Here is a 55,811-nt window from a genome sequence, read left to right on the forward strand (position 1 = left end):
ATCACCCGCTGCCTCAAGCGCTACATCGCCCGACAGCTCTACCGCACCATCACCAACCACCACCGAACCACTTGACAACCCCCACTCACAGATCGCGGGAGCGGGAGCGGGAGCGGGAGCGGGGGCGGGGGCGGAGGGCGGCTAGGAGCAGCGCGGTCAGGAGCAGCGCCGCCAGGACGGCGGGGCCCAGCGTGTTGACAGCGCTCACCAAGGACTGCTGGATAGCGGCTGCGGTGCGGATGACCGGGTCGGTGAAGGCGTCGTAGCGGCCCCGGGCGAGGCGTACCTCGTACCAGCCGTACCAGGCGACGTAGCCGCCCGCGACCACCAGCACCAGGCCGCTCAGCCGCGGCACCCACGCGCCCGCGCCGCGCAGCCGCGCCACCACCCGACCGCGCAGCAGCGCCACGGCGAGCGCGGCCACGCCGACCACGAGCGCCATGCCCAGCGCGTACGCCCCGAACAGCGCCAGCCCGCGCCACGGCGACCCGGCCCGCAGGCTGGTCACCACGATCGCCAGGAACGGCGCGATCGCGCAGGTCAGCGACGTGAGCGCGTACGCCGCGCCGAACAGCGCCATGGACGGCCAGGTGCGGGTGAGCCGGGGCGCGACGCGCAGCGGGCGCGGCGCGGGCAGCCGACGGCCGGCGAGCAGCCAGCACCCGGCCAGTGCCAGCAGCACGCCGAGCGTCACTGTGAGCCACGGCAGCCGGGGCCGCAGCCAGTCCGCCGCCGGTGCCAGGGCCAGCCCGAACGCGCCGAACACCAGCACGTACCCGAGGGTGAGCCCGGCCGTCGCGGTGAGCGCGCGGCCGACCGCGCCGCGCCCGCCGTCGGGGCCGGCGACGAGCAGCGAGAGGTACGCGGGCAGCATCGCGAAGCCGCACGGGTTGACCGCGCCGAGCATGCCGGCGGTCAGCGCGAGCAGCAGCGCGCCGGTCATCCCCGGGCCAGCGTCTCGACCTGCCGGGTCAGCGCCTCGCCGTCCAGGAATCCCTTGTGTACGACCCGGCCGGTGCGGTCCAGGACGACGAACGTGCTCTGCTCGGCCACCTTGAACCGGCGCCACAGCGCGCCCGCCCGGTCGTCGATCTGTGTCGTGCCGCCCAGGTCGAACTCGGTGACGAACGACTTCATGGCCTTCTGCTCGCCGAGCCCGGCGACGCCGACGATCGGGACCGTGTCGCGGTAGGTGGGGGCGATCTCGGCCACCGTCCACGCCTGGCTCGCGCAGGTGGCGCACCAGGGCGCCCAGAACCAGAGCACGACCGGCCGCCCGGCCAGGGCGGCGGCGTCGAACGCCGTACCGTCGAGGGTCTTGCCGGTGAACGACAGCGCGGCCGGCACCGGGGCCGGTGACGCGGACGCCGGGCCGGACGGCGTCACGGTGGCCCGGGGTGCGGCGGTGGACGCGGGGGCCACCGCGCCCGCTGCCGCGTCGGGCTCCGGTCCGGCGGCGCAGCCGGTCGTGGCGGCGAGCACAGCGGTCAGTACGGCGGCGGCTGTGACACGGACGGCGGTACGCATCGGCGGCTCCTGGCTATTCGGCCCGGACCAGCCGGAGCGCGAGTTCGGGACAGACCTTTACCGCCTTGAGCGCTCCCTCGCGCAGCCACGTCGGCACCGGGGTGGGCGGGAACGCCGGGTAGCCGTTGCCGTCGAGCCGGATGAAGTCCGGCACCACATGCGCGCACAGCCCGTGCCCGTCGCAGCGCGACCAGTCCAGGGTGAGCTTCTGCGGGTTGGCGTCGGGCGCGCCGGGCAGCCCCATCATGCCCTTGACCCGCTTGCCGCAGCCCTCGCCGGTGGCGTGCAGCCGCAGGTCGTCGGCGAACACCTCCATGGCCGACAACGCGAACCGGGCGGTGCCGTCCGGGTGGCTGCACGCGCCGCGGCCCTTGACGTCGCCGGCCGCGGCCCGGACCAGCTCGACCGGGGCGCTGCCGGAGACCGCGAGGTCGACCGAGCGGGCCAGGTCGGGCAGGCCCATCTTGCACGGGCCGCACTGCCCGGCGGACTCGCCCGCGAGGTACCGCACCACCTGCGCGGCCTCGCCCAGCGGGCAGGTGTCGGCGCCCAGCGGCACGATGATGCCGGCGCCGAGCGTGCCGCCGACGGCGGTGAGCCCCTTGCGGGACACCTCGGCCCGCTCCGCCGCCGCCGAGGTGATCCACTTGCCGTGGTAGCCGCCCATCAGGATGCCCGGGCCCGGCGGCACCTCGCACAGGTCGAGGATCTCCCGCAGCGGGGTGCCGGCGGCGCACTCCACCACGGCGGGGCGCTTCGCCGAGCCGGTGACGGTGAGCAGCACGGTGCCCGGCTCGTCGTCGGTGCCGAGCGCGGCGTACTCGTACGGGCCGATCCGGGCGGCGACGGCGAGCTGGGAGTACGTCTCGGCGTTCGACAGCAGCGTGGGCAGCCCGCCGACGCCGGAGTCGCTGGAGCGCTTCTTCGTGCCGGGCGGGATGTGCGGCAGGCCGTTGATGCCGTTGACGAGCGCGCCGCCCTCGCCGGAGATGAACCGGTGCGGCACCGTGACGATCGTGGTCGGCACCGGCATGCGCCGTTCCTGCAACGCCTCGGCCAGCGAGGGGCGGCCCACGTCGTCGTCGGCGACGCCGATCACGATCTCCTCGGCGTCGAGCGCGAACGCGGCGAGCGCGGCGCCGTCCAGGATGAGGTGCGGGGCGCGGGTGAGCAGCACCTTGTCCTTCCAGCTCGCCGGCTCCCCCTCGGTGGCGTTCACCACCACCACGGCGCCGAGGTCCTGCCGCTCGCAGGACTCCAGCACGGCGCGCAGTTTGCGGGCGAACGGGAAACCGGCGCCGCCCTTGCCCTTGAGGTCGATCGCCTCGGCGAGCCGCAGCAGCGCCGCCGGTTCCATCGGGCCGATCGGGCCGTGCACCTCCTCGTGGGCCAGCAGGTCGAGCCGGCCGAACTCGGCGAAACCGGCGGTCAGGCGGGGCTCGCCGACACAGGCGACAGGTGGGATCGTCGCGCGCTTCACCGGGCCTCACCCCGCAGTCCGGCCCAGTACGCGCCGTCGACCGCTTCCGCGTCGGCCCGCTTGCGGCGGCCGGGCCGGCTCTCCTTGCCCGCGCGCATGGCGCGGCGAGAGGCGAGGTCGACGAGCGTCGGGGTGTCGTCGACGAACGCCTCGTCGGCGGCGTAGCGGGCCGGCGGGCGCCAGTAGTCGGGCTCCTCCGGCACGTCCTCCTCGTCCCGGTAGCGCCGGCCGGACCCGCTGAGCGGCTCCGCCGAGAGCGGGGTGCCGGAGATCGGGCCGGCCGAGATCGGCTCGCCGGAGACCGGGCGGGTCTCCCAGCGGCGCGGGCTGTCCCAGGGCTCCTCCGGCTCGTCGCCGGCGCGCGGCGGCGCGGAGTAGCGGGCCACCTCGGAGGCCGTGGCGTACCGGCCGCCGTCCGGGGGCGCGGAGTGGCGGCCACCGGTGTCCGGCGGCGCCGAGTGCCGGCCGCCGCTCTCCGGCGGCGCGGAGTACCGGGCGACCAGGTCCTCGTCGTCGCGGGAGCGGCGGGCCACCCGCTCCTCGGTCCGGGACCGGCGGGTCACACGCTCCTCGTCGTCGCGGCGACGGCGGCGGGCGGGCGCCTCCTGGGTGCGGGCCCGCCGGGTGGGCGCGTCCGGCTCGGCCTCGCGCCGCCGGGCGGCGGCCGCGCGGACCGGCTCGCGCAGGGATCCGGGTTCCGGCACCACGGGTACGGCGAACCGCTCCGGATCGCGCCGCCGGGCGGTGCCTGCCGGTGCGGTCCAGGTGGCGCTCGCCTCGGCCCAGCGGCCCCGGCCGGCTCCGCTGTCCTCCTTGTCGGCGGCCTTCTTGCGGGTGAGCGCGGCGAACACGCCGGTACGCTCCTCGCCCTTGCCGGCCATCGCCTTGTTCAGCGCGACGGCCTGGTGCTGCTCGCGGCTGCGCTTGCCGAGGTGGACCGAGACGCGCACCAGCAGCGCCATCACCACCAGCAGCACGCAGGCGAGGTAGCTCAGCACCACCCAGGCGGCGGCGGGCCGGCCGGCGTTGAGGCCGTGCACCAGCGCGAACGGCCAGGACACGTACGCCATCGAGTGCAGCGCGCGCCAGAACCACCTCGGACCGACTCCGGCGAACCGGACCCGGATCAGGCCGGTCCAGAGCACGCCCACCATCAGCAGCGCGGCGACGGTGCCCAGTCCGATGTAGAGTCCGCTGCCGCTGAGGAACGGCACCACCGCGTCGGTCGGCCCGGCCCGGCCGATCGCCACCTTGGTGATGACGTGGAAGACGAGCCCGGCGACGCCGAGCACGCCGGTGGCGCGGTGTGCCGACTGGAGCAGCACGCGGTGCCGGATGAGCAGCACCAGGCGGTCGGTGGCGAGCAGGCCCAGCATCACTGTGATGCTGAGCGAGACCAGGGCGACCACCCCGGCGAAGAACTCGGTGAAGAAGAATCCGTACGAGTACATGACGCCGCCGGCGCCGGCCAGTTCCACACCGGCCCACGCGAGGCCGAGCGCGGAGGCGGTCAGTGCCACCATCGCGGACTTCGACATCGTCCGGGCACCACGGCTGGTGGTGGTGGTCCGGACGGTCGTCGCCTTCTCGTTCTGCTGTGCCCGGGCCATCTGCTCCTCGATCGTCTCGCGGCGGCGCCCCCACCGGCCGACCCTGCTCCCACCTCAGGTACGGAGGGACGGCGCGCACGGATCACCTCCGGTGGCGAATTTCTCGGCCGGATTCTCGAACCGTCCGGACCGGACGCGCGTGTAGCGACCGACGCAGCGACGGATGCCCATACGTTGACAGCTCTTGCAACATTCTCGTAACCTTGCCGCAAACTTTCAGGTCGGCTGCAAGAACCCGGCACTGATACAGGCTCCACTCCCCCGCATCCCCCGCAACCCGCAGGAGTCCTGATGCATCGACGCCGATGCCGCGCCGCAGCGCTCGCCCTGAGCCTGGCCGCGAGCCTGCTCGTCCCCCTCACCGCGGCGGCACCCCCGGCCGCCGCCGCCACCCCGGGCACCAAGAAGGTGATCGTCCAGCTCTTCGAGTGGAACTGGACCTCGGTGGCCGCCGAGTGCACCAGCACGCTGGGCCCGAAGGGCTACGGCTACGTGCAGGTGTCCCCACCCCAGGAGCACGTCAACAGCAGCCCGTGGTGGGTGTCGTACCAGCCGGTCAGCTACCGGATCGAGTCCCGCAAGGGCACCCGCGCGCAGTTCCAGTCCATGGTGAACACCTGCCACGCGGCGGGCGTCAAGGTGATCGTCGACGCCGTGGTCAACCACATGTCCGGCCAGGAGAACGGCGGCACCGGCTGGGCCGGCTCGTCGTACGGGCACTACAACTACCCGGGCGTCTACTCGGCGCAGGACTTCCACTACTGCGGCCGCAACGGCAACAACGACATCGCCAACTACAACGACCGGTACGAGGTGCAGAACTGCGAGCTGGTCAACCTCGCCGACCTCAAGACCGAGTCGGAGTACGTGCGCGGCAGGCTGGCCGCGTACCTCAACGACCTGCTCTCGCTCGGCGTCGACGGCTTCCGCCTCGACGGCAGCAAGCACATGCCGGCCGCCGACATCGCCGCGATCAAGGCCAAGCTGAACCGCGGCGCGTACCTGGTGCAGGAGGTCATCTACGGCGCCGGTGAGCCGATCCAGCCGACCGAGTACACCGGCAACGGTGACGTGCACGAGTTCCGGTACGGCAAGGACCTGGCCCGGATGTTCAACAACGAGCGGCTCGCGTACCTGAAGAACTTCGGTGAGTCCTGGGGCTACCTGTCGAGCGCCAAGGCGGTGGTCTTCACCGACAACCACGACACCCAGCGCGAGGGTGGCGTGCTCACCTACCGCAACCGTGGCACGTACGCGCTCGCCAACGCGTTCATGCTGGCCTGGCCGTACGGCACCCCGGCGGTGATGTCGAGCTTCACCTACAGCGGCCGGGACCAGGGCCCGCCCTCCGACGGCAGCAACCGGATCACCAACGTCACCTGCTACTCGGGCTGGGAGTGCGAGCACCGCTGGCCGGTCATCGCCAACATGGTCGGCTTCCGCAACGCCACCGAGGGCGCCGGGGTCTCCAACTGGTACGACAACGGCTACCAGCACATCGCGTTCAGCCGTAGCGGCAAGGGCTACCTGACGATCAACGACGAGGACAGCGCGGTGAACGGCCGGTCGTACTACACCGGGCTGCCGGCGGGCCGCTACTGCGACGTCGTCCACGGCACGTTCAGTAACGGCTCGTGCAGCGGCCCGGTGATCACCGTGGACTCGTCCGGCTGGTTCGCCACGAACGTGGCCGCGCACGACGCGATCGCCATCCACGTCGGCGCGAAGCTGAGCTGAGCCGATCCGGCGCGGAAGCCCTCGTACCCGCAGTACCGGGTATGAGGGCTTCCGTTCCGTTACAGTCGGTTTCGTGCTGTTCGACCGGTTTGCCACGCGCCGGCCTCCCGGCTGGCTGATCGCCGCGCTCGCCGTACCGCTGCTGCTCGTCACCGCGCTGCTGGTCGGCCGCGCGCTCACCGTCACGCCCGAGCCCCCGTCCGCGCCGCCCGCCGCCGCGCCCCCGGCCACGACCGCCGCTCCGAGCCCGTCGCCGCTGGAGTCGGTGCCACCCGCCGCGCCGGCGCCGGACGACCTGCCGGTGGTCACCTACGACCCGGCCCCGCGCGGCTTCCCGCCCGACCCGGACCCGGCCGACACCCGCCCGCTGAGCGAAGGGCTGCGCCCCAACCGGAACGTGGCCGCCTACGACGCGCCGGGCGGGCGTCCGCTGGCGTTCCTCGCGCCGACCGTCAGCGGCGTACGGCTGACGGTGCCGATCGTCGACCGCCGCGCCGGCTGGACCGCGGTGCTGCTCCCGTCGGCCAACCGCACCATCGCGTGGCTGCCGTCCGGCGGCTGGACCACTGTGGCGCTGCGCGACCAGATCGTGGTGGAGCGGCGCACCCACCGCCTCACCTGGAGCCGGGACGGGCGCGCGATGCGCACCTGGCCGGTCAGCCTCGGCATGTCCGGGCAGCTCACCCCGCTCGGGCGCACGTTCGTGCTGGGCCGCACGCCACCCCCGCAGGCCGTCTACGGCGGTGTCGACATCTTCGCCCTCGGCGCGATCCCCGACGACCCGGACGCGGTGCCGACCGGCCTGCGCGGGGCCCACATCGGACTGCACAGCTGGTACAACGACGACACGCTCGGCAAGAACGTCACGAACGGCTGCATCCGGCTGACCCGCAGCGCCCAGCGCCTGCTGCTGACCGAGGTCGAGCCGGGCACCGCCTTCGTGGTCGTGGACCGCCTGCCCTGACCGGGCTCAGCCCAGCAGCCAGCCGTCGGCCCGGATCCGCTCAGGCCGTCGCGCCGCCGTCGATCGCTATCGACGCGCCGGTGATGTGCCGTCCGCCGGCACCCACCAGGTGACTGACAGTCGCCGCCACGTCTTCCGGCTCCGCGTACCGGCCGAGGGCGATGTGCGACCGCTGCCCGTCCGCGCCCGCGCTGTCCGCCGGGTTCATGTCGGTGTCGGTCGAGCCGGGCAGGATCAGGTTGACGGTGATCCCGCGCGGACCGAGCTCCCGGGCGAGCGCCCGGGTCAGCCCGTTCACGGCGCTCTTGGTCATCGCGTACGCGCTCACCCCGGGAGCCGGGACACGGCTGGCGAAGCTGCTGCCGATGTTGACGATCCGCCCACCCGCACCCATGTGGCGTACCGCCGCCTGGGTGACGAGGTAGACCCCGCGCACGTTCACCGCGATCGCCCGGTCCAGGGCGTCGAGGCTGACCGACTCGATCGGCCCACCCGCGAACACCCCGGCGTTGTTGACCAGGATGTCCAACCGCCCCAACTCGGCGACGGTCCGCTCCACAGCGTCGACCACGGCCGTCGCGTCGGTGCTGTCCGCGTTGATCGCCAGGCCGGTCCGGCCGTACGCCTCGATCTCGGCCACCACGGACTTCGCGCTGTCCTCCGCGGTGCGGTAGGTGAACGCGACGTGGATGCCGTCCTCGGCCAGCCGGCGCACGACGGCGGCACCGATACCCCGGCTCCCGCCCGTCACCAGGGCGACCCTGTCGGCAAGTCTGACCGTCATGTCGTCATCCTGACAGTCGACTCAGGACAGCGATCATCCGGGTCTCCGGCCCGTTTCCCGTCTGTTCGATCAGACAGGATTGCCGGCACCCAGGCCGGGTACGCGCGGGCCGTCCAGCGGCGAAACGGGGAGACTAGACATGAGCGCACCGACGGGACGGGTCGACACGATAGTGCTCATCCACGGGCTCTGGATGACCTCGCGGAGCTGGGAGCACTGGGCGCAGCGGTACGCCGGGCGCGGCTTCCAGGTGCTCACGCCCGCCTGGCCCGGCATGGACCGCGAGGTGGAGGAGCTGCGGGCCGACCCGGCCCCGATCGCCGCGCAGCGCATCGCCGACATCGCCGACCACTACGAGGCGATCGTCAGGGACCTGCCGCGCCCGCCGATCATCATGGGCCACTCGTTCGGCGGCCTGATCGCCCAGTTGCTGGCGGACCGGCGCCTCGGCGCCGCCGTGGTCGCCGTGCACCCCGCGCCGGTACGGGGCGTGCTCAAGCTGCCGCCGAGCACGCTGCGCTCCGGGTACTCCATCCTGCACAACCCGGCCAACCGGCACCGCGCGGTGCCGTTCACCCCGGAGGACTTCCGGTACGCCTTCGGCAACACCATCAGCCAGGAGCAGTCCGACGCGGCATGGCAGCGGTACGCCGTACCGGGCGCCGGGCACGTGCTGTTCGAGGCCGCGTTCGCCAACCTGGACCCGAACTCCGCCACCGAGATCGACAAGAAGCGCAGCGACCGCGCCCCGCTGCTGATCACCGCGGGCGGCGAGGACCACGTGGTGCCCGCGTCGCTGGCCAGCAGCATCGCCAACCTCTACCGGAGCTCCACGGCGCTCACCGGCTACCGGGAGTTCCCCGGCCGGTCGCACTTCGTCGGCGGCGAACCGGGCTGGGAGGAGGAAGCGGACTTCGCGCTGGAGTGGGCGGTCGAGGCGGCGAACGAGTTCTCCCCGACCGTGGTCGCCGAGGCCCCTCGACGGCGCTGACCACGCCGGAACCATCGCTCGCTCGCGTAGATATCAAAATCTGCCCAACTTGATATCATCGACTCGTTCGACTGGCCGGACGAGGAGGCGCAGCGTGTCCCGAACCATCCTTGACGTCGATGACGAACTCCTGGCCGAGGCCGCCGAGATCCTCGGCACCGGCACCAAGAAGGCCACTGTCAACGCCGCGCTTCAGGCAGTGGTCAACCGGGAGAAGCGCCGGGAGTTCGCCGAATGGCTCAAGAGCGGCGGCCTGCCGGACCTCACCGACCCGCAGCAGGCGTCGAAGCCCGAAGCGGCATGACGCGGGAGCGCTACCTTCTCGACAAGTCCGCGCTGGCCAGGTGGCCGAAACCTGCCGTGGCAGCCGTCCTGGACGAGTTGTCCGAGCGCGGTCTGCTGGCGGTCTGTGGGGCGGTCGAGATCGAGGTGGTGCACAGCGCCCGCTCGGCCACGGACGCGAAGCGCGCGCGATGGCTGCTCCGCGGCTTCGACTGGCTCGCCATGCCCGACGACATCTGGGATCGGGCGATCGACGTCCGGGTGCAGGCGCTGCACAAGGGCAACCACCGCGCGCTCTCGATGGCCGATCTGCTGATCGCCGCGACGGCCGAACGGCATGGCGTGACCGTTCTGCACTACGACGGCGACTTCGATCTGATCACCGCGATCACCGGCCAGCCGACCACGTGGGTCGTCCCGGCCGGAAAGGCCGACTGACCGACTCCGGCCCTCACTCCCACGAGTCGGAGATGTCGAGGACTTCGAGATCGGGTGGGGCCGCTGCCGCCACCGTCTCGGCGTCCCGCGTCACCAGGTAGCAGCGGTAGAGCACGGCGGTGGCGACCGCATGGGCCACGTCGAGCGGCACCTTCCGGCTCGCCGCGATCCGGGCCACCCGCCGGCTGGTCGGGCCGTCGTAGACCGCGATCCGGATGTCCCGGTCCGTGTCGAGGAGCAGATCGAGCAGGTCGGCGGCCGGAGTGCCCGCGACCTGAAGCTGCGCCTGCCCGAGGCAGAGCGCCGGGATCCACACCTCCTGCTCGGGATCCTCCTGCGCGAGGGTCAGCAACGCGCCCGGTTCGACGCTGTCGCCCGCGGCGTACGCGAGCAGTGCGGACGTGTCCAGGACGAGCCCGTTCACGCGGCGGCCACCCCGTCACCGTCCCCGAACTGGCGCAGCCACTCCATGTTCCGTTCGTGCTGCTCGTCGCTGATCGGTGGCTGTTGGGCCAGCCTCCGGCGGGCCCGCTCGACGTCCTCGTCGGTCACCACGTAGCCGTGCTCGGCCCATCGAGCCCGCAGGCCGTCCGCGCGCATCTTGCGACGGAGCACGTCGGCGATGAAGCCGGACGTCGTGCCGTGCGACCGCTCGACGTACTCGGCCACGTCGTCGGGCAAACTGATCGTGATGCGCCGCGTCATACTCTCACCATAGCTCGTGCATACTCCGCTTGCGGTGCGGCACGCGGGTGTCGTCCGACCCTGCTCCGGCGCATGCTCATCGCGGCCGGAACCGCCGGGAACACTCACCGTCGTGTCCGGGCCGGAGCAGACACCGTTGCCCGCCGGGCAGCAACCGGTCGCAGAACACCCAGTGGCGGACGTTCTGGTCGTCCTCCGCCGAGACGGTGGTGCCGCCCGGCTCGGTCTGCGGCAGGACATGCGTCCAGTGCGCCACCACCCGCGCCAGCCGCTGAGCGGAGAGCAGGTCGTTGACGACGACCGGCAGGTGGATCACCCAGCGCTCGGTCACCTGTCGTACCCCCGTTCGCTGCGGGCCCGGGCCTGCTCCGACTGCCAGCGGCGAAGCGCGTTCTTGATCCGGTCTGTCTCCCGGCGGCTCTGCGCCAGCGCGTCGTAGACGGCGGCCAGGTCACCGGCGACCCGGTCGAGGAACTCCCGCACCTCCTGCGGGTCGAGCCCGCGCCGGCCCAGCGGGGTCGGCCGGAAGCTCCGCTCACGGACCTGCCACGGGCGCAGGGGTTGGTAGGCGGACGAGCGGTAGCAGGTCGATCCGAGGACCGACCGCCGGCGACGCCGGACACGCCGGAGGAAGACGCGCATGACAGGACCTGCCTCTCACCGTCGAGATCGAGCCGTGGAAGGGGCGGGTCCGTCGGCCCGCCCCGCACCGGCGGACCCACCCCGGGCACCTGCCACCGCAGCCTTCGACCAGCAGTACGTCAGCAGGGCTCACATGGCCATTGAGCAGGAGAACTCCACAGTGGCCGCAGGGGAAGTGAAGCACCGCATCTAGTCAAATGCAACGTCTAACAGAGAGCGTCCTACTAGAGCCACATGCATTTAGTAGAACTCAGCGTGACGTGTCTATTGTTTCTGATACATCAGCGGCGTTTAATTGAACGGGGGCGCGTCAACTATGACCTGACCATCGGAGGCAGGGGTGTCACAGGCCGTAACGGGATCGACCATGCTTCGGCGACAGCTGGGCAGGAAACTCGAATCCCTCCGCAAGGCTGCCGGGCTGACGATGGAGAAGGCCGCCGAGGAACTGGACCGGGCGAGGGCAACCCTCTATCGCATCGAGAGCGGCGCCGAGAACGTCCGGTTCCGCGCGGCGGACGTCAAGGAGATGCTCAAGCTCTACGGCGCTTCGGAGGAGGACGGCGAACTGGTTCTCGCCATGGCATCGGCCACGCGAGAAAACAAGAACTGGTGGCACGACTACATCGGCTCGGGCCTTCCGCGCTGGTTCCAGCTCTACATCGGCCTTGAAGCAGCGGCGTCCAGCATCCGGCAGTACCAAGCCGAGTTGGTTCCCGGCCTACTCCAGACGCGCGCCTACGCCGAGCAGCTCTTCCGGATGCCCGGCGGCGCCATCGAGGCAGGTGACCGCGAGGGCCAAGAGCGAGCCATCCAGCTCCGCGTGGAGCGGCAGGCACTTCTCACCCGCTTCTCCGCCCCACAACTCAGCGTGATAGTCAACGAGGCGGTGTTGCGGCGTCCGGTTGGTGGAGCGACCATCATGACCGAGCAGCTACATCAGATCCTGAAGGCCGCAGAGCTACCCAACGTAACCGTGCAGGTTCTAGCTTTTTCTTCCGGGCTGCACGCCGGAGCGATGGCCGGGGCTTTCTCGATCCTGGAATTTCCGCGAGACAGCAGCGGCAAGGAGGTGGAACCGCCGGTGACATACCTGGAAGCCGCTACCGGTGCCATCTACCTCGACAAGCCACACGAGACCGACGCCTACAACACCATCTGGACTGACATAGCGAGCCGCGCGCTGAGCGAGTCCAAGTCGAAGAGCCTGATCCAGCATGTCGCAGAGGAGTACTCCCGTGCCTGACCTGACCGGCGCCGTCTGGCGCAAGTCGACCCGCAGCAACAACGGCGGGGAGTGCGTGGAGGTGGCCGACAATCTCCCCGACGTGGTCGGCCTGCGCGACAGCAAGAACCCCGCTGGCCCGGCCCTCGCTTTCCCGCCGGGCACTTGGGCCGCCTTCATCCGGGCCGTCAAGAGCGAGACGCTGAGCCGCTGACCGTTGCCCGCGCCGACACCGGAGCGGCGGCATCATGATCTCACCGGAGTCAGGCTCAGAGCGTGTCATAGACATCGCCACGATGGCCGAGGTGAACCACGAGGACGATCAGTTCACGATCGCGGACGGTGTAGATAATGCGGTAGTCACCGACCCGGATGCGCAGTAGACCGGGATGCCCGGCTAGCGCCTTCACCCCGGCCGGACGGGGCTCGATGGCCAGCGAGGCGACGGCGTCGACAAGGCGGGCCTGCACGGGTCTATCGAGCTTGCGCAGCAGCTTGGCAGCGGCTCGATCGACCCGGACGGCGAAGACCGGCTCCGGTGGCAGCGTCACAGGCCGAGCTCGTCGCGCAGGTCGGCCAGCGGGACGGGGGTGTCGCCGGCGTCGATACGGGCCAGGGCATCGCGGGCCGCCGAGACATCTGCGGCGTCCTCGGCTCGCTCGATCGCTTCGGCAAGCTCGGCGGGGACGATGGCCGCCAAGCGCTGCCCCCGGCGGGTCACGTAAGTGATCCGCCCGGCGTAGTGGGCACGTGACACGACATCCGCGAGGCTGTCTCGGGCATCGGAGATCGGCAGTTCGGCGGCGGGCTCGCTCATATCCCGATTGTACAACTCGTACGACTCGTACGAGTGCAAAGTGCCGCCTGCTGGCTCTGGTGTGCGGGTGGGTGCGCCGGGTATGACGGAAACATGAGGGCGAGTTTCCGGCTGGGCCGGATTGCGGGTGTACCGGTCGGCGTCAACTGGAGTGTCCTGGTCATCTTCGTGCTGATCGCGTGGGCGCTGTCGGCCAGCCTGTTCCCGGCCTCGTACCCCGGTCACTCCCCCGTCGCCTACGTCGCGGCCGGCCTGGCCGCCGCCGTGGTCTTCTTCCTCGGCCTGCTCGCCCACGAGGTGGCGCACGCGGTCGTCGCCAAGCGCAACGGCATCGAGGTCGAGGGCATCACGCTGTGGCTGTTCGGCGGCGTCGCCGAACTGAAGGGCGAGGCGAAGGACCCGGGCGCCGAGCTGCGGATCGCCGGGGTCGGGCCACTGGTCAGCCTGATCATCGGCGTGGTCTTCGCGGCGATCGCGGTGGCGGTCGCCGCCGCCGGCGGGCACGGCCTGCTGCTCGGCGCGCTGGCGTGGCTGGCAGGCATCAACGTACTGCTGGCGATCTTCAACGTGCTTCCCGCCGCCCCGCTGGACGGCGGGCGGCTGCTGCGCGCGGCGGTCTGGAAGTTCACCGGCGACCGGACCAAGGCGTCGGTGGTGGCGGCCCGCGCGGGCTGGGTGCTCGGCGTCGTGCTGATCGGGCTCGGGCTGTGGCGGTTCTTCACCGGCGCCGGGTTCGGCGGGCTGTGGCTGGCGCTGATCGGCTGGTTCCTGCTCGGCGCCGCCGGCCAGGAGGAACGCGCCGCCCGGATGGGCGACGCGCTGCGCGGCATCCGGGTGGGCGACGTCATGACACCGCAGCCGCAGACCGCGTCCGGCGACCTCACGGTGGCCGACTTCGTCGACCACTACCTTTTCGCGTACCGGCACTCGGCACTCCCGCTCACCGTCGACGGCAGGCCGGTCGGTCTGGTCACGCTCGATCGGGTACGCGGCATCGCGGCGGACCGCCGCGCCTCGACCACGCTGGCCGAGGTGTCCTGCCGCGCCGACGAACTGGTGCTCGCCCGCCCGGACGAGCAGCTCACCGACCTGCTGCCCCGCCTCAACGAGTGCACCGACGGCCGGGCGCTCGTGGTGATCGACGACCAGCTTGTCGGCATCGTCTCGCCCAGTGACATCAGCCGGGCCGTGCAGCGCGGCAGCCTGCGCCAGCAGGTACCGGCCGGGCGCTGACCTCAGTCCCGGGGGAAGTAGCGGTCCATCTCGGCGGTGCGGAACTTCCCCTTCGGGTCGAACTCGCGCAGCAGCGCGGCGAAGTCGGCGTGCCGGGGGTACGCGGCGGCCGGATCGCGCTCGAACAGCTTGCCCCAGTGCGGGCGCGGCGCGAACGGGGCGAGCCGCTCCTCCACCTCGGCCAGCACCGGCGCCACAGCCACCGGGTCGCCGATCCAGGTGAAGTGCAGCGCCAGCGAGTCGCGCCGGAAGTTCGGGCTCAGCCACAGCTCGTCGGCGGCGACCGTACGCAGCTCACAGATCTGGAGCACGGCGGCGATGCGGTCGGCGACCGGATCGAGCGCGGCGAGCGCCGCCGAGGCGTCGGCGCGGGCCACGTGCCACTCGGACTGCAACTCGTCACCGCTGCTCGGGGTGAAGCCGAGCCGGAAGTGCGGCAGCCGCTCGTGCCACGGCCCCGGCTCACCGAGCTGAGCGGTGCAGTGCTCCGGTGACATGCCGGGCACCGGGTGCCGGGGCGAGTCGGCGGCCACCGTGTCCAGCCAGTCGGCCGGCGGCGGCGGCTCGTCGGCGTGCTGCTTGACCCACACCTGGTCGAAGCGCTCCGAGCGCCACGAGGTGAAGACGCTGACGCTGTACGCGGCGTCGAGCGCCTCGTCCAGCGCCGCGCGGGGCAGGCCGAGGCGGACGTGCTGACGCACCGCGTACGTGGGCACCACGTCGAGCGTGAGCCGGGTGACCACGCCCAGCGCGCCCAGGTTGACCACCATCCCGGCGAAGCGCGGGTCACTACGGTCGACGGTGATCAGGTCGCCGTCGGCGGTGACCAGTTCCAGCGCGGCGACGGCGGCGGCGAGGTTGCGGTTGCGCGCGCCGGAACCGTGGGTGGCGGTGGCGACCGAGCCGGCCACCGAGATGTGCGGCAGCGACGCGAGGTTCGCCAGCGCGTACCCCTGGGCCTGGAGCGCGGTGGCCAGGTCGCCGTAGCGCATCCCGGCCGCGACGGTGACGGTGCCGCGGTCGGGGTCGAGCGCGACGGTGGGCGGCAGGCCGTCCAGCGCGATCTGGGTGCCGGTGGTGTCGCCGAGCCGGTTGAACGAGTGGCCGGTGCCGACGGCCCGGACCAGGTCGGCCTCCGCGACCAGCCGCCGCAGTTCGTCGGTCGAGGTCGGCCGCGATCGGGTACGCGCCGACCAGCTGACGTTTCCGGCCCAGTTGGTCTCCGTCATGCGCTGCATCATCCGCCATCATGCGCCGGCAGGGTTGCCCCGGCCACTCGGCGGGAATCCTGGCGGGATGAGCAGCTACCGCGACCCGAGCCTCCGCGGCGACGTGTACCCGTCGGAGGAGGAGATCGACCCGACCGGCGTGGACCCCGACGCTGCGGAGATGCCGCCCGCCGGTGTGGGGCCCGCCGCTGCGGAGATGCCGCCTGCCGCTGTGGGGGTGGTGCCCGCCGCGACCGCGCCGGTGCCGGGGCCCACGCCGGAGCCCGAGCCGGTCCCGGTGCCCCACCCGGGGCCGCCGCCACGCCAGGCCTCCGGCCGGTCGATCGTGACCCGGCACCTGGACGGCTCCGTCGAGGTGGTGACCGACCTGGACGGCGACGGCGTGGCCGACGTGGTGCAGATCGACCTGGACGGGGACGGTGTGCCCGACGTGACGTACCTGGACAGCGACCGCGACGGCCGCCTCGACACCGTCCGCCGCGCCACAACAAGCTGACCCGCCCGAAACTCACGCGACTCGGCGACGATCTTGGAGTTCTGGCGCCCACACCGTTGATCATGCAGTTGCTGCCCCGACAAGAGCCGTAAATCCGGCACCGAAAGGGCCGCAACCGCAAGATCGCGGGGTTTGTGGGAGTCGCGCGGGAGCGCCTCCCGTAAAGCGAGATTGTTGTTCCGCAAGGTGGGATAGATGGAGATCTTGGCATGAAAGGGCCCCTATGGGGGCCGTTTGGTACCAAGATCTCGACGGGAACCGGGAGGCGGGACGGGGGGCGGGCAGGGGCCGGGTCAGAGCTGGGGCATGACCTCGGCGGCCACCAGCTCCAGGTGGTCCAGGTCGGTCAGGTCCAGCACCTGGAGGTAGGCGCGCGAGCTGCCCGCCTCGGCGTACCGGCTGAGCGTCTCGACCACCTCGGCGGGCGTGCCGGCGGCGCCGTTCGCGCGCAGCTCCGCCGGGTCGCGCCCGATCGCCTCGGCGCGACGCTTCACCTCGGCCTCGTTCCGGCCGCAGCAGAGCACGAGCGCGTTCGACCAGATCATCGTCGACGGGTCCCGGTCGATCGCGGCGCAGGCGTCGCGTACCCGCCCGAACTGCGTGACGGTGTCCTCGACCGAGACGAACGGCAGGTTGAACTCGTCGGCGTACCGGGCGGCCAGGCGGGGCGTGCGCTTCGGTCCCATGCCGCCGAGCAGGATCGGCGGGCGGGGGCGCTGCACCGGCTTGGGCAGCGCGGGCGAGTCGCTGACCGGGTAGTACGTGCCGGGGAAGTCGAACGTGGCGCCGTCCGGGGTGGACCAGAGCCCGGTGATGACCGCGAGCTGTTCCTCCAGCCGGTCGAACCGCTCCCCCAGCGGCGGGAACGGGATGCCGTACGCGGTGTGCTCCTCGGCGTACCAGCCGGTGCCGATGCCCAGCTCGACCCGGCCGCCGCTCATCTGGTCGACCTGCGCCACGGTGATCGCCAGCGGGCCGGGCAGCCGGAACGTGGCGGCTGTCATCAGCGTGCCGAGCCGGATCCGGGTGGTGTCGCGGGCCAGGCCGGCGAGCGTCGTCCAGGCGTCGGTCGGGCCGGGATCACCGCTCACCGAACCCATCTTCAGGTAGTGGTCGGAGCGGAAGAACGCGGCGAAGCCGGTCTCCTCCGCGCGGCGGGCCACGGCGAGGAGCTGGTCGTATGTGGCGCCCTGCTGGGGCTCGGTGAAGATCCGCAGTTCCATCCCCCGAGCATAGGGAGCCGGCCGGCGCGGGGCAGCGCCACCTTTGATTCCTTGCCGGGCATATAACGGATGCGGCATATTGAAGTCGTGACCGTCGACGCCTTCGCCGTGCTGGCCGAGCCCGCCCGGCGCCGCATCCTGGACCGGCTGCGCCGGGCGGAGAGCAGCGTCGGCGAGCTGGTGGACGCGCTGGGCATGAGCCAGCCGGCGGTCTCCAAGCACCTGCGCGTGCTCCGCGACGCCGGCCTGGTCACCTGCCGCACGGCCGCGCAGCGGCGGATCTACCGGGTCGACGTGGCGCCGCTGCGGGCAGTGGACGACTGGCTCGGGCCGTACCGGTCGATGTGGACCGCGCATCTCGACGCCCTGGAAAGCCATCTCGACAGTCAGGAGTGACAGATGGACCGCGACTCGTTCCGTCCCGGCCCGCTCGCCCGGGTGGCGCTGACCCCCGAAAACGAACTGATCTTCGTCCGCGCCCTGCGGCACCCGCCGGAGAAGGTGTGGGCCGCGCTCACCGACCCGGAGCAACTTGCCGGGTGGGCGCCGTTCCTGGCCGACCGCGGCCTGGGCCGCACCGGCGACGCCGTGCTCAGCACCGTCGACGGCGAGCAGACCCACCCGGCGCCGGCCCGGGTGCTGCGCGCGGACCGGCCGAACCTGCTGGAGTACACCTGGGGCGACGACCTGCTCCGCTGGGAGCTGACCGCGACAGGCGACGGCACCACGCTGACGTTGCGGCACCGGGTCGCCCGGCCCGACCTGGCCCCGTCGATGGCCGCCGGCTGGCATCTGTGCCTGGACGTCGCCGCCCATCTGCTCGACGGTGACCCGGTCGGCCCGATCCGGGGCGCGGAGGCGAAGGACTTCGGCTGGGCGGAGCTGCGCGACGCGTACGCCGAACGCCTGGACCGCGACTGACGCACTCCCGCGCGGCTCGTCCTACCCGTCGAGGTGGTCGGCGGGGGCGGTCTGCAGCAGCCACGCGAGCGGCATCCGGGCGTGCTCGGCGTACCGGCCGTCGCCGGTGAGCTCGTGGAGCGTGACGGTCTGCGCGCCGTCCCGCTCCACGACCCAGTAACGCGGGATGCCGGCCGAGGCGTACTCCCGGGCCTTGGTCGCCGAGTCCATGGTCTCCGAGCCGGGCGAGACGATCTCGACCACCAGCACGAGGTCGGCCACGGCCGACCAGACTCGACGGGCGGGCGGCTTCCGCCACACCGTGATGTCGGGAATCCGGCCACCGTCACCGCTGGGCCCGGGCACCCGAACGCCGACGGCCTGGAGCACCTGCTCGGCAGGCCAGCCCGCCATGATCAGCCAGGCGAAGATCCGGCTCGCGATGATGGCGTGCTCCGAGTCGGGCGGCGGCATGACCGACAGAACCCCCTCGGGGCTGGTCTCGTAGCGGTGACCGTTCGGGTCGACGGCGTTCATCTTCGCGACGTCGTCGAGCGTCACGACGGCGGGCATGTGCATGCCGACTGCCTCAGCGCTCATGACGCCATCCTATGGCAGCAGCCGGCATCACCGCGGCATCCAGCCCGTCACGCGGTCCGGCGGCGCAGCCACCCGGCGGCGCCGCCGACCAGCGTCGTGCCGATGGTGGTGCCGATGGCCACCAGCGCCGCACCGACCGCCCACAGGCCGGTGTCGTCTGTCGAGGCGGCGTGCACCGCCCACGGGACGGTGAACGCCACTGTCATCACCGTCCCCACCAGCCAGACGTTCAGCCACCAGCCGCCGACAGCGGCCAGCGCGCACAGGGTCAGCACCGCGGCGGCGACCTGCCAGACCGCGTACGGCCCGCTCATGTCGCCCGTCTCCGGGTCCGTGGTCCAGCCTGATTCCCAGCTCAGCCAAGCCGCCCAGGCACCGGCCGTGGCGAGCGCCAGGAACAGACCGCCGAGCAGCGTACGTCTCCTTGTCACGCCTCCGATCCTGCCCGGTCGGCGGCCCGCGCGAATGAGCACGCGTACTCGATTCCGGCAGCGCACACGGCCGTGTGCGCGGCGTGTGCGCCGGGTGCCAGCGGCCCCGGTCATCGTCGGCGTCATGAGTTACGCATTCGAAGCGGAGGGCCTGGTCAAGCGGTTCGGTACGACCACCGCGCTGGCCGGGATCGACCTCGCCGCACGCCGGGGAACCGTGCTGGGGGTGCTGGGGCCCAACGGCGCCGGCAAGACCACTGCGGTACGGATCCTCGCCACACTGCTGCGCCCGGACGGGGGACGCGCCACCGTCGGCGGCCACGACGTGGTCACCGACGCCGCCCGGGTACGCCGGCTGATCGGGCTGACCGGCCAGTACGCCTCGGTCGACGAGGACCTGACCGGCACCCAGAACCTGGCGCTGATCGGCCGCCTGCTCGACCTGAGCCGCCGCGAGGCACGGGCGCGGGCGGCGGAACTGCTCGCCTGGTTCGGCCTGACCGACGCGGCCGGGCGACCGGCCAAGACGTACTCCGGTGGCATGCGCCGTCGCCTGGACCTGGCCGCGAGCCTGGTCGGCCGGCCGGAGGTGATCTACCTGGACGAGCCGACGACCGGCCTGGACCCGGCGAAGCGGGAGGAGATGTGGGGCGTGGTCCGTTCGCTCGTCGACGACGGGTCGACGGTGCTGCTCACCACGCAGTACCTGGACGAGGCCGACGCGCTCGCCGACGAGATCTCGGTGATCGACCACGGGCGGGTGATCGCGCACGGCACGCCCGGCGAGCTGAAGCGGATCGCCGGCAGTCAGACGATCGTGGTCCGGCCGACCGATCCGGGCCGGATCGGCGCTGTCGCCGAGATCCTGCGCGTCAGCACCGGGGCCGATCCCGAGCTGCCCCGGCCGGGCCTGCTCACCGTGCCGGTGGACAGCGACGCCACGTTCCCGACTGTGGTGCGCCGTCTCGACGAGTCCGGCATCGGGGTGGCGGAGCTGGCGCTGCGGCTGCCCAGCCTCGACGAGGTGTTCTTCACGTTGACCGGCCACGGTGCCGAGGAGTCCACGGAGGTGGCGGCATGACCACGACGACCCGCGCGGCGGCGACGCCGTCCCGGACCGGCACCGCCCACGTCGCCGGCCGCCCGTTCGGGCTGTTCCGGCACAGTCTGGCGCTGGCCGGCCGCAGCCTGGTCAAGACGGTACGCACCCCGGAGCAACTGCTGGACGTCACGCTCCAGCCGATCGTCTTCGTGCTGATCTTCGTCTACCTGCTCGGCGGCGCGGTCGCCGGCTCACAGCACGAGTACCTCCAGCTCCTGCTTCCCGCGATCATGGTGCAGACCGTGCTGTTCGCGTCCATCGCGACCGGCGTCAGCCTCAACACCGACGTCGAGAAGGGCGTCTTCGACAGGTTCCGCAGCCTGCCCATCGCCCGGTCCGCGCCGCTCGTCGGCTCGGTGGTCGGCGACCTGGTCCGGTTCGTGGTCTCCATCGTGGTGCTGCTGGGCTTCGGGTACGCGCTCGGCTTCCGGGTCGGCACCGATCCGCTGTCCGCGCTCGCCGCCTGCCTGCTGACCATCGGGTTCGCGTTCGCGGTCAGTTGGATCGGTGTGCTGCTCGGCGTGGTGATGCGCAGCCCGGGCGCCGTGCAGGGCACCGCCTTCCTGCTGCTGTTCCCGCTGACCTTCGGCACCAACATGATGGTGCCGACGGACACGCTGCCCGGCTGGTTGCAGTGGTGGGTCGGGGTCAACCCGGTGGCCGACGTAATGGAGGCGACCCGGGGCCTGATGATCGGTGGTCCGGTGGCCGGGCCGGTGAGCCGGACGCTGCTCTGGACCGTGGCGATCATCGCGGTGTTCGCGCCGCTCGCCGTCCGCGCCTACCGCCGCCGCGCCTGAGCAGACCGCACCGGCCCGGACCGGGCCGCACGATCACCGAGCCGGGTCGCCGCCCACGAACGTGAGGGCGTCGGCCCGGCTCCGGCCGCTGCCCCGGGCGTACGCGGCGGCGTATCCGTCCTCGCCCAGCTCGGCGCGCAGCCGCTCGGTGAGCCGCTGCGCGTCCGGGTTGGACCGGTCCGGCCGGCCGCGCAGCGAGTCGGATACGCCGAGCAGCTCGGCCGCCCGCTCGTACCGGCCCTCCGCCGAGGACAACGCCGCCCAGCCGACCGCGATGATCGCGACCACCGGCATGTCCCGGGCGGCGAGGCTGCGCGTGGTCGCCTCGTCGAGGCACCGGCGTGCCCCCGGCAGGTCACCGCGGGCCAGCGCCAGGTGACTCGTCTCGGTCAGCAGCAGGGCGTGGAACTGCGGGGCGGGAAGCGGCGTCTCCGCCTGGTGGCGCGTCGCCTCGGCGAGGCACTCCCGCGCCTCGTCCAGCGAGCCGTCGGAGCGGGCGATGCTGCCGAGCATCATCAGCCCGAACGCCGCGTCCCGCCCGTCCCGGCCGGTCACGAACCGGCGCAGTTCGGCCTTGGCGCCGGTCACGTCGCCGGCGCGGGCGCGGATGGCCGCGAGCCAGATCAACTGGAAGCCCGGCTCCGAGGCCGGGTTGAGTTCCCGGGCCAGCCGCACCGACTCCTCCAGAGCCTCGGTCGCCGCCGCGAAGTCGCCGCGTTTGGTGAGCGCGTCCGCGTACTCGCTGAGCACGTGCGACAGGCTCATCCGCTCACCGACCGCGCGCAGCTCCCCGGCGGCGTCGGTCAGGTCGCGCAGCGTGCCCTCGGCGTCGCCGTCGTTCTCCTTGAACTTGCCGCGGATCGCCAGCAGCGTGCCGTCGGTCCACGGATCGGGGTGCCCCCGCGCCCGGTCGATCGCGGCGATCCCGGCCGCTGTGTCCTCGCCGAAGATCGACAACATCGGCGCCAGCAGCCCCACGATCGGGTGCCCGGTCCCCTCCGCCGCCCGCAGCGCCGCCGTCAGCTCCGCGATCTGCTCCGGCGACGGCCCCCGCTCCCCGTTCGCCAGCTCCGCGCCGATGCGGATGGCGAGCACCACCGCCCGCTCCTCCGCCGGCGCCGGGCCGGGCAGCGCCAGCGCGCGGGCCAGCACGTCGCCGCCGATGCCGCCGGTGTCGCCCCAGATCACCAGCGGCAACGCGAGCCCCGCACCGATCCGCAGCGCGGTGTCGGCGTCACCGGCGTCGCAGGCGTAGTGCAGCGCGCCGACGATGTTCTCCCGTTCCGCCTCCAGCAGGCGCAGCCACGGCAGTTGACCGGCGGTGCGCAGGTGCGGCTCCGCGGTCCGGACCAGGTCCCGGAAGTACGCCGCGTGGGCGGCGCGCGCCCCGGCCGTCGCCCCGGCGGCGGCGAGCCGTTCCAGCCCGTACTCCCGGATGGTCTCCAGCATCCGGAACCGCCCGTCGCCGACCACCTGGAGCAGCGACTTGTCGACGAGCGCGTCGAGCAGCGCGGCGGCGGCCGGGCCGGCGACGCCGGCCGCCGAGTCGGCGGTGACCGACGCCGGGAAGACGGCGAGCCGTTCGGCGAGCCGGCGCTCGTCGTCGGTGAGCAGCCCCCAGCTCCAGTCCACCACCGCCCGCAGCGTGCGGTGCCGGGGCAGCGCGGTGCGGCTGCCGCCGGTCAGCAGCCGGAATCGGTCGTCCAGACCGGCCGCGACCTGCCGCGGCGACAGCGTCCGCAGCCGCGCCGCGGCGAGTTCGATGGCCAGCGGCAGGCCGTCGAGCCGCCGGCAGATCTCCACCACGTCCGCCACGTTGTCGCCGGTCACCCCGAACCCGGCCCGCACCGCTGCGGCCCGGTCGCGCAGCAACTGCACCGACGGGTACGCGAGCGCGTCGCCCGGCGCCGCGTCCGCCGGTGGCAGCCGCAACGGGGGTACGGGGTCCAGCGCCTCACCGACGATGCCCAGCGGCTCCCGCGAGGTGGCCAGCACGCGCAGTCCCGGGCAGTGCCCGAGCAGTTCCTCGGCGAGCCGGGCGGCGGCCTCGACGACGTGTTCGCAGTTGTCCAGCACGATCAGCGTCTCGTCGGCGGCGATCGTCTCCACCAGGCGGCCGAGCGTGTCGCGGGCCGGCTGGCGTGCCGGTTCCAGCGTCCGGTCCCGCCGGCCGAGCGTGTCGAGCACGGCCCGTGGCACGTCCGCCGGGTCGGTGATCGGCGCCAGCTCGACCAGCCAGGCCCCGCCGGGTACGCCGTCCGCCAGCTCGCCCGCCGCCACGCTGGCCAGCCGCGTCTTGCCCGCTCCACCCGGCCCGAGCAGGGTGACCAGCCGGTTGCCGGCGAGCAGCCCGGTGAGCCGGCGCAGGTCCTCGTCGCGCCCGACGAACGTGGTGAGCGCGGCCCGCAGGTTGCCCCGCCGCGCCACGGGCGCCGGCCGCGGCAGGGCCGCCTCGCCGCGCAGCAGCTCCAGGTGCGCGGCCCGCAACTGCGGCGACGGGTCGACGCCCAGCTCGTCGGCGAGCCGCTGCCGGATCCGCTCGTACGCGCCCAGCGCCTCGGCGGGCCGCCCGGCGGCGGCGAGAGTCCGCAGGTGCAGTTCGGCCAGCCGTTCCCGCAACGGATGCGCGGCGGTCAGCTCCTCCAGCTCGGCGACCAGCAGCTCCGGCCGCCCGGTACGCAGTTCCGCCTCGATCCGGTCCTCCTGCGCGGTGAGCCGCAGTTCCGCCAGCCGCGCCACGGCCGCCGCCGCGTACGGGACGTCGGCGACCTCGGCCAGCGCCGGCCCCCGCCACAGCGCGAGCGCGTCGCCCAACGTCGTACGCGCCGTCGCCGGGTCCCCGTCGCGAAGCGCCGCCCGCCCCTGCCGGGTCAGCCGTTCGAACCGCCCGGCGTCCACGTCGTCCGGGTCGAGATCCAGCCGGTAGCCGGCCGGGCCGCTGCGTACGCCGAGCCCGGGCACCGCCCGGCGCAGCCGCGACACCAGCGTCTGCACCGCGTTCGCGGTGTCGGTCGGCGGCTCGTCACCCCAGAGCGCCTCGGCCAGCGCGGACACGCTCACCGGCCGGCCTGGGTCGAGGGCGAGACGGATCAGCAGCGCCCGCAGCCGCGCCCCGGCGACGCCGACCGGCCGATCGCCGTCGCGGACCTCAAGCGGCCCGAGGATCCCCACCTGCACCGTGCCACTCTCTCATTCCCCGCAGACCCGATGCTGGCAAGATCGCGGGCGTGACGAGTGTGTCCCGCCCGCTGCCCCGGCTCGTACCGGCCGAGGCGTTCGCGGACGTCCCCGCCGACCGGCTCCTGGCGGTGCTGGAGGCGGTCACGATGGTCCTCACGCTCCCCCACCGCGCCGCCGAGCGGGTGGACGCGCTCGTGGTGCCCACCGGCCAGGGCGAGGACTGGCGTCTCACCGACGCGATCCGCGCCTGGGAGACCGGCCCGGCAGTGCGGCACCTGCTGGTGGCGAACACCGATCCGGCCGAGCGGACCTACCACCCGCTGACGCTGGACCGGCTGCGGGGACTGGGCCTGCGCCGGGTCGACGGGGTGGTGCTCCAGGCCGAGCCGGTCACCGGCACCGGCCGGCAGGCCGTGTGGATCGTGGAGCGGGTACGGGCGCTGGGCATCGGCAGCGTCGCGCTCGTCGTCTCGCCGTACCACCTGGTCCGGGTCTACCTCACCGTGCTGCGGGCCTGCGACGACGCCGGCCTGCGGATCCCGATCGTCCCGCTGCCCGTGGCTGTCGCACCGGACGCCCCGGTGCCGGAGACCGGCGCGGCCGGGTACGACCTGGTGGCCGGCGAGGTCAGCCGGCTGCTCCGCTATCCCGGCGAGGGTTGGATCGCCAGCCCGGAACGGCTGCGCGACTACCTGCGCTGGCTCTGGTCCGAGCACCGCCTTCTGCTCACCGGCGCCTGAGGGTTCACCGCCGCGGGAGCGCGTCGACGGCCGGCGGGCTACGCGTCGGGGATCCGGACCGTGAGCACCCGGGTGAGGATGCGGAAGCCGGCCGCGTCGTACATGCGGCGGGCCGGGTTGCCGTCGACCACCGACAGGCCGACCGACGGCAGCCCTGCCTCGCGTGCGCCGCGCAACGCGTGCACGAGCAGCGCGCGGCCGAACCCCCGGCGCTGCGCGCGGGGCGCGACGCCCAGGTTGAGGATCCAGACGCAGTCGTCGTCGGTCCACGGCACCGGCCCGGCACACAGCACGTGCCCGGCGCTGCGGCCGTCCGGGTCGATCAGCCGGGCCGAGGCGGGCACCAGCGGCGGCACCGGCTCGCCGGTGTCGAACATGGCCCGTACCTCCTCGGTGTCGCCGGGCTGCCAGCGGCCGTCCGGGTGGTCCGGGCCGTACGCGGCGTCCAGCCCTTCGGCGAGGTCGTCGTCCCAGCCGGGGGCGCCGAGCGACCAGCCGTCCGGCAGCACCACCGGCTCGGGTACGTCGGCCAGGGCGTGCCGCATGTCCGTGGCGGCCCGCTCCAGGCGCAGGCCGTCGGCGATCAGCGCGGCGGCCAGTGCGTCGTCGGGTGTCTCCAGCCGGTGCCCGGCGAGGTCACGCCGCACCTGCGCGACGAGCCCGGCGAGCGGTGCCCCGGGCAGTGGCCGGACCTCGGCCGCGACAGGCGTGCCGTCGTCGTCCCGCAGCCGCATCCGGGCCAGCTCGGTGTCGTCGTCACCGAGCAGCAGCGAGTCTTCCGGGGCGTCGCGGTGCGGTCCTACCGGCATTCGCGGGAGCGTACCGTCCCCCTGCCGTGGGGCCTGGGCCTAGGGTTGGGGGGTGGGCAGGGTCGATCGGGGTGGACGGACGATCGCCGCGAGCCGGGCGGCGGTGTACGACGCGCTCGTCGACCGGGCCGCCCTGGAGGCGTGGCTGCCGCCGGACGGGATGCGCGGACGCATCGAACACTGGGATCCGCGCCCGGGCGGCGGGTTCCGGATGGTGCTCACCTACCTCGACCCGGCCGGCGCCCCCGGCAAGACGTCGGACGCCACCGACGTGGTCGACGTCGGGTTCGCCGAACTCGTACCGGGGCGGCGGGTGGTGCAGACCGCCGTGTTCCAGGCCGACGACCCGGCGTACGCGGGCACCATGACCATGACCTGGCACCTCGGCGCGGCGGGCGGCGGCACCGAGGTGACTGTCACCGCGACCGGCGTGCCGCCGGGTATCGACCAGACGGCCCACGAGGAGGGCATCGCGTCCTCGCTGGCGCACCTGGCCGCGTACCTCGAACCAGGCGCCTGACCACGACGGAGGCGGCCGGGCGGTCGTGGCCCGTCAGTCGTCGCCGCGGACCCGGGCGTGCAGATGCATGTCGTGCCGCCCGTCGTCGTGGACGGCGGCGCTGCGGGTGGTGCCCTCCAGCCGGAACCCGGCCTTGACCGCGACGCGGCACGACGCGAGGTTGTGGGTGGAGTGGTCCAGCCAGAGCCGGTGCAGCCGGCCCTCGGCGAGCGCCCACGCGCTCAGCGCCCGCAGCGCCCGCGAAGCCACGCCCGCGCCCCTGGCGGCCGGGACCACCCAGTACGCGCACGCGGCCACGCCGTCGGCGAGGTCGACGCCGCCCATGGCGATGCGGCCCACCACCTCGCCGCCGCCGCGCGTCACCGCCCAGCCCGCGCCCGCCTCCTGCTGCCAGGCCCGGTGGAGGTGGGCGAACCAGTCGAGCACCTGCTCCTCCGACGCGGGCCGGCGGGTGTGCCAGCGGCGGATCTCTGGATCCTGGTACGCGGCCAGGACAGCGGGCGCGTCGGCCGGCTCCCACGGGCGCAGGATCAGGCCATCATCGGCGGGCAGCGTCGGTTGCGGGCCTGCGGCGAGGCTGCCGGCGGGGACGGCGGGCGGTGTCGACAGGGGAAAGCGCATGCCTCACCTTCCACTACGGACCGTCGGCTTACCACCCGCCCGCGTGAGCGTGGGCGGGCCTGCTGCGTCACTCTCGTCTCCTCGTTCACCGGCAACAGACGCCGGACGGCACCGCAGCTATCCCGGAACCGGAGAAACGATCCACCGGCACCGTCACCGGCCGCCTACACTGCGCCGCGTGGACCAGGCCGCGCCGCACACCGTCAGCTCCCTCGCGTACGACCTGCGCGCGCTCGGCGTCGCCCCAGGTGACGTCCTGCTGCTGCACTCGTCGTTCCGGAGTCTCGGGTTCGTCGCCGGCGGCACCGAGGCGGTGGTGCGGGCGCTCCTCGACGCGCTCGGGTCGGGCGGCACCCTGGTCGTGCCGACGCACACACCGGAGAACACGGACCCGGCGCAGTGGCGGCATCCGCCCGTACCAGAGGCGTGGTGGCCGGTCATCCGCGAGCAGAGGCCCGGCTTCGACCCGTCGTGCACGCCGAGCCGGTGGATGGGCGCCGTCGCCGAGACGGTACGCACCTGGCCGGGCGCCCGGCGCAGCGACCACCCGCAGGTGTCCTTCGCCGCGCTCGGCGCGCACGCCGCCGACATCGTGGACGGACACCGCCTCGACGACGCGCTGGGCGAGCACTCACCGCTGGGCGCGGTGTACCGGCTCGACGGCACGGTGCTGCTACTCGGCTGCGACCACAGCTCGAACACCTCGCTGCACCTGGCGGAGTGGCGCCAGGCGTCGCCGCCGCGGGCGGTGACGGGCTCGGCGGTACGCATGCCGGACGGCACGAGCCGGTGGACCACCTGGACCGACGTCGTCACCGACGAGGACGACTTCGACCGGCTGGGCGCCGACTTCGAGGCGACAGGCGACGCGACGACCGGCCGGGTCGGCAGCGCGCCGGCCCGGCTGATGCGCCAGCGCGCACTGGTCGACTTCGCAACCGCCTGGATGGCCGCGAACCGCACACCCTGACCCGCCCGCCGCGCCCGCCGCGCCCGCTCCGTCGATCTTGGACTTATGGTGCCTCGGATGTCCCGCTAGTGGCGTTTGCGAGGTGCCACAACTCCAAGATCGATAACGGGTGGACGCTCGGACGGGACGGGGCGAAGGGGTTACGGTGGGCCGCTAGACTCCCCGGCTCACCAGCAGGACGTGGGAGCGTACGTGATCAGACTGTTCCGGAGCAGGAAGCCGGCGTGCCGCTGCCGTCCCCAGTGGCCGGCCCTCGTCACGGAGATGAACGGCTACCTCATGCCGTGCCTGCCGTCCGAACACGGCAGCCCGTTCACCACGATGATGGAGCTGTCAGCCCGGTGTGCCGAGTGCTCCGCGGCGTACCCGGGCAACTTCGTCATCGATCCCGACACGCCACCCCCGTTCGACTGGGCACACGAGCCGGAGAACACCGTGTGCTCCTGCGAGCCCCGATCGCCGAAGCTGATGGTCAAGTTGCGGGGTCAGTGGTTTCTCGGCCACCCGGGCACAGATGGCGGGTCAACGGCGAAGCCGGCCATGCGACGTGGTCGATGGCGAGCCACGGAGCGGCGGCCACGGCCGTGGGCGTGAGCCCGGTGATCGCGGTGACGTCGCGGTGGAGGTGGGACTGGTCGGCGTACCCGCTCTCGGCGGCGACGCCGGCCGGGGTGCGGTCGGCCGCGAGCAGGTGGGCGGCGTGGTCGAACCGCACCAGCCGGGCGGCGCGTTTGGGTGTGATGCCGAGCTGGGACCGGAAGCGGGACCACAGACGCTTACGGCTCCAGCCCACCTCGTCCGCCAGGCCGTCGACCCGCAGGCGCCCTCGGCTGGTCAGCGTCCGCCGCCATGCGTGGGCGACCTCGGGATCGATCCTGCGGAGTGCGGGCCGCCGGCCGAGGATCTCCGCCACGATCGCGAACCGCTCGTCCCAGGACGTGGCGGCGCGCAGCCTGTCCTCGGCTCGCCCGGCGTCGCGGCCCCAGATCTCCTCAAGCGGCACGACCACCCCGGTGAGCTCGGCCGACGCGTGGAGAACGGTGGCCGCCACGGCGGGCTCCAGCCGAATCTGGAGGCAGTCGACCCGCGATCGGCCGGCTGCCCGGAACCCGCCGGGAAGCAGCCCGACGGCGACGCTGCCGCGATGGTCCCGGCCGTGGGCGTCGTAGACGGTGTAGTCGCCCTTGCCCAGGTCGAGCAACAGGGTGACGGCTGGATGCGCCACCATCGCGATCTCCCACGGCACGCCCGCACGTCGGCGGAACCCGGCCATGCTGATCCCCGGCAGCCGACATGACTGGCGCGGGACCGCGACGTCCACGTCCGACCACGCCCAGTCGGATGAGGGCCCACTTGACGGCACGTGACCAGCCTATGCCTGAGGGGTGACGGGCGGGGTGCCGCCGCTACTCGCCGCCGCGAAGTCCAGCAGCAGTTCGCCGGTGGTCGCGGGCGCTTCGAGGACGGACATGTGCCCGACGCCGGGCAGCAGCTCGACCCGCGCGTTCGGCACCGCGTCGTACCGGTGCACCGACGCCGGATCCCAGCGCGGGTCGGCAGCGCCGAAGATCACCAGCACCGGCACTTCGAGCGCGGCGATCCGCTCGGGCACGCCGCGCTCGGCGATGTACTCGGCGTTGTGGCGGAGAACCGTCCTCATCGTGCGGTAGGTGAGGCCGCGTACCTCGGCCACCATCTCGTCCCGGATGTCCACCGGGCGAGCGGCCGTCGCACCGATGCCCCTGCGGATCCACCCGTCCGGCCGGATCGACCAGATGAGCGGACCGAGCAGCGGCCCCAGCAGTACGCGGAGGACGACCGGCTGCGGAAGGAGCACGTCAAGGCTCGGACCGGTGCTGATCAGGGCGAGCGACGCCACCAGGTCGGGGCGCTGTTCGGCGAGCGCGGTCCCGACGTAGCCGCCGCTGGAATGTCCGGCCACCGCCGCCCGGCGAACGCCGAGGTCGTCGAGGACCGCTGCCACCCGGTTCGCCTGGGCGACCACGTCGTACGACGGCGCGGGCGCGGACCGGCCGCACCCCGGGAGGTCGACCCGAATGACGTGATGGTGGGCGGCCAGTGCCGGGACCATCAGGCCCCAGGAGGCGCTCGCGGCACCCGAGCCGTGGATGAGTACCAGCGGCGGCGCCTGCCGCGGGCCGTCGTGGACGACATGTATGCCGTGCGGGTGCTCGACGTCGTGCTGGGTCATGTAGGCGATGGTGCGCGGGGCATCGGGTGCTCGTCTTGGACAAATGTCTGAGTCGGTCGCCGGCCCGTCGACCTGGCCCGGCGCGATCATTCATCCGGACAACGCGCCGTCACAGCGGGTCGCCGAGGCTCATCCGCCCCGGCCGGTCTCTGGCGAGGCGTGGCTCGGGACAGAGCCCTGGGATCGCCGAGGTCCTGCCGACCGGCGCCCGGTCCAGCCGGCCCATGGTCGGCACTGCGTCCGCCATGTATCGTCGCGCTTCCGCAAGATCGAGAGACAGGAATAAGACGTGACGGTACGACGGCTCGGGCTCTGCGTGGCGGTCGCCGCGATGCTGCTCACCGCTTCGGCGTGTGGCAGCGCCGACGAGATGCCGAGCACGCCCACCGTGGCGGCGAGCACATCCACGGAGTTCCCCCTCGCGACGCCCGCGGCGCCGACTGCGACACCGAGCCTCGCACCCGAGCCCTCGTCGACCCCCCGGCCCTCGGAGACCCCACGGACTGCGGGGACCTCCAGGTCCTCGACGGCCCCTGCGGCGCCGCCCACGACCAGGAAGGCCACTCAAGTGGCCACCGCCAGCAACAAGGCGGCCTGCACCGCCCTCAAGGGCCCGTTGGAGAAGGCCATCGCCGGCCTGATCACCCTGGCCGGGGTCGCCGCCGCCTCGACAGTGGAGGCCGAGATCGTCAACGCTCGGGCGGAAGCGCTCGACCGGTTGCGCAACCTCGAGGTGGTGACGAACCGGGTGGCCGGCGAGCAGGCGGACCGCACGCTGCGGAGCAAATTCGCGCCGCTCATGATGGCCGCAGGCCGGAAGGCCGCCGAGATCCGCTCGATCAAGCCGACCCAGGTGGAAGGGCTCGTGAAGGTAGCGAGCGACACGGCTGCCCTGGAGGCTGCGGTCGACAAGCTCGAGCCGATCTGCGGCAGGTACTGGTAGCTCGGCTGAGCAGGAGGTTTCGGGTGGTGGGGCGGGCGGGGTTCGAACCCGCGACCGAGGGATTATGAGTCCCCTGCTCTAACCGGCTGAGCTACCGCCCCGTGACCGCGCCGGATCGTAACCCGCCGATCGTTGCCCGGACCACCACCCACCGGGCGGAAGTCTGCCGCGACAGCACGATGGGCAACGCGAGGATAACAACGCGCAACCCGCCCACCAACGCGTCACGCGCCCCGCAGGTCGGCCACCACGGCACCGGCCGTACGCCATCCGCTGGCGAGCGCGCCCTGGATGGACGGGCTGTCGCGGTGGTCCCCGGCCACGTACTGGCCGTCGCCGAGCGCGACCGGCTTGCGCAGCCGGCCCTGCGGTGGCGGGGCGGCGGGGAGCGCGTCCGGCACGGCGACTGTGGTGAGGTGGGTCCAGTCGGCGGTGGAGCGGCCGTAGAGGCGGTCCAGTTCGCGCCGGATCACCGGTTCGGGCGGGGCCTGCGGGCCGACCACCGAGGTGGCGATGAGGTGCCGGCCGTCCGGCGCGTACGTGGGCGCGGCCCGGCTCACCACCACCGTGTTGGCGATCATTTCGCGCCGGTCGCCGTCGAGCAGCAGGATCGGCTCGTCCAGGGGCGCCGTGCCGGTGCTGTGGTAGTAGGTGGTGTAGGCGTGCATGCGTACCCGAGGAAGACCTGGCAGCAGCGTGGCCGCCGCCGGCGGGTCGACGGCGACCACGACGGCGCGGGCGGTGATCTCGCCGGACGGGGTGCGGACCCGGCCGGGGCCGACCTGGGTGACCGGGGTGTTCAGCTCGATCAGTTCGGCGGGCAGCGGCGCGGCGAGCGCCCTGGGCAGCGCCTGCATCCCGTCCGCCGGGAGGCCGATCCTCCCCCGGGCGAAGGAGCGCATGACGACCGCGAGGACGTGGCTGGAGGTGGCCAGCTCACGGTCGAGCAGCACGCCGGACAGGAACGGCCGGAGCAGTTCCTCGATGATCGCGTCGGAGAGCCCGGCCCGGCGCAGCGCCTTCTCGGCGGTGGTCTCGGGCGTGCCGAGCAGCCGCCCGACCGGCACCGTCGCGTAGCCGGCGGCGAGCGCGGCGAACCGCAACCTGTCGGTCAGCGACCCGATTCCGGCGGTGAGCGTGCCGGGCGCGCCGCTGGGTTCGCGCAACGGGTTGGCCAGGCGTTCCAGCCGGTCGCCGCGACGCACCAGCACCCCGGAGGTGAACCAGCCCAGGTCGAGCGCGTCGAGGTCGACCAGGCCGCCGAGCCGCGGGTACGCGGTGTTGAGCACCTGGAAGCCCCGGTCCAGCAGGAACCCGTCGACGCGGTCGGTGGCGACCCGCCCGCCGAGCCGGTCGCCCGCCTCCAGCAGCCGCCACGGCACACCGGCGCGGTGCAGCCGCCGGGCGGCGGCGAGACCGGCCAGGCCGCCGCCGACGACCACCACGTCCGTGTCAGGCACGGTCCACCCCCGCCCCGGCGCGGTCGCCCTCACGGTGCGACCGCGACAACCGGCCCGGCCACCAGACCTTCGGCCCGATGTCGTACGCGAGCGCGGGCACCAGCAGCGAGCGGACCACGATGGTGTCCAGCAGTACGCCGACGGCCACCGCCACGCCCAGCTCGACGAGCACCACGAGCGGCAGCACGGCGAGCGCGGAGAACGTGGCGGCGAGCACGATGCCGGCGGAGGTGATGACGCCGCCGGTGACTGCCAGCCCGGCGAGCACACCGGCTCGGGTGCCCCGGCGCACCGACTCCTCGCGGACCCGGCTCATCAGGAAGATGTTGTAGTCGATGCCGAGCGCGACCAGGAACACGAACGCGAACAGCGGGAACGACTGGTCGACGCCGGGGAAGTCGAAGACGTACCGGAACAGCAGCGCGCACAGGCCGAGCGTGGCCAGGAACGACAGCACCACTGTGGCGATCAGCAGCACCGGGGCGACCAGGGCGCGCAGCAGCAGGGCCAGGATGACCGCGATGACCAGCAGCACCACCGGGATGATGACGTCGCGGTCGCGTACCGAGGCGTCGGCGGTGTCCACGTTGATCGCGGTGAAGCCGCCGACCACGGCGTCGGCGCCGGGTACCCGGTGCACCGCCTCGCGCAGGTCGCGGATGGTGCGTTCGGCGCCGTTGCTGTCCGGCGGGTCGGCGAGCGTGACGTCGAGCTGCACCCGGCCGTCGACCACCTTGGGGGGCGCGTTCGGGTCGGGCGGCGCGTTCTCGCCCCGCTCGCCGAGCGGCAGCACCGAGGCGACTCCCGGTACGCCCTGCGCCACCTGGGCGACCTGCCGGGCGGTGGCCTGGGTGGTGAAGATGAGGGCGGGGCTGCCGGTGCCGGCCGGGAAGTGCCTGTCGATGACCTCCTGCCCGGCCACCGAGTCGGTGCGCTGGGTGAACAGCTGGGACTGGCCGAGCGTGGTGGCGCCGAGCTGGGTCACCCCGATCGCGAGGGCGGCGAGCACCACGGCGGTGACGGCCCAGACGGTACGCGCGCGGCGCGCCACGAACCCGGCGATCCGCCCCCAGATGCCGTGCTCGGTGCGCGGGTCGGCCTGGTCGTAGCGGGGTCGCCGGGGCCAGAACGCCCACCGGCCGCCGAGGACGAGCAGCGCGGGCAGGAACGTGAGCATCACCAGCAGCGTGGCGGCGATGCCGACGGCGCTGACCGGGCCGAGCGCCCGGTTGGAGTTGAGGCTGGACAGCAGCAGGCAGAGCAGGCTGACGATGACTGTGGCGCCGGAGGCGATGACGGCCGGGGCGGCGCCCTTCCAGGCGGCCCGCATCGCGTCCCAGGGCCGCTCGTACCGGTGCAGTTCCTCCCGGTAGCGGGCGATGAGCAGCAGCGCGTAGTCGGTGCCGGCGCCGAAGACGAGCACGGTGAGGATGCCCTGCGCCTGCCCGTTGAGCTTGACGATGTCGTGGTCGGCGAGCAGGTAGACGAAGACGGCGGCGAGCGAGTACGACATCCCGGCGGCCAGCAGCGGGAAGATCCAGAGGACCGGGCTGCGGTAGACGACGAGCAGGATGACAAGCACCACTGTCAGCGTGACGAGCAGCAGCGGCCCGTCGATCGCGCTGAACACCTCGATCAGGTCGCCGAGCAGCCCGGCGGGTCCGGCCACGTCGACGGTGAGCCCGTCGCGGTCCGGGCCGGCGATGTCGCGCAGGCGTTGCACCACGGACCGGATCTGTTCGCCCTCGGCGCTGTCGATCGGCACGATCACCTGGGCGGCCTGCTTGTCCTGGCTGACGACCGGTGGCGGCAGCGGGCCGACCACGCCGGGCACCTCGGCGAAGCGGTCCGCATCGGCCTGGATGCGCTGCTGGTCGGCCGGGGTGAGGCCGCCGGGTCGTTCGTAGACCACGAGTGCCGGGGTGGTCTCGCGGTCGACGAATCCGCCGGCCAGGTCCTGCGCCCGGGTGGCCTCGGCGTCGGCCGGCAGGAAGGAGGCGTTGTCGTTTGTGGAGACCTCGCCGAGCTTGCCGGAGTAGGGGCCGGCGATGCCGCCGACGATCAGCCACCCGAGCACCACCGCCACCGCGATCAGCGTCGCGGTCCAGCGACTGCGTCCTGCGGCCATCTCCACCGTCCTCGAATCGACGCATCAATCGACGCAGCGGGAGTCTAAGTCGACGCTGAACATCCTGCCGGGCGAACGAGGACTCGGGGGCGGAAACCGGGCAGCCGGGCATCGCCGGGGCCACCGGAACGACGAACGCCCGTCGGCGATGCCGACGGGCGTGACGTGGAGCGAAGCTCCCCCGATTGGACTCGAACCAATAACCTGCCGGTTAACAGCCGGCTGCTCTGCCAATTGAGCTACAGGGGACCGTGCACCGCTCGGTGCGGATCTCTCCGCTCCGTGCGACGGGGACAAGAGTACAGGACATCGGGGGGTGGTACGCCAGGGGGTTACCGGAGGAGGACCCGACCGGGCGGACGCGCCAGGATTCCGGACAAATCGTCATCTCGGCACAGGGAGGCATGAGCGGAGAGCAGGATGGGTAGTTAGCCGTCGACAGAGAACGCAGGCGCGAGACGGTCGTTCCGCCGAGCTGGCGGGAAACCGGCGAGAGCGTCAGGTACGGAAGGAGCCGCCATGCGCGGAAAGATCATGTTTCTTGGCGGGCTGGCTGCGGGATTCGTCCTGGGCGCCCGTGCCGGCCGGGAGAAGTACGAGGAGCTGGTGGTCCGCGGGCGCAAGGTGCTCGACCACCCGACCGTCCAGGAGGCGGCCGGGGTCGCGCAGGCCCAGGCGAACCGGCTCTACTCGGAGGGCAAGGACAAGCTGGGACAGACCAAGATCGGTGAGAAGCTCGCCACCGGCAACGGCGGCAAGCCGGGCATGACCGACGCCGACAAGCCGTTCGCCGGCACGCCGGCCTCGGTCGGCAGCCGCAGCGCCAACGGCACGGCCTCGACCAGCACGTCCGGCTCGACCAGCACGACCGGCACGAGCACCAAGCCGTCCAGCACCGGCAACACGCTCTGACAACAGCGGACAGCGGGCCGGTCACCTCCGGGTGACCGGCCCGCTTCCGTGCGCCTGGGCCCGGGTGTGGCACATTCTCGGTGGGGAGGTGGCGGCATGCCGATGGTCGGACCGGAGACGGTGGATCAGGCGCGGCTGCTGCGCCTGCTGCGCGACGACGGTCCACGCTCCCGGGTCGAGCTGGCCGACCTGCTCGGCCTGCCCCGGGCCCGGTTCGCCGCCGAGGTGGAGCGGCTGACCGCGCTCGGCCTGGTGGAGGGCGCCGGACCGGCCGCGTCGCGAGGCGGACGCCGCTCGTCGCTGCTGCGCGTCGGCGCGCAGGTCCGGTTCGGCGCGGTACTCGTCGGCGGCGGCGTCCTGCGGGTCGCGCTCACCGACGGCGAACTGAACCCGCTCGCCCGGCACGACGAACCGGTGGACGTGCGGCTCGGCCCGGACGTGGTGGTCGGGCGCGTCGCCGAACTGCTCGGCAAGCTTCGCGTCGAGGCGGGACTGACGTCACTCACCGGCGTCGGCGTCGCGCTGCCCGCGCCGGTCGAGGTCCGCGACGGCACGCCGGTGTCCGCGCCGGCCCTGCCCGGCTGGCACCGCTTCCCGGTACGCGACACGCTCGCCGCCGAGCTGGGCTGCCCGGTGCAGGTGGACAACGACGCCAACGCGATGGCCCTCGGCGAACGGCACGCCGGCACCGGCCGCCCGTTCGACGACTTCCTCTACGTCAAGCTGGGTGAGGCGGTCGGCTGCGGGCTGGTGCTCGCCGGGTCGCTCTACCGGGGCGCGGCCAGCGGGGCCGGCGACATCGGCCATCTCCAGCTCACCGAGGACGGGCCGCTCTGCGGCTGCGGCAACAACGGGTGCGTCGAGGCGTACTGCGGGGATGCCGCACTGGTGCGGGAGGCGGTGACGGCCGCGCGGGCGGGGCGCTCGACGGCGCTGGCGGACCGGCTCGCGGCGGCCGGGACGCTGTCGGTGGCCGACGTGGCGTCGGCGGCCACCGAGGGCGACGCGGCGGCACAGACACTCGTCCGCGACGCCGCGCGCCGGCTCGGCCGGGTGCTGGTCGGGCTGGTCAGCTTCGTCAACCCGGCCATCGTCATCATCGGCGGGGCGCCGGCCGGGACCGGGCCGGTCCTGCTCGCGGAGATCCGGAGCGTGGTCTACCGGCGCTCCACACCGCTGGCCACCGGCAGCATGCCGATCGTCCTGTCCGACCTCGGCGACACCGCCGGCCTGCTCGGCGCAGCCCACCTGGCCAGCAACCACACCTACACCGCCCGCTGACCCACCCCACCCCACCCTCTTCGCCCCGCCGATCTTGCAGTTGCGGCCCCTGTGATGCCGCTTATTCCCGTTTCGGGAGGGCCGCAACTGCAAGATCGCGGGCGCGAGAGGACGGAGGGCGGGGCGGGAGGGTGGGTGGGGTGGGTCAGTCGCGGCTGGTGAAGGCGGCGTCGAAGGCCGCGGACGGGGCGTCGAAGGCCAGGCGGCGGACGAACTGGAATGCCTCCGGCGCGCCGACCAGGCGGTCCATGCCGGCGTCCTCCCACTCGACCGAGATCGGGCCGTCGTAGCCGATCGCGTTCAGCGCCCGGAAGCAGTCCTCCCACGGCACGTCGCCGTGGCCGGTGGAGACGAAGTCCCAGCCGCGCCGCATGTCGGCCCAGGGCAGGTGGGAGGAGAGCCGTCCGCGCCGCCCGTCCCCGGTACGGACCTTCGCGTCCTTGCAGTCGACGTGGTAGATCCGGTCGGCGAAGTCGAAGATGAAGTTCACCGGGTCCAGCTCCTGCCAGACGAAGTGCGACGGATCCCAGTTCAGCCCGAACGCCTCCCGGTGCCCGATCGCCTCCAGCGTGCGCTTCGTGGTCCAGTAGTCGTACGCGATCTCGCTGGGGTGCACCTCGTGCGCGAACCGCACGCCCACCTCGTCGAAGACGTCAAGGATCGGGTTCCACCTGTCGGCGAAGTCCTGGTAGCCGCGCTCGATCATGGCTGGTGGCACCGGCGGGAACATCGCCACGGTGTGCCAGATGGACGAACCGGTGAAGCCGACGACGGTGCGTACGCCGAGCTTCGCCGCCGCCCGCGCGGTGTCCTTGATCTCCTCGGCGGCCCGCTGCCGCACCCCCTCCGGCTCGCCGTCGCCCCAGATCCGGGCCGGGAGGATGTCCTGGTGCCGCTCGTCGATCGGGTGGTCGCAGACCGCCTGCCCGACCAGGTGGTTGGAGACGGCGAACACCTGGAGGTTGTGCCTGGCGAGGGTGTCCCGTTTGCGCTCCACGTACGAGTCGTCGGCGAGTGCCTTGTCCACCTCGAAGTGGTCGCCCCAGCAGGCGATCTCCAGCCCGTCGTAGCCCCACTCGGCGGCGAGCCGGCAGACCTCGTCGAACGGCAGATCGGCCCACTGGCCGGTGAAGAGCGTGATGGGTCGCGCCATTGTCCTTCTCCCCTGCGGTGATGGGGGATTCCGTCGCGGACCGGGGCGAGGACGACCGGAGGCGGCACGTGGGCACCGGTGGACGCCGCGGCGTCTGCTCCCGGGCGGGTTGCGCCTCCCGCCGGGTCACCGGCCACCTCGCGGTCGCCCGCCGGCGCGGCCGGGGAATCCCGGTCCGGCCCCACCGGCGGGCCGTGCTGGTCGTGCCGGCGGACTCCGGCGGCACGCTCGCCGGCGCCGGCCTCGTCCCACCGCGGGGCGCAACCGCGGCGGGCCCTCGCCGGCCGGTGCCGGTGAGTGTCGGCGGACCGCACGGGGCCCGCCTCGGGTCAGGCGGAGGCGTCGGCCAGAGCGGGCTCCACCTCCGTCCAGGCGGCCCGCTCGGCCGAGCGGGTGACCGCGTCGAGCACGAGCTGGACCTGCAACGCGTCGGCGAACGACGGGGCCGGGTCGGCGCCGGTGGCGACCGCCTCGACGAAGTCGCGCGCCTGGTGGGTGAAGGAGTGCTCGTAGCCGATGATGTGGCCGGGCGGCCACCACGCACCCAGGTACGGGTGCTCCGGCTCGGTCACCAGGATCCGGCTGAAGCCCTGTTCGGCGCTGGGTCGGGTGGCGTCCAGGAACTCCAGCTCGTTGAGGCGTTCCAGGTCGAACACGACGCTGCCGCACGAGCCGTTGATCTCGACCCGCAGCGCGTTCTTACGGCCGGTGGCGAAGCGGGTCGCCTCGTACGTGGCCAGCGCTCCCCCGTCCAGCCGGGCCACGAACACCGCCGCGTCGTCCACTGTCACCTGCCCCATCGCGCTGCCGTTGCCGTCGGCCCGCGCGGCCAGGCCGCTCGACCCGGCCACGAGGGGCCGCTGGCGGACGAACGTCTCGGTCAGCGCGCTGACCCCGGTGATGAGCTGACCGGCGACGTACTGGGTCAGGTCGATGATGTGCGCGCCGATGTCACCGAGCGCGCCGGAGCCCGCCCTGTCCTTCTGCAACCGCCACACCAGCGGGAACTGCGGATCGACGATCCAGTCCTGGAGATAGGTCGCCCGGACGTGCCGGATCTCGCCGATCCGCCCGTCCGCCACCAGTTGCCGCATCAGGGCGACAGCCGGCACCCGCCGGTAGTTGAAACCGCACATGGCACGTACCCCGGACTCGCGTGCCCGGGCCGCGGCCCCGGTCATCTCGCGGGCCTCGGCCACGCTGTTCGCCAGCGGCTTCTCGCACAGCACGTGCTTGCCCGCGGCGAGCGCGGCGAGCGCGATCTCGCGGTGGCTGTCCCCCGGCGTGCAGATGTCGACCACGTCGATCTCGTCGGACTCGACGAGCCGCCGCCAGTCGGTGGTGTAGCCGTCCCAGCCGAGCCGGTCGGCGGCCTCGGCCACCTTCGGTTCGTCCCGGCCGCAGACGAGCGCCATCCGCACCCGCGCCGGCAGGTCGAACACCCGGTTCACGGTGCGCCACGCCTGGGAGTGCGCGGCGCCCATGAACGCGTAGCCGACCATGCCGACGCGCAGGATGCTGTCGTGACTGGACAAGGTGGGTCTCCCCCCGTGTGTCAGAACCCGAGCTTCAGGTAGTCGCCCGCGTTCTCCTTGGTGATCGTCTCGGAGGCGAGCACGATCTCCTTCGGTACCTGGAGTTCGACCAGGTCGGACATGCCCTTGCCCTGGCCGATCAGGCGGGCCAGGGAGATGGCCGAGGAGGCCATCGACGGGCTGTAGGTGACTGTGGCCTTGAGGACCGTGTTGTCGGCGGCGATGTCCTCCATCGCCTTCTTCGAGCCGGCGCCGCCGACCATGATGAATTCCTTGCGGTTGGCCTGGTTGACCGCCGCGAGCACGCCGATGCCCTGGTCGTCGTCGTGGTTCCAGACCGCGTCGAGCTTCGGCAGAGCCTGGAACAGGCCGGTGGCCGCCTGCTGCCCGGAGTCGACTGTGAACTCGGCCGGCCGCCGGTTGGCGACCTTGAATCCGTACGAGGCGAGCGTGTCGGCGAACCCCTTCGACCGTTCCTGGGTCAGCTCCAGCGACTCGATGCCGGGGATCTCGCCGATCACCGGGTTGCTCACGCCCTTGGCCTTCAGCTGCTCGGCGATGTAGGTGGCGGCGGCCACCCCCATGCCGTAGTTGTCGCCCTTGATCTGGCACCGGTAGGCGCGCGCGTCCGGGAAGGCCCGGTCCAGGTTCACCACCGGGATGCCGGCCTTCATCGCCTCCAGCCCGAACGCGTTGAGTTCCTTGCCGTCGTGCGGCAGCAGCACGATCACGTCCGGCTTCTGCGAGATCAGCGTGGACAGCGCCGCGCGCTGGGCCGCCGCGTCCGCGCCGGCCTCGACCGACTTCAGCTCCACGTCCTGGTACGCCCCGGCCTGCGCCTTGGCGTTGTTGGTGATGGCGGCGATCCAGCCGTGGTCGGCGGCCGGGGCGGAGAAGCCGATGCTCACCTTCTTGCCCGGCTCGGTGCCGGCGCCGGAACCGGCCGCCTTGGTCTGCGCCTCGGTCGGGCTCTGCTCGTTGCTGGTGCAGCCGGCGAGCAGCACCCCGGCGGAGACGGCGGCCCCGCCGAAGAGCAGCCGGCGGCGGGACAGGTCATGGCGCGGTGTTCTCATGACGCCTCCTGGGATGAGGTGGTGGGGTGGTTGCGGGTGTGGCGGGCCGGACCACCGTCGGTACGACGGCAGCCGGGTGTGCGCGGGTGGGGTCAGGTGGTGGTGGCCCGGTTGCGGGCGAGGAACTGGGTGAGACTGCCGAACTGCACCTGCTGGACCAGGACGGCGGCGACGATGATGCCGCCCTTGACCATGTTCTGGGCCTCGGCGGAGAGGTTGTTGATGGCGAACAGGTTGGTGATGGTGGAGAAGATGATCACCCCGAGCAGGGAGCCGATGATCGTGCCCCGCCCGCCGCTGAGCAGCGTGCCGCCGATGATCGCGGCGGCGATCGCGTCCAGCTCGTAGAGGTTGGCCATCGCCGCCTGCGCGGAGGTGGCCTGCGCGGTCAGCATGACCGCGGCGATGCCGCAGCACAGGCCGGACAGCGCGTAGAGCAGCACTGTGTGCCGGCGGACGTTGATGCCGGCGAGCCGGGCCGCCTCCGGGTTGCCGCCGACCGCCACCGTACGGCGGCCGAACGTGGTGCGGTTCAACAGCACCCAGCCCGCCGCCACCACCGCCACCAGGATGTAGACCAGCAGCGGGATGCCGAGCACGTTCGTGCTGGCGATGCCGTTGATGAACGTGTTGCCCGACACCTGGGTCTGCTTGTCGGAGATCTCCGCCGCCAGCCCCCGGGCGGCGACGAGCATGGCCAGCGTGGCGATGAACGGCACCAGCCGCCCGTACGAGACGAGCAGCCCGTTCACCACGCCGACGGCGAGCCCGACGGTCAGCGCGGTGAAGATCATGCCGCCCGCACCGTAGCTCTGCGTGGCCACAGTGGTGCACCACACCCCTGCGAGCGCGACGATCGCGCCCACCGACAGGTCGATGCCGCCGCCGATGATCACGAAGGTCATACCGACGGTGACCACGCCGACCACCGAGGCGAGCTTGAGGATGGTGAGCGTGTTGCCCCACACCCAGTTCGGGTCGCCGTAGAGGTCGGGGCGGGTCAGGACGCCGATGACCACCAGCACGACGAGCGTGGCGAGCAGGCCGAGGTTGCGCTTGGCGCCCTCACCGCCGTCGCCGCGCCACCAGGAGAGCTTCGCCGGCGCGTCGGCCTTCGCGGTCTCCGCCCGCTCCACCGGCGGCGACTGCGCGGGCAGGGCGGATTCGGTCACGTCGCTCATGCCGGCGCCCCGCTTCGCGCGGCGCCGCCACGAGACTCTCCGGCGCTGTGTCGATGATTCGCTCGCTGTCGCTCGCTCATGCCGGCGCCCCGCTTCGCGCGGCGCCGCCACGAGACTCTCCGGCGCCGTGTCGATGATTCGCTCGCTGTCGCTCGCTCATGCCGGCGCGCCTTCCATGAGGGACCCCGCCATGACGAGGTCGAGCACTGTGTTCTCGTCCAGTTCGCCGGCCGGGGCCTCACGTACCACCCGGCCCTCCCGCATCACCAGCACCCGGTCGGCCAGGCCCAGCACCTCGGGGACCTCGCTGGAGACCAGCAGCACCCCCACACCACGGGCGGCCAGATCGCGGATCACCTGGTACAGCTCGGCGCGGGCGCCCACGTCCACGCCCCGGGTCGGCTCGTCGAGCAGCAGCAGCCGGGTGCCGCCGAGCAGCCACCGCCCGACCACCACCTTCTGCTGGTTGCCGCCGGACAGCGTGCGCACCGGCCGGCGTACGTCCCGGGGCCGCAGCTCCAGCGACGCGGCGACGCGGTCCGCCTCGGCGCGCTCCCGGGCGGCGTCCGTGAAGCCGAGGCGGGCGTACCTGCCGAACGTGGCGAGCGTGACGTTGCGGTAGACCGGCTCGCCCAGCAGCAGCGCCTGGCTCTTGCGCTCCTCCGGCGCCATGCCCATCCCGGCCCGTACCGCCGCGCCCACACTGCCGGGACGCAGCACCCGGCCGTCGACCCGGACCGTCCCGGCGTGCGCCCGGCGCGCGCCGAAGATGGTCTCCAGCAACTCCGAGCGGCCCGAACCGACCAGCCCGGCGATGCCGACGATCTCTCCCGCCCGGACCCGGAGCGAGACGTCGGCGAACTCGCCGGGCCGGGTCAGCCCGTCCACCCGCAACAGCTCCGCGCCGCCCCCGTGGCCGGGCGGGCGCTTCGGGAAGACGTACTCGATGGTCCGCCCGGTCATCCGGGCGACCAGGTCGCGGGTCGGTGTCTCGCGGGCCGGCAGGCTCGCCGCCGTGGTCCGGCCGTCCTTGAGTACGGTGACCCGGTCGCCGATCTCGCGGATCTCCTCCAGCCGGTGCGAGATGTAGACGACCGCGATGCCCTGCGCGGTGAGTTCGCGGATGATCCGGAACAGGTTCGCCACCTCGTCGTGGGCCAGCACGGCGCTCGGCTCGTCCATGATGATCAGCCGGGCCTCGTGGGACAGCGCCCGGGCCATGCTGACGATCTGCTTGCCGGCGGCGGGCAGGTGCCGCACCAGCCGTCCCGGCGGGATCTCCGGGTGGCCGAGGCGGGCCAGGATCTGCCGGGTATGCCGGGCCGTGTGCCCCCGCCGGACGAACCCGAACCGGCGCGGCTCGTGACCGAGGAACGCGTTCTCCGCCACCGACAGGTCGTCGACCAGATCGAGTTCCTGGTAGATGGTGGCGATGCCGGCGCGCATGGCGGCCTGTGGATCGGCGAACGAGGCCGGCTCGCCCCGCCAGAGCACCTCGCCCGAGTCCGGCCGGTGCACCCCGGCCAGCACCTTGATCAGTGTGGACTTGCCGGCGCCGTTCTGCCCCAGCAGGCAGTGCACCTCGCCCGCCCGCACCTCCAGTCGCACGCCGTCGAGCGCGCGTACCCCCGGGAACGTCTTGACCACGTCGGTGAGGCGCAGCACCACCTCGCCCGCGACGGCGCCCGCGCCCGCCTTCCTCGCGCTCACGCTGCTTCGCCCTTCGTTCGCGACTGCGGGGCTCGCAACACCGGCTCACTCCTCGCGCTCACCGAGCCCGCCCCCGTTCGCGACTGCGGGGCTCGCAACACCGGCCCGCTCCTCGCGCTCACCGAGCCCGCCCCCGTTCGCGACTGCGGGGCTCGCAACACCGGCTCACTCCTCGCGCTCACCGAGCCCGCCCCCGTTCGCGACTGCGGGGCTCGCAACACCGGCTCACTCCTCGCGCTCACGCTGCTTCGCCGAACGCGAGGTCGCTGGCGAGCACGGCCGCGCCGGCGACGCCGGCGCGCGGGCCCAGCTCGGACAGGACGACGGGCAGGTTGCCGGTGGCCAGCGGCAGCGACCGGCGGTAGACCACACTGCGGATCTCGGCGAGCAGGATGTGGCCGAGCTGGGCGAGCCCGCCGCCGATGACGATCATCGACGGGTTGGTGAAGCTCACCAGCCCGGCCAGCACCCCGCCGACCCGCCGGCCGCCGTCGCGGATCAGCCGGATGCAGGTGACGTCCCCCTCGACCGCCCCCTGCGCCACGTCCAGCGCGGTCACCGCACCCCGGGCGGACAGCCGCTCGGCCAGCACCGGGGACGTCTCGGCGCGGGCCGCGACCGCCGCCTCCCGGGCCAGCGCGGCGCCGCTGAACACCGCCTCCAGGCAGCCGAGGTTGCCGCAGGAGCACATCGGACCGTTCGGGTCGACCTGGATGTGACCGATGTCCCCGGCGCAGCCGTCGGTGCCCCGGTAGACCTCGCCGTGCAGGTAGATGCCGCAGCCGATGCCGGTACCGATCTTGATGAACAGGAAGTCGTCGACGGAGTGGGCCACGCCGCCGTGCCGCTCCCCGATCGCCATGATGTTGACGTCGTTGTCGACCACCGCCGGGCAGCCGTGCTCGCGGGTGAGCAACTCGCGGACCGGGAACCGGTCCCAGCCCGGCATGATCGGCGGGGAGACCGGCACGCCGTCGCGGAAGCTCACCGGCCCGGGTACGCCGATGCCGACCGCGTCGAGCCGCTCGTACGCGCCCTCCACCCTGGCCTTGTGCAGCAGCTCGTTCACCCGCTGGAGCGTCACCTTCGGGCCGGAGCGGATGTCAGCGGCCTCGGTGTAGGCGGCCACCGCCTCCAGCCGGCCGTTCACCACCTCCACGTCGATCGAGCTGGCACCCAGGTCGACGGCGGCGAAGCGCAGGTGCGGGCTCAGCTCGACGAGCGTGGATCGTCGCCCGCCCCGCGAGGCGGCCAGTCCGGCCTCGGCCACGTACCGGAGGGAGACGAGCCGTTCCAGCTCGGCGACCAGTCGCGGGCGGGGCATCTGGAGCCGGTCGCCGAGTTCGGCGCGGGACACCGGGCCCTCGTCCCGGAGCAGCCGCAGCAGCCGTACGTGCAGGGGGTCGACCGTCCGCACCGGCAGTCACCTCCGCATCGGAGTCCGCCACATCGACGATGACGATGTGTGTCGTGCCCGACACAGTAGGAGCCTTCCGGGTCGCATGTCCATAGCTTCGGCACGCACGATGCAAACTTTTGTCCATACGAACAAAAGCATGGCGTGGATCATGAAAAGCAGCACCCCGCCCGTATTCCTTCCGGGCGGGGTGCTGCGGTTTTCGGGTCAACGGGAGTTCTTCCGGTCCTTCTTGCGCAGCTTGCGGTCGTCACGCAGCTCCACGTAGGGCTCCTCGTCGGCCGGGTGCCCGGCCGCGATGGCGCGGCTGCGCTCCAACTCGGCGTCGAACTCCGCGCCGAGCAGGATGGCGACGTTGCTCAACCACAGCCACACCAGGAAGATGATCACGCCGGCCACCGCGCCGTACGTCTTGTTGTACGAGCCGAAGTTGCTGACGTAGAGCGCGAACAGGCCGGAGACCACCAGCCAGAGCACCACCGCGAGCACGCCACCCGGACTCACCCAGCGGAAGCCACCGTGCCGGGCGTTCGGCGAAGCCCAGTAGAGGATCGCGAACATCAGGCTCACGATCAGCAGCAGCACCGGCCACTTGGCGATGTTCCACGCCGTCACGGCGGTCTCGCCGAGCCCGATCGCGTTTCCCGCCTGCTCGGCCAGGCCGCCGGTGAACACCACGATCACGGCGCTGACGAGCAGCATCACCCCGATCACCGCGGTCACGCCGAGGCGTACCGGCAACGTCTTCCAGATCGGCCGCCCCTCCGGCACGTCGTAGATGCTGTTCGAGGCGCGCATGAACGCGGCGATGTAGCCGGAGGCCGACCAGAACGCCGCCACCAGACCGACAATCGCCGCGATGCTCGCCAGCCCGCCGGACTGGCCGGCCTGGTCGATCGCGCTCTCGATGATGCGTCGGATGTTCGGCTCCGGCACCGCCTGCCCGACGGTGTCCCGTACCCCCTCGGTGGCCCGGTCGCCGAGCAGGCCGAGCAGCGAGATCAGCACCAGGACGCCCGGGAAGATGGAGAGCACGCCGTAGTAGGTGAGCGCGGCGGCCCAGTCGGTCAGGCTGTCGTCCTGGAACTCCCGTACGGTCCGCTTGAGCGTCGCCATCCAGCGCGTGCCAGAGAGGTCGGCCGGGCTGTCCGGCCCGTCGTCGGGCCCCACCGGCCCCACCCGGTCCCGCCCGGCCGGCCGGTCGCCCCGGTCGCGGGGTGCGGGCCGGCCTCCGGCACCGGGCTGGTCGTGCGAAGCGGGGGCGTCGTCGTGCCCGTCTCGGGCGTCGTCGTGGACGTCGCGGGCGGCCATGGCACCTCCTGATCGGCATGTCGTCCCGGACGACATGCCCTGACGGCGGCGGCGATAACCACCGCGCCCGCAACCGGCCACTCGACCGCCACCCGTCGCCCCGCTCACCCCGTCGGTTGGCGCCCCACTCGGGCTTCCACCGCGTCATGCCAATGCCTTGCTCTGCAGCCACCCGCGCGACAAACACGCTCCGTGATCATGTGCGCCGACGGATGCAGAGCAGCAAGGGCGACGCGGCACCCTCACCGGCACCCCGCCACCCCTTCCGCGACAGTGGCGACTTGTCGGCCGCCACAAATATCCACTCGCGCAATATCTCGACGGTCGTCACGGCGAGTGGAACGTCATGGGTGTCTCCGCCCGCCGTTGACACCCATGACGTTCCACTCCCCGGAGCCGGCGGCGCGGTTGGGCGAGCGGGCAGACCGGGGCGCGCATGACGACACCGCCGGCTCGACGAAGCGGCGGTGTCGTCGCGGGACCGATGTCACCACCTCGGCGAAGTCGCTACGGGCGTGGTCGCGCGCGGTCCCGCCAGCGGCTCACCCGCCGCTCGACGCCCCGGCGGCGTGGCCGACGCCAGGGCGGACAGCCCGGCTCGGGCCGGTACGGCGGGTGCCGCTCCCACGAGAGGACACCGGACCTATCGACCACGTTCCGTGACGGCAGCAGTTCCAGGGGAACGCGTTTGCATCGTTGCAGAAACCGCCCGCCCACAGTCGTGAGTGAGCTGCGAGAGACCGCCCTCAGCCATTGCGAAACGGTTTCAAGAAATGAGTCCCATGAGTGAGCGAAGCCCCATTCCGTCACTCATTGCAATCACGATCGGCAATGTTCCCACCATGCGCGCTATTCGCGTATCGTGCCCCCTCGTGCCGTCCGTTCGCCCCCCCGACGCGACTCCCCCCAAACCCCGGCCGCCGTCCGACGGACGACCGGGGTCCGACGTGGACGCCGAGGTGGTGCCGCTGCCTCCGGACGACGGGAGCGTGGCCGGCCCCGAGTGGGCCGACGACGGGCCGGGCGAGACGCACCACCACAGCCGGGCCGAACGCCACGCCGCGGCCGAGCAGCACAGCACGGACGAGCGGCACCGGACGGACGAGCAGCACAGCCCCGGCGGAAGCGACACCCACACCCCCGGCCAGAGCCTGGAACAGACGAAGGACGCCCGGGAACTGGCGGCCCGGTTCGAGGAGGAGAAGCCGGGACGGGTGCTCGCCGGGCCGGTCGGGCTCCTCTTCACCGGCGTCACCGTCGCGGTCGGGCTGCTGACGCTCTGGCAGGTGTTCTTCCCGCTGGCCCAGGGCAGCAAGTACTACCTCATCTTCTTCCTGGCCGGCATCCTGCCGATGGTTTTCCTCGCGTACCCCTCGGGGGTGCGGCTGCGCCGCACGGCGACCGAGGTGGACGACCGGCACGGACCGACGCCTGTGGACTGGCTGCTGGCCGCCGCGGCGCTCGTGGTCTGCCTCTACCCGGTACTGCCGGTCACCGTCGGCGCCGGTGGCGGCGGCTACGACGCCTTCCTCGACCGGCAGGGCCTGCTGGATCCGCTGGACGTGGCGTTCGGCACCGGGCTGCTGCTCCTGCTGCTGGAGGCGTGCCGGCGCACCACCGGCTGGATCCTGCCGGCGGTCTGCGTGCTGTTCCTCGGGTACGGCTACTACGGCGGGCTGCTGCCGCAGGGCTGGCCGGTGGCGCACGCGGGGCTCGACTTCGGGCAGCTCGTCGACGCGTTCTACAACTCCGACAGCGGCTTCTACGGCACCCCGCTGGACGTGGCCGCCTCGTACATCGTGCTGTTCACCATCTACGGCGCGGTGCTCGACCTGTCCGGCGCGGGCCGGTTCTTCGTGGAGCTGTCCGCGGCCGCGTTCCGCCGCTCCCGGACGGCCGCCGGGCGCACCGCCGTCGCCTCGGGCTTCCTGCTCGGCACGGTCTCCGGTTCCGGCGCCGCCACCACCGTCAGCATCGGCGCGGTGACCTGGCCGATCCTGCGCCGCGCCGGCTACCCGGCCGAACGCGCGGGCGGCATGCTCGCCGCCGCCGGAGTCGGGGCGATCCTGTCGCCGCCCACGCTCGGCGCCGCGGCGTTCATCATCGCCGAGTACCTGGGTGTGTCCTACCTCCAGGTGCTCGGCTGGGCCACCGTGCCGACGATCCTCTACTACCTGGGGATCCTGCTCTCCGTCGAGATCGACGCCCGGCGCTCCGGCGTCCGGCCGGTGGTCATCGACACCGGCTCGGCCTGGCGGCTGCTGGCCCGCTTCGGCTATCACTTCCTCTCGCTTCTCGTGATCATCCTGGTGCTGGCGCTCGGCGCCTCGGCGACGCGGGCGGTGGTCATCGCCACAGTGATCGCGGCGGTGCTGTCCTTCCTGGACCGGCGGCACCGGCTCACGCCCGCCCGGCTGGTGGCGGCGCTGCGCGACGGCGTACGCGGGGTGCTCGCGGTGAGCGCCGTCTGTGCCGCGGCCGGCATCATCACCGCCACCACCACGAAGACCGGCCTCGGGCCGCAGGCCGCCGCGCTGCTGATCGACGGCGCGCAGTCGGTCAGTTCCGAGCCGGCCGTGGTGCTGGCGCTGACCGCCGTGCTCGCCGCCGTCGCGTTGAGCCTGCTCGGCCTCGCCGTGCCGGTCACCGCGTCCTTCGTCATCGGCTGGGTGATCATCGGTCCGGCGCTGCTGAACCTGGGCGTCGCCGCGCCCGCCGCGGCCATGTTCGTCTTCTACTTCGCGGTGCTGTCCGAGGTCTCGCCGCCGACCGCGCTCGCAGCGGTCGCCGCCGCCGCCGTCACCGGCGGCCGGCTGGTGCCGACCATGTGGCAGACCCTGCGGTACGCGCTGCCGGCGTACCTGATCCCGCTGGCCTTCGTGGTCACGCCGACCGGTCTCGGGCTGCTCGGCATCGGCGGCGCCGGGCGGATCGTGACCGCCGGCCTGGTGTCGGCGCTGGGCGTGGCCGTGCTGGCGGTCGCGGCCGGTGGCTGGCTCCCCGGTGTGGGCCCGGCCGGCGCGCCGGAGCGGATCGTCGGCGCGTTCGCCGGACTGGTGCTGCTCTGGCTGGAACCGCTGCCCATGGCGATCGGCGCGGCGCTCACCGCGCTCGCGGTCGCGGGCGTGTACGTCCGACGTGGCGCCGCCGGGCACGCCGGCCACCCGTCGGTCGAAAAATCCGTGGACCATGGGGAGGAGAGAGAGTGGGACGGATCGACGCGAGGATAGTGGCGGGTGTCGGAGCGCTCGTCCTGGTCGCCGCCGGTGCCGCCGGCTGCGGGGGCCGTCAGGACGGCGCGGCGAAGGACGACGCCGCCCGCGAGGTCAGCTGCAAGGTCACCAAGGACACCCGGGTCGGCATCGCCACCGGCAACGCCACCGGCGTGTACTACGTGGTCGGCAACGCGCTCGCCGGTGAGCTGAGCAAGGCCACCGACGGCAAGCTCACCGGGACGGCCGCCGAGACCGGCGCCTCGGTGCAGAACGTCGAACAGCTCGTCGCCGGCCAGTACGACGTGGCGTTCTCCCTGTTCGACACCGCTGTCAACGCGGTGCAGGGCAAGGGGAGCTTCAGCTCGCCACAGCCGGTCAAGGCGCTGGCCCGGATCTACGACAACTACACCCAGGTGGTGGTCCGCGCCGACGCGGGGATCACGTCGGTGGCCGACATGAAGGGCAAGAAGATCTCCACCGGCTCGCCCAAGTCCGGCACCGAGGTCATCGCCAACCGGCTGCTCACCGCCGCCGGGCTGGACCCGGCAAAGGACGTCCAGGCGCAGCGGCTGGACCTCACCAAGACCGTCGACGGCATGAAGGACGGCAGCATCGACGGCTTCTTCTGGTCCGGCGGCGTCCCGACCGGCGGGGTCACCGACCTGTTCACCACGTCCGGTGACAAGGTGAAGTTCCTCGACATCAGCCCGCTGCTGCCGAAGATGGCCGAGCTGAACCCGGCGTACCAGGCCGGCACCATCGGCAAGGACGTCTACCGGACCCCGGCCGACGTGCCCACCATCGTGGTGCCGAACGTGCTGCTGGTGCGGGACAACCTGGACGCCGACGTGGCCTGCGCGATCACCCGGACGGTCTTCGACTCCAAGGACGCCCTGGCCCAGGCGAACCCGGCGGCGAAGGGCATCGAGCTGGGCAACGCACGCAAGACCGACCCGGTGCCGCTGCACCGTGGCGCGGAGCGGGCGCTGAGCGACCTCGGCGCGAGCTGACCCGAACGGGCCGGGCCCGGACGTGCGTCCGGGCCCGGCCCACCGACCCGACCCGGAGACCCCCGTGCCGCTGCCCCACCCGGCTCGCGTACGCCGGCATCACCGCTCCGCGGACCGCACCGGACGCCTCCGCTCGGTCCGCGTCCAACTGCTGGCCCCGATCCTGGTGGCCACCGCCGGCCTGATCGTGCTGGGGACGGCGCAGACCGGCGCCGCGCTCGACGCGTCCGCCGACGCCGACCGGGCACGCGTCCTGGCCGGCACGGCCACCGCGACCGTGCGGCTGGTGCACGAGCTGGAACGCGAACTGGCCGAGACGGCCGCGTTGCGTCAGCGCGGTGGCACGTCCGGCCGCCCGCTCGTGGACGCGCAGCGCCGCCGGGTGGACACGGCCGTGGAGCGCTACCGCTCGGCCCAGGGGGACGCGCGCCGGGCCGCCCCCGATCTGGCCGGGGTGCTGGACGACGCGCGCGGGCGTCTGGAACAGCTCGCGCCCACCCGGGATCTGGCCCTGGCCGGTGAGCGTGGCGATCCCGCATACGTGTCGCTGGTGGAGTCGCTGCTCGCGGTCGCGGACGCGCTGCCGAGCCAGCTCCGCGACGCCGGCCTGGCCAACCAGGCGCGCGAGGTGGCCTCGGTGGCCGCCCAGGAGCATCTGTCCGCGCTGGAGCGCGACCTGCTGCGGGCGGTGTTCGTCCGGGGTGGACTGCAAAGTGGCGAACTGGCCCGGCTGGGCCGGCTGCGGGGCGCCCGGGAGCAGCGGCAGGCCGAGTTCCTGCGGATCGCCTCCGCCCCGGCGAACAGGGCCTGGTACCGCCTGGTCGACGGCACCGACGTGACCACTGCCCGCCGGATAGGTGACGCCGTGCTCGACTCCGACGGCGCGCCGGGCACGGTGAAGACCGACGGTGACGCCTGGTACGTGGCGCAGAGCGGTGCGATCCGCCGGTACAACCTGCTCGGCCGTGACCTGACCGACGGGCTGGACCGGGACGCGGCAGACCTGGCCGGCGCGGCCCGGGTGCGTGCGGTGCTGACAGCTGGCGCGACGAGCACAGTCGCGCTCGGCTCGCTGGTCACCGCCGTGCTGCTGGCGGTACGCACCAGCCGGCGGCTGCGCCGGCTGCGGGTAGCCGCCCTGACCATGGCGAACCGGGAGCTGCCGGAACGGATCACCGCGATCGCGGCGGGCGAGCGGACACCCGCCGAGGGTCCGGCGACCCGGATGACCGACGGGATCCGGCGTGGCCAGGACGAGGTGGCGCAGGTCGCCGAGGCGTTCGACACGGTGAACCGGGCGGCGTTGCGGCTGGCCGGGCAGCAGGCCGAGTTGCGGCTGGACGTGACCCGGATGGCGGAGGCGCTGGCCCGCCGCATCCGTACGCTCATCACCCGGCAGCTGCGGCTGCTCGACGACTTCGAGCGCGAGGAGACCGACCCGGACGCGCTGGCCCGGCTGTTCGCGCTCGACCACCTCGCCGCCCGGCTGCGGCGCAACGGGGAGAACCTGCTGGTGCTCGCCGGTGGCGAGCCCGGCCGGGGCCACGAGGGCGCGTTGCTGCTCGACGACGTGGTGCGGGCGGCGGCCTCCGAGATCGAGGACTATCCGCGGGTGGAGATCGACGTGCCGACCGCGGCGGTGCACGGCGCGGCGGCCGGCAACCTGGTGCACCTGCTGGCCGAGCTGCTGGAGAACGCCACCGTCTACTCGCCACCTGACGCCCGGGTGCTCGTCGACGGGCGGCGCACAGTCGACGGGCTGGTGCTGCGCGTACACGACCAGGGCATCGGCGTCAGCGAGAGCCGGCTTGCCGAGATCAACGAGCGGCTGGCCGCGCCGGCCACGCTCTCCAGCGCCGCGGCGGGCAGCATGGGCCTGCACGTGGTGGCCCACCTGGCCGCGCGGCACGGCATCCGGGTGCAGTTGCACAACCCCGGCACCGGCACGGTGGCGCAGGTCGACGTACCGGAGTCGGTGCTGACCCGGGTGGAGTCGGTGGCGTCCCGGCCGGTTGTGGAGCGGCGACCGCGCGCCGCAGCCTGGTTCAAGGCGGGGCCCGCCGCACGGTCGGCGGCCGGCTCCCGTGACCTGGTCACCGCGGCTCCGGCAGCCGTCGGCCCGGTGCGCGGGGTCGCCGCCGTCCGCACGCCCGGTGGCGCCTTGCTGGCACCGAGCGCGGCGCGGATCCGGCCGGTGAGCACGCCGCCGACGCCCGTGCCGACCACCGCCGCCGGGCTGCCCCGGCGGCCGGTGGGCGGGCACCTGCCCGAGCAGATGCCGGGCGCCGTCGCGCCGCCGCCGGCGACCGATCTGCTCGACCCCGAAGTGGTACGCGCCCGGCTGTCCGCCCTCGCCGAGGGGGTGGCCAGCGCCACGCGCCGTGCCCCGAACACCACACCCAACGGGAGAAGACCATGACCTCACCGTCCTCCACGGGACTGGACTGGCTGCTGGCGAACTTCGCCGAGCAGGTGCCGGACGTCTCACACGCGCTCGCCGTCTCCGAGGACGGACTGCGGCTGGCGTCCTCGCCGGACCTCTCCCTCGACCAGGTAGACCAGCTCTCGGCGGTGATCAGCGGACTGGCGAGCCTGACCGTGGGCGCGGCCCGGCTGATGTCCGCCGGCCGGGTACGCCAGCAGATCGTGGACATGGACGGCGGCGTGATGCTGGTGATGGCGGTGGGCGAACGGGCGCTGCTGGGTGTGCTGGCCGCGCCCGGCTGCGACCTGGGCCAGATCGGTTACGAGACGGCGACGCTGGTGCAGCGGGTCGCGGAGGCGCTGGAACCGGCGGTCCGCCGGTGACCGGCCGGCCGCTGCGGCTGGTGGCCGCGCTGATGACGGCGGTGCTGGTGACCGCCGGCTGCGCGGCCGAGGACTCCGCCCCCGAGGCGTGGCACGGCGGCCGGATCTTCCTGGCCACCGGCAACACCACGGGCGTCTACTACCAGCTCGGCGGCGGGTACGCCGACCTGATCACCCGCCACCTGCCCGGGTACGAGGCGCGGGCGGAGCCGACCGGCGCGTCGGTGGAGAACATCACCCGGGTGGCGAGCGGGGACATGGAGATCGCGTTCAGCCTGGCCGACACGGCGGCGGACGCGGTCGACGGGCGCGGCGCGTTCGACAAGCAGCCGCAGCCGGTACGGGCGCTGGCCCGGGTCTACAGCAACTACACCCACGTGATCGTCCGCGCCGACGGCAAGATCCGCAGCTTCGCCGACCTGCGCGGCAAGCGCATCTCCACCGGTTCGCCGAAGTCCGGTACCGACATCATCGCCGGGCGCCTGCTCACCGCCGGTGGCATCGACCCGACCCGGGACATCCAGCGGTTCAACCTGTCGCTGCCGGAGACGGTCAAGCGGATGCGGGCCAAGGGCCTGGACGCCATGTTCTTCTCCGGCGGCCTGCCCACACCGGGTGTCAAGGACCTGCTCACCTCCGCTCCGGGCACGTTCCGGCTGCTGCCGCTCAACGAGCTGATCGAGCCGTTGAGCGCGCGCTTCGGCGCGGTCTACACCACCGCGACGCTGCCGAGGGAGGTCTACGGCACACCCGAGCCGACACCGACGATCACTGTGGCGAACGTGATCCTGGTGGCGGCGGACATGCCGGAGCAACTCGCGTACGACCTGACCCGGGTGCTGTTCACCTGGCAGGGCGAGCTGATCCAGGTGCACCCGGAGGCGGCGAACTTCAACCGGGCGAGCGCCGCGGCGACCCGGCCGATCCCGCTGCACCCGGGCGCGCAGCGGTTCTACCGCACCGGCTGAGCGCGAGACCGCCTGCTACGGCGTCCAGTCGCGCCGTAGCAGGCCGTAGATCACCAGGTCGGTGAAGCCGTCGCCGTCGTACTCGCGGTCGCGCTGGGTGCCCTCGTGGACGAAGCCGCACTTCTCGGCGGTACGCCGCATGGCCGTGTTGCCGGCCAGCGTCTCGATCTCCAGGCGGCGCAGGTTGCGGTTGCGGAAGCCGTACCGGCAGAGCAGCCGGATCACCTCGGTGCCGTAGCCCTGGCCACGCGCGTCCGGCAGCAGCGTGATGCCGAGGTGCGCGTACCCGTTGAAGGTGTTGATGCCCCACAGCACGCCGGTGCCGAGGAATGTGCCGTCGGCGACGGCCTCGGCCAGCAGCGACACCGGAGCGCCGGCGTCCGGCTGCTCGGCGGCGCGCTTCTCCAGCCGGGCCCGGACCTGCCCGACGTGGTGCGGCAGGAACGGCTCGTCGTCGGTGACCAGGTGCAGCTCCGGATCGCCGTGCAGGCGGAAGATGTCCGGCGCGTCGTCCGGGGTGGGCGGGCGCAGGCGGACCCGGTCGGTGGCGAACATGCCGCGACGCTAACGGCGGGCTGGCCTGCCGACAACCGGATTTGGCCACCCTACCGACCGGTCGGTAGGGTGGCGGCATGACCCCGCTCGTGCTCGCCACCGCCCTCACCAAGACCTACGGCAGCCGCGACGCCCTGCGCGCGCTCGACCTGACCGTCGCGCCCGGCGCCCGGTTCGTCGTGCTCGGCCACAACGGCGCGGGCAAGTCCACGCTGCTGGAGATCATCGCGACGCTGCGCACCCCGACGTCCGGCTCGGTACGCGTCGGCGGGTTCGACACCGTCACCCAGGCGCGGGACGCCCGGCGCCTCATCGGCCTCGCGCCGCAGTCGAACGCGCTTGACCCGCTCGCCTCCCCGGCCGAGGTGCTCGACTTCCACGGCGTGGCGCTCGGGCTGGGACGCCGGCAGCGGGCCCACCGCACGCGGGAACTCGTCGACCTGTTCGGCCTGGGCGAGCACCGCTCGACCCGGGTCGCCAAGCTCTCCGGCGGCACCCGCCGCAAGCTGGACCTGGCCGTGGCACTCGTCGCCGAGCCCGCCGTGGTGATCCTGGACGAGCCGACCACCGGCCTGGACCCGCTCGCGCGCATCGACTTCTGGAACGAGCTGACCCGCCTCAACCAGGCCGGAACGTCGCTGCTCATCTCGACCCAGGACCTGCACGAGGCGGACGTGCTGGCCACGGAGATCGCGGTGCTCCGGGACGGCCGGGTGGTCGCCCAGGGCTCACCGGCGTCGCTGAAGCAGCGCGTCGGCGCCCGTACGCTCACGCTCGACCTGTCCGGCGCCGCCGCCGCGAACGCGCTCGTCGCCGCCTCCGAGGCCGGGTTCCGTGCCGACCCCGATCACCCGGACCGGGTACGCCTCGCCGTGCCCGACGA

Annotated in this window: 55 protein-coding genes and 2 tRNA genes (1 of these 57 running past the window's edge); 25 read left to right on the forward strand and 32 right to left on the reverse strand. The window is 73.0% G+C overall.

The features are described from left to right. Positions 1–85: 85 nt before the first annotated feature. Genes AB0D28_RS22300 through AB0D28_RS22315 form a run of 4 tightly spaced genes read right to left on the reverse strand, consistent with a single transcriptional unit; the run spans position 86 to position 4,617 of the window. Entirely contained in the window at positions 86–943 is an 858-nt protein-coding gene (locus AB0D28_RS22300; RefSeq protein ID WP_357388534.1) for a cytochrome c biogenesis protein CcdA, read from the reverse strand. Continuing rightward, positions 940–1,527, reverse strand: a complete 588-nt coding sequence (locus tag AB0D28_RS22305; protein ID WP_357388536.1) for a redoxin family protein — start codon at positions 1,525–1,527, stop codon at positions 940–942. The genes AB0D28_RS22300 and AB0D28_RS22305 overlap by 4 nt, the downstream gene beginning before the upstream one ends. A 13-nt stretch (positions 1,528–1,540) precedes the next feature. Further along, on the reverse strand, positions 1,541–3,007 hold the full coding sequence (locus AB0D28_RS22310) for an NADH-ubiquinone oxidoreductase-F iron-sulfur binding region domain-containing protein (RefSeq protein ID WP_357388538.1): 1,467 nt from the start codon (positions 3,005–3,007) through the stop codon (positions 1,541–1,543). Next, positions 3,004–4,617 (reverse strand): hypothetical protein, encoded by a 1,614-nt coding sequence (locus AB0D28_RS22315; protein WP_357388540.1) that lies wholly within the window; start codon positions 4,615–4,617, stop codon positions 3,004–3,006. Before AB0D28_RS22315 ends, AB0D28_RS22310 begins: the two co-directional genes overlap by 4 nt. Before the next feature lie 291 nt (positions 4,618–4,908). Between AB0D28_RS22315 and AB0D28_RS22320 the strand changes: the two genes are divergently transcribed. Both AB0D28_RS22320 and AB0D28_RS22325 read left to right on the forward strand, forming a co-directional pair. Then, positions 4,909–6,354, forward strand: coding sequence for an alpha-amylase family protein (locus tag AB0D28_RS22320; RefSeq protein WP_357388542.1), 1,446 nt, complete (start codon positions 4,909–4,911; stop codon positions 6,352–6,354). 73 nt (positions 6,355–6,427) lie between these two features. Continuing rightward, the gene (locus AB0D28_RS22325) at positions 6,428–7,318 is read left to right on the forward strand and encodes a L,D-transpeptidase (RefSeq protein ID WP_357388544.1); all 891 of its coding nucleotides are present in this window, start codon (positions 6,428–6,430) and stop codon (positions 7,316–7,318) included. A gap of 40 nt (positions 7,319–7,358) precedes the next feature. Here the strand turns inward: AB0D28_RS22325 and AB0D28_RS22330 are convergent, their stop codons facing one another. After that, positions 7,359–8,102, reverse strand: a complete 744-nt coding sequence (locus tag AB0D28_RS22330; protein WP_357388546.1) for a 3-oxoacyl-ACP reductase family protein — start codon at positions 8,100–8,102, stop codon at positions 7,359–7,361. Between the two features lie 139 nt (positions 8,103–8,241). Between AB0D28_RS22330 and AB0D28_RS22335 the strand changes: the two genes are divergently transcribed. The 3 genes from AB0D28_RS22335 (at position 8,242) to AB0D28_RS22345 (ending at position 9,813) form a co-directional block, all read left to right on the forward strand. Beyond that, positions 8,242–9,093: an alpha/beta fold hydrolase gene (locus AB0D28_RS22335; RefSeq protein WP_357388548.1), complete on the forward strand. Its 852-nt coding sequence runs from the start codon at positions 8,242–8,244 to the stop codon at positions 9,091–9,093. A gap of 94 nt (positions 9,094–9,187) precedes the next feature. Further along, positions 9,188–9,397 carry a type II toxin-antitoxin system VapB family antitoxin gene (locus tag AB0D28_RS22340; RefSeq protein ID WP_357388550.1) on the forward strand — a complete coding sequence of 70 codons (210 nt, stop codon included), beginning with the start codon at positions 9,188–9,190 and terminating at the stop codon, positions 9,395–9,397. Next, the gene (locus AB0D28_RS22345) at positions 9,394–9,813 is read left to right on the forward strand and encodes a PIN domain nuclease (RefSeq protein ID WP_357388552.1); all 420 of its coding nucleotides are present in this window, start codon (positions 9,394–9,396) and stop codon (positions 9,811–9,813) included. Before AB0D28_RS22340 ends, AB0D28_RS22345 begins: the two co-directional genes overlap by 4 nt. Before the next feature lie 13 nt (positions 9,814–9,826). On the opposite strand, the gene AB0D28_RS22350 is transcribed toward AB0D28_RS22345, so the two are convergent. From AB0D28_RS22350 to AB0D28_RS22365, 4 genes are all read right to left on the reverse strand, one after another. After that, on the reverse strand, positions 9,827–10,237 hold the full coding sequence (locus AB0D28_RS22350) for a PIN domain-containing protein (protein WP_357388554.1): 411 nt from the start codon (positions 10,235–10,237) through the stop codon (positions 9,827–9,829). Further along, positions 10,234–10,518: a hypothetical protein gene (locus AB0D28_RS22355; protein ID WP_357388556.1), complete on the reverse strand. Its 285-nt coding sequence runs from the start codon at positions 10,516–10,518 to the stop codon at positions 10,234–10,236. Before AB0D28_RS22355 ends, AB0D28_RS22350 begins: the two co-directional genes overlap by 4 nt. A 76-nt stretch (positions 10,519–10,594) precedes the next feature. Then, on the reverse strand, positions 10,595–10,849 hold the full coding sequence (locus AB0D28_RS22360) for a hypothetical protein (RefSeq protein WP_013287870.1): 255 nt from the start codon (positions 10,847–10,849) through the stop codon (positions 10,595–10,597). Further along, entirely contained in the window at positions 10,846–11,160 is a 315-nt protein-coding gene (locus tag AB0D28_RS22365; protein ID WP_357388558.1) for a DivIVA domain-containing protein, read from the reverse strand. Before AB0D28_RS22365 ends, AB0D28_RS22360 begins: the two co-directional genes overlap by 4 nt. Before the next feature lie 367 nt (positions 11,161–11,527). Here AB0D28_RS22365 and AB0D28_RS22370 point away from each other — a divergent pair, with 367 nt between their 5' ends. Next, positions 11,528–12,406, forward strand: coding sequence for a helix-turn-helix transcriptional regulator (locus tag AB0D28_RS22370; protein WP_357388560.1), 879 nt, complete (start codon positions 11,528–11,530; stop codon positions 12,404–12,406). Beyond that, entirely contained in the window at positions 12,399–12,599 is a 201-nt protein-coding gene (locus AB0D28_RS22375; protein WP_357388562.1) for a DUF397 domain-containing protein, read from the forward strand. The genes AB0D28_RS22370 and AB0D28_RS22375 overlap by 8 nt, the downstream gene beginning before the upstream one ends. A gap of 55 nt (positions 12,600–12,654) precedes the next feature. On the opposite strand, the gene AB0D28_RS22380 is transcribed toward AB0D28_RS22375, so the two are convergent. Beyond that, complete coding sequence (locus AB0D28_RS22380) at positions 12,655–12,936, reverse strand: type II toxin-antitoxin system RelE/ParE family toxin (RefSeq protein ID WP_357388564.1); 282 nt, start codon at positions 12,934–12,936, stop codon at positions 12,655–12,657. Beyond that, on the reverse strand, positions 12,933–13,202 hold the full coding sequence (locus tag AB0D28_RS22385) for a type II toxin-antitoxin system prevent-host-death family antitoxin (protein WP_174361730.1): 270 nt from the start codon (positions 13,200–13,202) through the stop codon (positions 12,933–12,935). The genes AB0D28_RS22380 and AB0D28_RS22385 overlap by 4 nt, the downstream gene beginning before the upstream one ends. Before the next feature lie 93 nt (positions 13,203–13,295). Between AB0D28_RS22385 and AB0D28_RS22390 the strand changes: the two genes are divergently transcribed. Further along, entirely contained in the window at positions 13,296–14,435 is a 1,140-nt protein-coding gene (locus tag AB0D28_RS22390) for a site-2 protease family protein (RefSeq protein ID WP_357388567.1), read from the forward strand. Between the two features lie 2 nt (positions 14,436–14,437). Here AB0D28_RS22390 and AB0D28_RS22395 read toward each other — a convergent pair whose 3' ends face one another. Continuing rightward, a complete protein-coding gene (locus tag AB0D28_RS22395; RefSeq protein ID WP_357388569.1) occupies positions 14,438–15,664 on the reverse strand; it encodes an FAD-binding protein in 1,227 nt (408 codons plus the stop codon). A 67-nt stretch (positions 15,665–15,731) separates the two neighbouring features. On the opposite strand from AB0D28_RS22395, the gene AB0D28_RS22400 reads away from it, so the two are divergent. Beyond that, positions 15,732–16,160, forward strand: coding sequence for a hypothetical protein (locus AB0D28_RS22400; RefSeq protein WP_357388571.1), 429 nt, complete (start codon positions 15,732–15,734; stop codon positions 16,158–16,160). A 293-nt stretch (positions 16,161–16,453) separates the two neighbouring features. Here the strand turns inward: AB0D28_RS22400 and AB0D28_RS22405 are convergent, their stop codons facing one another. Further along, positions 16,454–17,383, reverse strand: coding sequence for an LLM class F420-dependent oxidoreductase (locus AB0D28_RS22405; RefSeq protein WP_357388573.1), 930 nt, complete (start codon positions 17,381–17,383; stop codon positions 16,454–16,456). An 87-nt stretch (positions 17,384–17,470) separates the two neighbouring features. Between AB0D28_RS22405 and AB0D28_RS22410 the strand changes: the two genes are divergently transcribed. Next, complete coding sequence (locus AB0D28_RS22410) at positions 17,471–17,779, forward strand: metalloregulator ArsR/SmtB family transcription factor (protein WP_357388575.1); 309 nt, start codon at positions 17,471–17,473, stop codon at positions 17,777–17,779. Between the two features lie 3 nt (positions 17,780–17,782). Beyond that, a complete protein-coding gene (locus AB0D28_RS22415; protein ID WP_357388577.1) occupies positions 17,783–18,304 on the forward strand; it encodes an SRPBCC family protein in 522 nt (173 codons plus the stop codon). Between the two features lie 21 nt (positions 18,305–18,325). Here the strand turns inward: AB0D28_RS22415 and AB0D28_RS22420 are convergent, their stop codons facing one another. Next, positions 18,326–18,883, reverse strand: coding sequence for a Uma2 family endonuclease (locus AB0D28_RS22420; protein WP_357388579.1), 558 nt, complete (start codon positions 18,881–18,883; stop codon positions 18,326–18,328). Between the two features lie 47 nt (positions 18,884–18,930). Beyond that, a complete protein-coding gene (locus tag AB0D28_RS22425) occupies positions 18,931–19,314 on the reverse strand; it encodes a hypothetical protein (protein WP_357388581.1) in 384 nt (127 codons plus the stop codon). A gap of 124 nt (positions 19,315–19,438) precedes the next feature. Here AB0D28_RS22425 and AB0D28_RS22430 point away from each other — a divergent pair, with 124 nt between their 5' ends. Then, entirely contained in the window at positions 19,439–20,395 is a 957-nt protein-coding gene (locus AB0D28_RS22430; RefSeq protein WP_357388583.1) for an ATP-binding cassette domain-containing protein, read from the forward strand. Continuing rightward, positions 20,392–21,216: an ABC transporter permease gene (locus AB0D28_RS22435; RefSeq protein WP_357388585.1), complete on the forward strand. Its 825-nt coding sequence runs from the start codon at positions 20,392–20,394 to the stop codon at positions 21,214–21,216. The genes AB0D28_RS22430 and AB0D28_RS22435 overlap by 4 nt, the downstream gene beginning before the upstream one ends. Before the next feature lie 33 nt (positions 21,217–21,249). On the opposite strand, the gene AB0D28_RS22440 is transcribed toward AB0D28_RS22435, so the two are convergent. Next, positions 21,250–24,393, reverse strand: coding sequence for a BTAD domain-containing putative transcriptional regulator (locus AB0D28_RS22440; RefSeq protein ID WP_357388587.1), 3,144 nt, complete (start codon positions 24,391–24,393; stop codon positions 21,250–21,252). A gap of 59 nt (positions 24,394–24,452) precedes the next feature. Here AB0D28_RS22440 and AB0D28_RS22445 point away from each other — a divergent pair, with 59 nt between their 5' ends. Further along, positions 24,453–25,136: a hypothetical protein gene (locus AB0D28_RS22445; protein ID WP_357388672.1), complete on the forward strand. Its 684-nt coding sequence runs from the start codon at positions 24,453–24,455 to the stop codon at positions 25,134–25,136. Positions 25,137–25,174: 38 nt separating this feature from the next. On the opposite strand, the gene AB0D28_RS22450 is transcribed toward AB0D28_RS22445, so the two are convergent. Continuing rightward, on the reverse strand, positions 25,175–25,945 hold the full coding sequence (locus AB0D28_RS22450) for a GNAT family N-acetyltransferase (RefSeq protein ID WP_357388589.1): 771 nt from the start codon (positions 25,943–25,945) through the stop codon (positions 25,175–25,177). Between the two features lie 52 nt (positions 25,946–25,997). On the opposite strand from AB0D28_RS22450, the gene AB0D28_RS22455 reads away from it, so the two are divergent. After that, complete coding sequence (locus tag AB0D28_RS22455) at positions 25,998–26,465, forward strand: SRPBCC family protein (RefSeq protein ID WP_357388591.1); 468 nt, start codon at positions 25,998–26,000, stop codon at positions 26,463–26,465. A 33-nt stretch (positions 26,466–26,498) separates the two neighbouring features. Here the strand turns inward: AB0D28_RS22455 and AB0D28_RS22460 are convergent, their stop codons facing one another. Then, positions 26,499–27,086, reverse strand: a complete 588-nt coding sequence (locus tag AB0D28_RS22460) for a GNAT family N-acetyltransferase (protein WP_357388593.1) — start codon at positions 27,084–27,086, stop codon at positions 26,499–26,501. A 178-nt stretch (positions 27,087–27,264) separates the two neighbouring features. Here AB0D28_RS22460 and AB0D28_RS22465 point away from each other — a divergent pair, with 178 nt between their 5' ends. Next, positions 27,265–28,056, forward strand: coding sequence for an AAC(3) family N-acetyltransferase (locus AB0D28_RS22465; RefSeq protein ID WP_357388595.1), 792 nt, complete (start codon positions 27,265–27,267; stop codon positions 28,054–28,056). A 472-nt stretch (positions 28,057–28,528) separates the two neighbouring features. Here the strand turns inward: AB0D28_RS22465 and AB0D28_RS22470 are convergent, their stop codons facing one another. Further along, positions 28,529–29,329 (reverse strand): helix-turn-helix domain-containing protein, encoded by an 801-nt coding sequence (locus AB0D28_RS22470; protein ID WP_357388596.1) that lies wholly within the window; start codon positions 29,327–29,329, stop codon positions 28,529–28,531. Positions 29,330–29,428: 99 nt separating this feature from the next. Continuing rightward, the gene (locus AB0D28_RS22475) at positions 29,429–30,268 is read right to left on the reverse strand and encodes an alpha/beta fold hydrolase (RefSeq protein WP_357388598.1); all 840 of its coding nucleotides are present in this window, start codon (positions 30,266–30,268) and stop codon (positions 29,429–29,431) included. A 568-nt stretch (positions 30,269–30,836) separates the two neighbouring features. Here AB0D28_RS22475 and AB0D28_RS22480 point away from each other — a divergent pair. Continuing rightward, the gene (locus AB0D28_RS22480) at positions 30,837–31,211 is read left to right on the forward strand and encodes a hypothetical protein (protein ID WP_357388600.1); all 375 of its coding nucleotides are present in this window, start codon (positions 30,837–30,839) and stop codon (positions 31,209–31,211) included. Positions 31,212–31,235: 24 nt separating this feature from the next. Here the strand turns inward: AB0D28_RS22480 and AB0D28_RS22485 are convergent. From AB0D28_RS22485 to AB0D28_RS22500, 4 genes are all read right to left on the reverse strand, one after another. Then, positions 31,236–31,312: transfer RNA gene (locus AB0D28_RS22485), tRNA-Ile, on the reverse strand. 123 nt (positions 31,313–31,435) lie between these two features. Beyond that, the gene (locus AB0D28_RS22490; protein ID WP_357388602.1) at positions 31,436–32,671 is read right to left on the reverse strand and encodes an NAD(P)/FAD-dependent oxidoreductase; all 1,236 of its coding nucleotides are present in this window, start codon (positions 32,669–32,671) and stop codon (positions 31,436–31,438) included. Continuing rightward, the gene (locus AB0D28_RS22495) at positions 32,664–34,799 is read right to left on the reverse strand and encodes an MMPL family transporter (protein ID WP_357388604.1); all 2,136 of its coding nucleotides are present in this window, start codon (positions 34,797–34,799) and stop codon (positions 32,664–32,666) included. The genes AB0D28_RS22490 and AB0D28_RS22495 overlap by 8 nt, the downstream gene beginning before the upstream one ends. A 176-nt stretch (positions 34,800–34,975) precedes the next feature. Then, a tRNA-Asn gene (locus AB0D28_RS22500) sits at positions 34,976–35,048 on the reverse strand. 270 nt (positions 35,049–35,318) lie between these two features. Here AB0D28_RS22500 and AB0D28_RS22505 point away from each other — a divergent pair. After that, the gene (locus tag AB0D28_RS22505; RefSeq protein WP_357388606.1) at positions 35,319–35,711 is read left to right on the forward strand and encodes a hypothetical protein; all 393 of its coding nucleotides are present in this window, start codon (positions 35,319–35,321) and stop codon (positions 35,709–35,711) included. Between the two features lie 96 nt (positions 35,712–35,807). Next, the gene (locus AB0D28_RS22510; protein WP_357388608.1) at positions 35,808–36,992 is read left to right on the forward strand and encodes an ROK family transcriptional regulator; all 1,185 of its coding nucleotides are present in this window, start codon (positions 35,808–35,810) and stop codon (positions 36,990–36,992) included. 145 nt (positions 36,993–37,137) lie between these two features. On the opposite strand, the gene AB0D28_RS22515 is transcribed toward AB0D28_RS22510, so the two are convergent. From AB0D28_RS22515 to AB0D28_RS22545, 7 genes are all read right to left on the reverse strand, one after another. Further along, positions 37,138–38,145 (reverse strand): sugar phosphate isomerase/epimerase family protein, encoded by a 1,008-nt coding sequence (locus AB0D28_RS22515; RefSeq protein ID WP_357388610.1) that lies wholly within the window; start codon positions 38,143–38,145, stop codon positions 37,138–37,140. A 329-nt stretch (positions 38,146–38,474) separates the two neighbouring features. Further along, positions 38,475–39,680, reverse strand: a complete 1,206-nt coding sequence (locus tag AB0D28_RS22520; RefSeq protein ID WP_357388612.1) for a Gfo/Idh/MocA family oxidoreductase — start codon at positions 39,678–39,680, stop codon at positions 38,475–38,477. 20 nt (positions 39,681–39,700) lie between these two features. Further along, the gene (locus AB0D28_RS22525; RefSeq protein WP_357388614.1) at positions 39,701–40,753 is read right to left on the reverse strand and encodes a substrate-binding domain-containing protein; all 1,053 of its coding nucleotides are present in this window, start codon (positions 40,751–40,753) and stop codon (positions 39,701–39,703) included. Between the two features lie 92 nt (positions 40,754–40,845). Further along, complete coding sequence (locus AB0D28_RS22530) at positions 40,846–41,934, reverse strand: ABC transporter permease (RefSeq protein WP_357388616.1); 1,089 nt, start codon at positions 41,932–41,934, stop codon at positions 40,846–40,848. A gap of 156 nt (positions 41,935–42,090) precedes the next feature. Further along, positions 42,091–43,644: a sugar ABC transporter ATP-binding protein gene (locus AB0D28_RS22535; RefSeq protein WP_357388618.1), complete on the reverse strand. Its 1,554-nt coding sequence runs from the start codon at positions 43,642–43,644 to the stop codon at positions 42,091–42,093. Positions 43,645–43,882: 238 nt separating this feature from the next. Beyond that, positions 43,883–45,061: an ROK family protein gene (locus tag AB0D28_RS22540; RefSeq protein ID WP_357388620.1), complete on the reverse strand. Its 1,179-nt coding sequence runs from the start codon at positions 45,059–45,061 to the stop codon at positions 43,883–43,885. A 207-nt stretch (positions 45,062–45,268) separates the two neighbouring features. Beyond that, positions 45,269–46,372 (reverse strand): YihY/virulence factor BrkB family protein, encoded by a 1,104-nt coding sequence (locus AB0D28_RS22545; protein ID WP_357388622.1) that lies wholly within the window; start codon positions 46,370–46,372, stop codon positions 45,269–45,271. Between the two features lie 947 nt (positions 46,373–47,319). Here AB0D28_RS22545 and AB0D28_RS22550 point away from each other — a divergent pair. The 5 genes from AB0D28_RS22550 (at position 47,320) to AB0D28_RS22570 (ending at position 54,373) form a co-directional block, all read left to right on the forward strand. After that, the gene (locus AB0D28_RS22550; RefSeq protein WP_357388624.1) at positions 47,320–49,602 is read left to right on the forward strand and encodes a TRAP transporter fused permease subunit; all 2,283 of its coding nucleotides are present in this window, start codon (positions 47,320–47,322) and stop codon (positions 49,600–49,602) included. After that, the gene (locus AB0D28_RS22555) at positions 49,578–50,597 is read left to right on the forward strand and encodes a TAXI family TRAP transporter solute-binding subunit (RefSeq protein WP_357388626.1); all 1,020 of its coding nucleotides are present in this window, start codon (positions 49,578–49,580) and stop codon (positions 50,595–50,597) included. Before AB0D28_RS22550 ends, AB0D28_RS22555 begins: the two co-directional genes overlap by 25 nt. Positions 50,598–50,661: 64 nt before the next feature. After that, positions 50,662–53,016: a sensor histidine kinase gene (locus AB0D28_RS22560; protein ID WP_357388628.1), complete on the forward strand. Its 2,355-nt coding sequence runs from the start codon at positions 50,662–50,664 to the stop codon at positions 53,014–53,016. Further along, complete coding sequence (locus tag AB0D28_RS22565) at positions 53,013–53,405, forward strand: roadblock/LC7 domain-containing protein (protein WP_357388630.1); 393 nt, start codon at positions 53,013–53,015, stop codon at positions 53,403–53,405. The genes AB0D28_RS22560 and AB0D28_RS22565 overlap by 4 nt, the downstream gene beginning before the upstream one ends. Continuing rightward, positions 53,402–54,373 carry a TAXI family TRAP transporter solute-binding subunit gene (locus tag AB0D28_RS22570; RefSeq protein ID WP_357388632.1) on the forward strand — a complete coding sequence of 324 codons (972 nt, stop codon included), beginning with the start codon at positions 53,402–53,404 and terminating at the stop codon, positions 54,371–54,373. Before AB0D28_RS22565 ends, AB0D28_RS22570 begins: the two co-directional genes overlap by 4 nt. Positions 54,374–54,388: 15 nt before the next feature. Here the strand turns inward: AB0D28_RS22570 and AB0D28_RS22575 are convergent, their stop codons facing one another. After that, the gene (locus AB0D28_RS22575) at positions 54,389–54,928 is read right to left on the reverse strand and encodes a GNAT family protein (RefSeq protein ID WP_357388634.1); all 540 of its coding nucleotides are present in this window, start codon (positions 54,926–54,928) and stop codon (positions 54,389–54,391) included. A 77-nt stretch (positions 54,929–55,005) separates the two neighbouring features. Here AB0D28_RS22575 and AB0D28_RS22580 point away from each other — a divergent pair, with 77 nt between their 5' ends. Beyond that, positions 55,006–55,811, forward strand: the 5' portion of a protein-coding gene (locus AB0D28_RS22580) for an ABC transporter ATP-binding protein (RefSeq protein WP_357388636.1). The gene runs 118 nt beyond the window's last position; 806 of the gene's 924 nt are visible here — the first part of the coding sequence; the start codon lies at positions 55,006–55,008; its stop codon lies off the right edge, out of view.

The organism is Micromonospora sp. NPDC048169 (genome assembly GCF_040652815.1).
In the GTDB taxonomy this organism is placed as follows: domain Bacteria; phylum Actinomycetota; class Actinomycetes; order Mycobacteriales; family Micromonosporaceae; genus Micromonospora.

Coding starts and splice junctions, on each gene's coding strand:
- AB0D28_RS22390 (WP_357388567.1), top strand. CDS start 13,296: ATGAGGGCGAGTTTCCGGCTGGGCCGGATTGCGGGTGTACCGGTCGGC.
- AB0D28_RS22335 (WP_357388548.1), top strand. CDS start 8,242: ATGAGCGCACCGACGGGACGGGTCGACACGATAGTGCTCATCCACGGG.
- AB0D28_RS22405 (WP_357388573.1), bottom strand. CDS start 17,383: ATGGAACTGCGGATCTTCACCGAGCCCCAGCAGGGCGCCACATACGAC.
- AB0D28_RS22525 (WP_357388614.1), bottom strand. CDS start 40,753: ATGAGAACACCGCGCCATGACCTGTCCCGCCGCCGGCTGCTCTTCGGC.
- AB0D28_RS22355 (WP_357388556.1), bottom strand. CDS start 10,518: ATGACGCGGCGCATCACGATCAGTTTGCCCGACGACGTGGCCGAGTAC.
- AB0D28_RS22315 (WP_357388540.1), bottom strand. CDS start 4,617: ATGGCCCGGGCACAGCAGAACGAGAAGGCGACGACCGTCCGGACCACC.
- AB0D28_RS22450 (WP_357388589.1), bottom strand. CDS start 25,945: ATGCCGGTAGGACCGCACCGCGACGCCCCGGAAGACTCGCTGCTGCTC.
- AB0D28_RS22420 (WP_357388579.1), bottom strand. CDS start 18,883: ATGAGCGCTGAGGCAGTCGGCATGCACATGCCCGCCGTCGTGACGCTC.
- AB0D28_RS22395 (WP_357388569.1), bottom strand. CDS start 15,664: ATGACGGAGACCAACTGGGCCGGAAACGTCAGCTGGTCGGCGCGTACC.
- AB0D28_RS22430 (WP_357388583.1), top strand. CDS start 19,439: ATGAGTTACGCATTCGAAGCGGAGGGCCTGGTCAAGCGGTTCGGTACG.
- AB0D28_RS22530 (WP_357388616.1), bottom strand. CDS start 41,934: ATGAGCGACGTGACCGAATCCGCCCTGCCCGCGCAGTCGCCGCCGGTG.
- AB0D28_RS22400 (WP_357388571.1), top strand. CDS start 15,732: ATGAGCAGCTACCGCGACCCGAGCCTCCGCGGCGACGTGTACCCGTCG.
- AB0D28_RS22545 (WP_357388622.1), bottom strand. CDS start 46,372: ATGGCCGCCCGCGACGTCCACGACGACGCCCGAGACGGGCACGACGAC.
- AB0D28_RS22515 (WP_357388610.1), bottom strand. CDS start 38,145: ATGGCGCGACCCATCACGCTCTTCACCGGCCAGTGGGCCGATCTGCCG.
- AB0D28_RS22365 (WP_357388558.1), bottom strand. CDS start 11,160: ATGCGCGTCTTCCTCCGGCGTGTCCGGCGTCGCCGGCGGTCGGTCCTC.
- AB0D28_RS22385 (WP_174361730.1), bottom strand. CDS start 13,202: ATGAGCGAGCCCGCCGCCGAACTGCCGATCTCCGATGCCCGAGACAGC.
- AB0D28_RS22320 (WP_357388542.1), top strand. CDS start 4,909: ATGCATCGACGCCGATGCCGCGCCGCAGCGCTCGCCCTGAGCCTGGCC.
- AB0D28_RS22575 (WP_357388634.1), bottom strand. CDS start 54,928: ATGTTCGCCACCGACCGGGTCCGCCTGCGCCCGCCCACCCCGGACGAC.
- AB0D28_RS22460 (WP_357388593.1), bottom strand. CDS start 27,086: ATGCGCTTTCCCCTGTCGACACCGCCCGCCGTCCCCGCCGGCAGCCTC.
- AB0D28_RS22345 (WP_357388552.1), top strand. CDS start 9,394: ATGACGCGGGAGCGCTACCTTCTCGACAAGTCCGCGCTGGCCAGGTGG.
- AB0D28_RS22415 (WP_357388577.1), top strand. CDS start 17,783: ATGGACCGCGACTCGTTCCGTCCCGGCCCGCTCGCCCGGGTGGCGCTG.
- AB0D28_RS22475 (WP_357388598.1), bottom strand. CDS start 30,268: ATGACCCAGCACGACGTCGAGCACCCGCACGGCATACATGTCGTCCAC.
- AB0D28_RS22300 (WP_357388534.1), bottom strand. CDS start 943: ATGACCGGCGCGCTGCTGCTCGCGCTGACCGCCGGCATGCTCGGCGCG.
- AB0D28_RS22470 (WP_357388596.1), bottom strand. CDS start 29,329: ATGGCCGGGTTCCGCCGACGTGCGGGCGTGCCGTGGGAGATCGCGATG.
- AB0D28_RS22370 (WP_357388560.1), top strand. CDS start 11,528: ATGCTTCGGCGACAGCTGGGCAGGAAACTCGAATCCCTCCGCAAGGCT.
- AB0D28_RS22435 (WP_357388585.1), top strand. CDS start 20,392: ATGACCACGACGACCCGCGCGGCGGCGACGCCGTCCCGGACCGGCACC.
- AB0D28_RS22330 (WP_357388546.1), bottom strand. CDS start 8,102: ATGACGGTCAGACTTGCCGACAGGGTCGCCCTGGTGACGGGCGGGAGC.
- AB0D28_RS22305 (WP_357388536.1), bottom strand. CDS start 1,527: ATGCGTACCGCCGTCCGTGTCACAGCCGCCGCCGTACTGACCGCTGTG.
- AB0D28_RS22495 (WP_357388604.1), bottom strand. CDS start 34,799: ATGGCCGCAGGACGCAGTCGCTGGACCGCGACGCTGATCGCGGTGGCG.
- AB0D28_RS22565 (WP_357388630.1), top strand. CDS start 53,013: ATGACCTCACCGTCCTCCACGGGACTGGACTGGCTGCTGGCGAACTTC.
- AB0D28_RS22510 (WP_357388608.1), top strand. CDS start 35,808: ATGCCGATGGTCGGACCGGAGACGGTGGATCAGGCGCGGCTGCTGCGC.
- AB0D28_RS22505 (WP_357388606.1), top strand. CDS start 35,319: ATGCGCGGAAAGATCATGTTTCTTGGCGGGCTGGCTGCGGGATTCGTC.